This is a genomic window from Kribbella sp. CA-294648, from assembly GCF_050943845.1.
Lineage (GTDB): Bacteria > Actinomycetota > Actinomycetes > Propionibacteriales > Kribbellaceae > Kribbella.
This window is the reverse complement of record NZ_CP191981.1, coordinates 6,565,721-6,620,994: the sequence shown is the minus strand read 5'-3', so window position 1 is coordinate 6,620,994 and position 55,274 is coordinate 6,565,721. Positions and strand designations below refer to the sequence as shown.

The 55,274-nt window shown below is 68.4% G+C and carries 59 protein-coding genes (2 of these 59 running past the window's edge); 32 read left to right on the top strand and 27 right to left on the bottom strand.

The window, feature by feature from the left end; translation table 11 throughout:
* The 3 genes from ACQPYM_RS31270 to ACQPYM_RS31260 all read right to left on the bottom strand — a co-directional run.
* Positions 1-71 carry the 5' end (the start) of a DUF5317 domain-containing protein gene (locus tag ACQPYM_RS31270; protein ID WP_433007693.1) on the bottom strand. The gene continues 511 nt to the left of window position 1, outside the view, so the window shows 71 of its 582 coding nt (coding positions 1-71); it begins with the start codon at positions 69-71; its stop codon lies beyond the left edge, outside the window.
* Between the two features lie 84 nt (positions 72-155).
* Positions 156-1,811 carry a monocarboxylate uptake permease MctP gene (gene mctP / locus ACQPYM_RS31265; RefSeq protein ID WP_433007691.1) on the bottom strand — a complete coding sequence of 552 codons (1,656 nt, stop codon included), beginning with the start codon at positions 1,809-1,811 and terminating at the stop codon, positions 156-158.
* The gene (locus ACQPYM_RS31260) at positions 1,808-2,080 is read right to left on the bottom strand and encodes a DUF3311 domain-containing protein (protein WP_433007689.1); all 273 of its coding nucleotides are present in this window, start codon (positions 2,078-2,080) and stop codon (positions 1,808-1,810) included. Before ACQPYM_RS31260 ends, mctP begins: the two co-directional genes overlap by 4 nt.
* A gap of 78 nt (positions 2,081-2,158) precedes the next feature.
* Between ACQPYM_RS31260 and ACQPYM_RS31255 the strand changes: the two genes are divergently transcribed.
* Complete coding sequence (locus tag ACQPYM_RS31255; protein WP_433007687.1) at positions 2,159-3,226, top strand: endonuclease/exonuclease/phosphatase family protein; 1,068 nt, start codon at positions 2,159-2,161, stop codon at positions 3,224-3,226.
* 33 nt (positions 3,227-3,259) lie between these two features.
* On the opposite strand, the gene ACQPYM_RS31250 is transcribed toward ACQPYM_RS31255, so the two are convergent.
* Positions 3,260-4,165, bottom strand: a complete 906-nt coding sequence (locus ACQPYM_RS31250) for a DUF2785 domain-containing protein (protein ID WP_433007685.1) — start codon at positions 4,163-4,165, stop codon at positions 3,260-3,262.
* 121 nt (positions 4,166-4,286) lie between these two features.
* On the opposite strand from ACQPYM_RS31250, the gene ACQPYM_RS31245 reads away from it, so the two are divergent.
* Positions 4,287-5,762 (top strand): sensor histidine kinase, encoded by a 1,476-nt coding sequence (locus tag ACQPYM_RS31245; RefSeq protein WP_433007684.1) that lies wholly within the window; start codon positions 4,287-4,289, stop codon positions 5,760-5,762.
* Positions 5,763-5,837: 75 nt separating this feature from the next.
* On the opposite strand, the gene ACQPYM_RS31240 is transcribed toward ACQPYM_RS31245, so the two are convergent.
* The gene (locus ACQPYM_RS31240; protein WP_012922773.1) at positions 5,838-6,089 is read right to left on the bottom strand and encodes a WhiB family transcriptional regulator; all 252 of its coding nucleotides are present in this window, start codon (positions 6,087-6,089) and stop codon (positions 5,838-5,840) included.
* 425 nt (positions 6,090-6,514) lie between these two features.
* Here ACQPYM_RS31240 and ACQPYM_RS31235 point away from each other — a divergent pair, with 425 nt between their 5' ends.
* A complete protein-coding gene (locus ACQPYM_RS31235; protein WP_433007682.1) occupies positions 6,515-6,925 on the top strand; it encodes a hypothetical protein in 411 nt (136 codons plus the stop codon).
* A gap of 3 nt (positions 6,926-6,928) precedes the next feature.
* On the opposite strand, the gene ACQPYM_RS31230 is transcribed toward ACQPYM_RS31235, so the two are convergent.
* The 5 genes from ACQPYM_RS31230 to ACQPYM_RS31210 form a co-directional block, all read right to left on the bottom strand.
* Positions 6,929-7,723 carry an RNA polymerase sigma factor SigF gene (locus ACQPYM_RS31230; protein ID WP_433007680.1) on the bottom strand — a complete coding sequence of 265 codons (795 nt, stop codon included), beginning with the start codon at positions 7,721-7,723 and terminating at the stop codon, positions 6,929-6,931.
* Complete coding sequence (locus ACQPYM_RS31225; protein WP_433007678.1) at positions 7,720-8,112, bottom strand: ATP-binding protein; 393 nt, start codon at positions 8,110-8,112, stop codon at positions 7,720-7,722. Before ACQPYM_RS31225 ends, ACQPYM_RS31230 begins: the two co-directional genes overlap by 4 nt.
* Positions 8,113-8,250: 138 nt before the next feature.
* Positions 8,251-9,006 carry an amino acid ABC transporter ATP-binding protein gene (locus ACQPYM_RS31220; protein WP_433007676.1) on the bottom strand — a complete coding sequence of 252 codons (756 nt, stop codon included), beginning with the start codon at positions 9,004-9,006 and terminating at the stop codon, positions 8,251-8,253.
* Complete coding sequence (locus ACQPYM_RS31215) at positions 9,006-9,833, bottom strand: amino acid ABC transporter permease (RefSeq protein WP_433007674.1); 828 nt, start codon at positions 9,831-9,833, stop codon at positions 9,006-9,008. Before ACQPYM_RS31215 ends, ACQPYM_RS31220 begins: the two co-directional genes overlap by 1 nt.
* Positions 9,830-10,684: an ABC transporter substrate-binding protein gene (locus tag ACQPYM_RS31210; protein WP_433007672.1), complete on the bottom strand. Its 855-nt coding sequence runs from the start codon at positions 10,682-10,684 to the stop codon at positions 9,830-9,832. The genes ACQPYM_RS31215 and ACQPYM_RS31210 overlap by 4 nt, the downstream gene beginning before the upstream one ends.
* 286 nt (positions 10,685-10,970) lie before the next feature.
* On the opposite strand from ACQPYM_RS31210, the gene ACQPYM_RS31205 reads away from it, so the two are divergent.
* The 6 genes from ACQPYM_RS31205 to ACQPYM_RS31180 all read left to right on the top strand — a co-directional run bounded on the left by ACQPYM_RS31205 (position 10,971) and on the right by ACQPYM_RS31180 (position 16,513).
* On the top strand, positions 10,971-12,176 hold the full coding sequence (locus ACQPYM_RS31205; protein WP_433007670.1) for an NAD(P)-dependent malic enzyme: 1,206 nt from the start codon (positions 10,971-10,973) through the stop codon (positions 12,174-12,176).
* Positions 12,177-12,334: 158 nt separating this feature from the next.
* Positions 12,335-13,303: a zinc-binding dehydrogenase gene (locus ACQPYM_RS31200; RefSeq protein ID WP_433007668.1), complete on the top strand. Its 969-nt coding sequence runs from the start codon at positions 12,335-12,337 to the stop codon at positions 13,301-13,303.
* A complete protein-coding gene (locus tag ACQPYM_RS31195) occupies positions 13,304-13,813 on the top strand; it encodes an N-acetyltransferase family protein (protein ID WP_433007666.1) in 510 nt (169 codons plus the stop codon). It abuts the gene before it with no gap.
* A 76-nt stretch (positions 13,814-13,889) separates the two neighbouring features.
* On the top strand, positions 13,890-14,765 hold the full coding sequence (locus ACQPYM_RS31190) for an AurF N-oxygenase family protein (RefSeq protein WP_433007664.1): 876 nt from the start codon (positions 13,890-13,892) through the stop codon (positions 14,763-14,765).
* Entirely contained in the window at positions 14,765-16,081 is a 1,317-nt protein-coding gene (locus ACQPYM_RS31185) for an FAD-dependent oxidoreductase (RefSeq protein WP_433007662.1), read from the top strand. Before ACQPYM_RS31190 ends, ACQPYM_RS31185 begins: the two co-directional genes overlap by 1 nt.
* Before the next feature lie 138 nt (positions 16,082-16,219).
* A complete protein-coding gene (locus ACQPYM_RS31180) occupies positions 16,220-16,513 on the top strand; it encodes a WhiB family transcriptional regulator (protein ID WP_433007660.1) in 294 nt (97 codons plus the stop codon).
* 3 nt (positions 16,514-16,516) lie between these two features.
* Here the strand turns inward: ACQPYM_RS31180 and ACQPYM_RS31175 are convergent, their stop codons facing one another.
* On the bottom strand, positions 16,517-17,749 hold the full coding sequence (locus ACQPYM_RS31175) for a sodium:proton exchanger (protein ID WP_433007658.1): 1,233 nt from the start codon (positions 17,747-17,749) through the stop codon (positions 16,517-16,519).
* A gap of 115 nt (positions 17,750-17,864) precedes the next feature.
* Here ACQPYM_RS31175 and ACQPYM_RS31170 point away from each other — a divergent pair, with 115 nt between their 5' ends.
* A complete protein-coding gene (locus ACQPYM_RS31170; protein ID WP_020389459.1) occupies positions 17,865-18,218 on the top strand; it encodes an ArsR/SmtB family transcription factor in 354 nt (117 codons plus the stop codon).
* Here the strand turns inward: ACQPYM_RS31170 and ACQPYM_RS31165 are convergent.
* Genes ACQPYM_RS31165 through ACQPYM_RS31155 form a run of 3 tightly spaced genes read right to left on the bottom strand, consistent with a single transcriptional unit; the run spans position 18,215 to position 23,010 of the window.
* Entirely contained in the window at positions 18,215-18,940 is a 726-nt protein-coding gene (locus ACQPYM_RS31165; protein WP_433007656.1) for an AAA family ATPase, read from the bottom strand. The two genes, ACQPYM_RS31170 and ACQPYM_RS31165, sit on opposite strands and share 4 nt — an antisense overlap.
* Before the next feature lie 25 nt (positions 18,941-18,965).
* A complete protein-coding gene (locus ACQPYM_RS31160; RefSeq protein WP_433007654.1) occupies positions 18,966-19,142 on the bottom strand; it encodes a DUF6104 family protein in 177 nt (58 codons plus the stop codon).
* A gap of 1 nt (position 19,143) precedes the next feature.
* Positions 19,144-23,010, bottom strand: a complete 3,867-nt coding sequence (locus ACQPYM_RS31155) for a multifunctional oxoglutarate decarboxylase/oxoglutarate dehydrogenase thiamine pyrophosphate-binding subunit/dihydrolipoyllysine-residue succinyltransferase subunit (RefSeq protein ID WP_433007653.1) — start codon at positions 23,008-23,010, stop codon at positions 19,144-19,146.
* A gap of 612 nt (positions 23,011-23,622) precedes the next feature.
* Between ACQPYM_RS31155 and ACQPYM_RS31150 the strand changes: the two genes are divergently transcribed.
* The 3 genes from ACQPYM_RS31150 (at position 23,623) to ACQPYM_RS31140 (ending at position 25,847) form a co-directional block, all read left to right on the top strand.
* Positions 23,623-25,257 (top strand): ABC-F family ATP-binding cassette domain-containing protein, encoded by a 1,635-nt coding sequence (locus ACQPYM_RS31150; protein ID WP_433007651.1) that lies wholly within the window; start codon positions 23,623-23,625, stop codon positions 25,255-25,257.
* A gap of 81 nt (positions 25,258-25,338) precedes the next feature.
* Entirely contained in the window at positions 25,339-25,590 is a 252-nt protein-coding gene (locus ACQPYM_RS31145) for a type II toxin-antitoxin system Phd/YefM family antitoxin (RefSeq protein ID WP_433007649.1), read from the top strand.
* A complete protein-coding gene (locus tag ACQPYM_RS31140) occupies positions 25,587-25,847 on the top strand; it encodes a Txe/YoeB family addiction module toxin (protein WP_433007647.1) in 261 nt (86 codons plus the stop codon). The genes ACQPYM_RS31145 and ACQPYM_RS31140 overlap by 4 nt, the downstream gene beginning before the upstream one ends.
* Here ACQPYM_RS31140 and ACQPYM_RS31135 read toward each other — a convergent pair.
* Genes ACQPYM_RS31135 through ACQPYM_RS31125 form a run of 3 tightly spaced genes read right to left on the bottom strand, consistent with a single transcriptional unit; the run spans position 25,835 to position 28,874 of the window.
* Positions 25,835-26,809, bottom strand: coding sequence for an aldo/keto reductase (locus tag ACQPYM_RS31135; protein ID WP_433007645.1), 975 nt, complete (start codon positions 26,807-26,809; stop codon positions 25,835-25,837). The genes ACQPYM_RS31140 and ACQPYM_RS31135 overlap by 13 nt on opposite strands.
* Entirely contained in the window at positions 26,806-27,558 is a 753-nt protein-coding gene (locus tag ACQPYM_RS31130; protein ID WP_433007644.1) for an SDR family NAD(P)-dependent oxidoreductase, read from the bottom strand. The genes ACQPYM_RS31135 and ACQPYM_RS31130 overlap by 4 nt, the downstream gene beginning before the upstream one ends.
* Positions 27,555-28,874, bottom strand: coding sequence for an L-fuconate dehydratase (locus ACQPYM_RS31125; protein WP_433007642.1), 1,320 nt, complete (start codon positions 28,872-28,874; stop codon positions 27,555-27,557). The genes ACQPYM_RS31130 and ACQPYM_RS31125 overlap by 4 nt, the downstream gene beginning before the upstream one ends.
* 127 nt (positions 28,875-29,001) lie before the next feature.
* Here ACQPYM_RS31125 and folP point away from each other — a divergent pair, with 127 nt between their 5' ends.
* The 3 genes from folP to ACQPYM_RS31110 are packed head-to-tail and all read left to right on the top strand — an operon-like array spanning position 29,002 to position 31,332.
* Entirely contained in the window at positions 29,002-29,877 is an 876-nt protein-coding gene (gene folP / locus ACQPYM_RS31120) for a dihydropteroate synthase (RefSeq protein WP_433007640.1), read from the top strand.
* Complete coding sequence (locus ACQPYM_RS31115) at positions 29,877-30,626, top strand: pyrimidine reductase family protein (protein WP_433023426.1); 750 nt, start codon at positions 29,877-29,879, stop codon at positions 30,624-30,626. Before folP ends, ACQPYM_RS31115 begins: the two co-directional genes overlap by 1 nt.
* Before the next feature lie 7 nt (positions 30,627-30,633).
* The gene (locus ACQPYM_RS31110) at positions 30,634-31,332 is read left to right on the top strand and encodes a class III extradiol dioxygenase subunit B-like domain-containing protein (RefSeq protein WP_433007638.1); all 699 of its coding nucleotides are present in this window, start codon (positions 30,634-30,636) and stop codon (positions 31,330-31,332) included.
* Here the strand turns inward: ACQPYM_RS31110 and ACQPYM_RS31105 are convergent.
* Together ACQPYM_RS31105 and ACQPYM_RS31100 are read right to left on the bottom strand one after the other, a co-directional pair.
* The gene (locus ACQPYM_RS31105) at positions 31,316-31,966 is read right to left on the bottom strand and encodes a hypothetical protein (RefSeq protein WP_433007636.1); all 651 of its coding nucleotides are present in this window, start codon (positions 31,964-31,966) and stop codon (positions 31,316-31,318) included. The genes ACQPYM_RS31110 and ACQPYM_RS31105 overlap by 17 nt on opposite strands.
* A 48-nt stretch (positions 31,967-32,014) precedes the next feature.
* Positions 32,015-32,995 (bottom strand): ABC transporter substrate-binding protein, encoded by a 981-nt coding sequence (locus ACQPYM_RS31100; RefSeq protein ID WP_433023424.1) that lies wholly within the window; start codon positions 32,993-32,995, stop codon positions 32,015-32,017.
* A 107-nt stretch (positions 32,996-33,102) separates the two neighbouring features.
* Here ACQPYM_RS31100 and ACQPYM_RS31095 point away from each other — a divergent pair, with 107 nt between their 5' ends.
* From ACQPYM_RS31095 to ACQPYM_RS31080, 4 genes are read left to right on the top strand one after another with little or no spacing between them, the layout of a single operon-like run.
* On the top strand, positions 33,103-34,101 hold the full coding sequence (locus ACQPYM_RS31095; RefSeq protein ID WP_433007634.1) for a FecCD family ABC transporter permease: 999 nt from the start codon (positions 33,103-33,105) through the stop codon (positions 34,099-34,101).
* On the top strand, positions 34,098-35,126 hold the full coding sequence (locus ACQPYM_RS31090) for a FecCD family ABC transporter permease (RefSeq protein ID WP_433007632.1): 1,029 nt from the start codon (positions 34,098-34,100) through the stop codon (positions 35,124-35,126). The genes ACQPYM_RS31095 and ACQPYM_RS31090 overlap by 4 nt, the downstream gene beginning before the upstream one ends.
* Positions 35,127-35,130: 4 nt before the next feature.
* Entirely contained in the window at positions 35,131-35,907 is a 777-nt protein-coding gene (locus ACQPYM_RS31085) for an ABC transporter ATP-binding protein (RefSeq protein ID WP_433007630.1), read from the top strand.
* Entirely contained in the window at positions 35,904-36,566 is a 663-nt protein-coding gene (locus tag ACQPYM_RS31080) for a (2Fe-2S)-binding protein (RefSeq protein WP_433007628.1), read from the top strand. Before ACQPYM_RS31085 ends, ACQPYM_RS31080 begins: the two co-directional genes overlap by 4 nt.
* Here the strand turns inward: ACQPYM_RS31080 and ACQPYM_RS31075 are convergent.
* On the bottom strand, positions 36,556-36,894 hold the full coding sequence (locus ACQPYM_RS31075) for an FAD-dependent oxidoreductase (RefSeq protein ID WP_433007626.1): 339 nt from the start codon (positions 36,892-36,894) through the stop codon (positions 36,556-36,558). The two genes, ACQPYM_RS31080 and ACQPYM_RS31075, sit on opposite strands and share 11 nt — an antisense overlap.
* Positions 36,870-37,316 (bottom strand): FAD-dependent oxidoreductase, encoded by a 447-nt coding sequence (locus ACQPYM_RS31070; RefSeq protein WP_433007624.1) that lies wholly within the window; start codon positions 37,314-37,316, stop codon positions 36,870-36,872. Before ACQPYM_RS31070 ends, ACQPYM_RS31075 begins: the two co-directional genes overlap by 25 nt.
* A 145-nt stretch (positions 37,317-37,461) precedes the next feature.
* Between ACQPYM_RS31070 and ACQPYM_RS31065 the strand changes: the two genes are divergently transcribed.
* The 4 genes from ACQPYM_RS31065 to egtD are packed head-to-tail and all read left to right on the top strand — an operon-like array spanning position 37,462 to position 41,721.
* Positions 37,462-38,685, top strand: coding sequence for a glutamate-cysteine ligase family protein (locus ACQPYM_RS31065; protein ID WP_433007622.1), 1,224 nt, complete (start codon positions 37,462-37,464; stop codon positions 38,683-38,685).
* Positions 38,682-40,013, top strand: a complete 1,332-nt coding sequence (egtB, locus tag ACQPYM_RS31060; protein WP_433007620.1) for an ergothioneine biosynthesis protein EgtB — start codon at positions 38,682-38,684, stop codon at positions 40,011-40,013. Before ACQPYM_RS31065 ends, egtB begins: the two co-directional genes overlap by 4 nt.
* Complete coding sequence (gene egtC / locus ACQPYM_RS31055; RefSeq protein ID WP_433007618.1) at positions 40,013-40,759, top strand: ergothioneine biosynthesis protein EgtC; 747 nt, start codon at positions 40,013-40,015, stop codon at positions 40,757-40,759. The genes egtB and egtC overlap by 1 nt, the downstream gene beginning before the upstream one ends.
* Entirely contained in the window at positions 40,756-41,721 is a 966-nt protein-coding gene (gene egtD / locus ACQPYM_RS31050) for an L-histidine N(alpha)-methyltransferase (RefSeq protein WP_433007616.1), read from the top strand. The genes egtC and egtD overlap by 4 nt, the downstream gene beginning before the upstream one ends.
* On the opposite strand, the gene ACQPYM_RS31045 is transcribed toward egtD, so the two are convergent.
* Genes ACQPYM_RS31045 through ACQPYM_RS31035 form a run of 3 tightly spaced genes read right to left on the bottom strand, consistent with a single transcriptional unit; the run spans position 41,718 to position 44,838 of the window.
* Entirely contained in the window at positions 41,718-43,016 is a 1,299-nt protein-coding gene (locus ACQPYM_RS31045; protein WP_433007614.1) for an ABC transporter substrate-binding protein, read from the bottom strand. The two genes, egtD and ACQPYM_RS31045, sit on opposite strands and share 4 nt — an antisense overlap.
* Positions 43,017-43,040: 24 nt before the next feature.
* A complete protein-coding gene (locus tag ACQPYM_RS31040) occupies positions 43,041-43,907 on the bottom strand; it encodes a carbohydrate ABC transporter permease (RefSeq protein ID WP_433007612.1) in 867 nt (288 codons plus the stop codon).
* Positions 43,888-44,838: a carbohydrate ABC transporter permease gene (locus ACQPYM_RS31035; RefSeq protein WP_433007611.1), complete on the bottom strand. Its 951-nt coding sequence runs from the start codon at positions 44,836-44,838 to the stop codon at positions 43,888-43,890. Before ACQPYM_RS31035 ends, ACQPYM_RS31040 begins: the two co-directional genes overlap by 20 nt.
* Positions 44,839-44,916: 78 nt before the next feature.
* Here ACQPYM_RS31035 and ACQPYM_RS31030 point away from each other — a divergent pair, with 78 nt between their 5' ends.
* Complete coding sequence (locus ACQPYM_RS31030) at positions 44,917-45,945, top strand: LacI family DNA-binding transcriptional regulator (protein ID WP_433007610.1); 1,029 nt, start codon at positions 44,917-44,919, stop codon at positions 45,943-45,945.
* Positions 45,946-46,004: 59 nt separating this feature from the next.
* On the opposite strand, the gene ACQPYM_RS31025 is transcribed toward ACQPYM_RS31030, so the two are convergent.
* Both ACQPYM_RS31025 and ACQPYM_RS31020 read right to left on the bottom strand, forming a co-directional pair.
* Positions 46,005-46,700: a CHAP domain-containing protein gene (locus tag ACQPYM_RS31025; protein ID WP_433007608.1), complete on the bottom strand. Its 696-nt coding sequence runs from the start codon at positions 46,698-46,700 to the stop codon at positions 46,005-46,007.
* 134 nt (positions 46,701-46,834) lie between these two features.
* Positions 46,835-47,314, bottom strand: coding sequence for a CHAP domain-containing protein (locus ACQPYM_RS31020; protein ID WP_433007606.1), 480 nt, complete (start codon positions 47,312-47,314; stop codon positions 46,835-46,837).
* Positions 47,315-47,462: 148 nt separating this feature from the next.
* Here ACQPYM_RS31020 and ACQPYM_RS31015 point away from each other — a divergent pair, with 148 nt between their 5' ends.
* Entirely contained in the window at positions 47,463-48,155 is a 693-nt protein-coding gene (locus ACQPYM_RS31015) for an NBR1-Ig-like domain-containing protein (RefSeq protein ID WP_433007604.1), read from the top strand.
* A gap of 113 nt (positions 48,156-48,268) precedes the next feature.
* Positions 48,269-50,134: an alpha/beta fold hydrolase gene (locus tag ACQPYM_RS31010; protein ID WP_433007602.1), complete on the top strand. Its 1,866-nt coding sequence runs from the start codon at positions 48,269-48,271 to the stop codon at positions 50,132-50,134.
* Between the two features lie 45 nt (positions 50,135-50,179).
* On the opposite strand, the gene ACQPYM_RS31005 is transcribed toward ACQPYM_RS31010, so the two are convergent.
* Positions 50,180-50,674: a GbsR/MarR family transcriptional regulator gene (locus ACQPYM_RS31005; protein ID WP_433007600.1), complete on the bottom strand. Its 495-nt coding sequence runs from the start codon at positions 50,672-50,674 to the stop codon at positions 50,180-50,182.
* A 65-nt stretch (positions 50,675-50,739) separates the two neighbouring features.
* On the opposite strand from ACQPYM_RS31005, the gene ACQPYM_RS31000 reads away from it, so the two are divergent.
* The 5 genes in view from ACQPYM_RS31000 to cobM are tightly spaced (at most 26 nt apart) and all read left to right on the top strand, a layout consistent with a single transcriptional unit that may run on beyond the window.
* Positions 50,740-51,657: an ABC transporter ATP-binding protein gene (locus ACQPYM_RS31000; RefSeq protein WP_433007598.1), complete on the top strand. Its 918-nt coding sequence runs from the start codon at positions 50,740-50,742 to the stop codon at positions 51,655-51,657.
* Positions 51,654-53,252 carry an ABC transporter permease gene (locus ACQPYM_RS30995; protein WP_433007596.1) on the top strand — a complete coding sequence of 533 codons (1,599 nt, stop codon included), beginning with the start codon at positions 51,654-51,656 and terminating at the stop codon, positions 53,250-53,252. Before ACQPYM_RS31000 ends, ACQPYM_RS30995 begins: the two co-directional genes overlap by 4 nt.
* A 26-nt stretch (positions 53,253-53,278) precedes the next feature.
* Positions 53,279-53,677, top strand: a complete 399-nt coding sequence (locus ACQPYM_RS30990; protein WP_433007594.1) for a pyridoxamine 5'-phosphate oxidase family protein — start codon at positions 53,279-53,281, stop codon at positions 53,675-53,677.
* Positions 53,670-54,869 (top strand): precorrin-6y C5,15-methyltransferase (decarboxylating) subunit CbiE, encoded by a 1,200-nt coding sequence (cbiE, locus tag ACQPYM_RS30985; protein ID WP_433007592.1) that lies wholly within the window; start codon positions 53,670-53,672, stop codon positions 54,867-54,869. Before ACQPYM_RS30990 ends, cbiE begins: the two co-directional genes overlap by 8 nt.
* Positions 54,866-55,274, top strand: the 5' portion of a protein-coding gene (gene cobM / locus ACQPYM_RS30980; RefSeq protein ID WP_433007590.1) for a precorrin-4 C(11)-methyltransferase. The gene runs 341 nt beyond the window's last position; 409 of the gene's 750 nt are visible here — the first part of the coding sequence; its start codon is at positions 54,866-54,868; its stop codon lies off the right edge, out of view. Before cbiE ends, cobM begins: the two co-directional genes overlap by 4 nt.

The following is a 55,274-nucleotide window of genomic DNA, read 5'->3' as shown; positions in this document are numbered from 1 at the left end:
TCCGTCAGACGCCCGCCGGTGAGCAGCGCCGCTCCCGCGGCGAGCACCATGACGAGCAGAACCAGCAACATCTTGGTGATTCTGCCCGCCATGGCCCGTCAAACCGGCCTACTCCACTCCTGAGCGTGTCGGAGCGGCCACTACCAGTGCCTGTACTACGCCTTCGCGGGCGACGGTCCGCCCTCGTCCAGCAGCTCGGGCAGGTCCTTCACGCCGGGGTCGCCCGCATCCGCGAGGTAGTCCGACGGGTCGGTGCTGTCCGTACCGTCGGCGACCTTCAACGCCCGCAGCAGGAACGTCAGCGCGACCGTGATGATCAGGTTGATGCCGAACGCGGTGAGCCCGATGTAGACCATCGTGTCGGTGAACGGGATGTTGGCCAGCGAGCCACCGAAGTGCTTCTTGGTCGCCGGGTTGACCACGTTGTACGCCGTGATCGTGCCCCAGACCATCGCCACCGCCCAGCCGGTCAGCAGCGCCCACTTGTGGAACCAGCGGGTGAACAGCCCGACCACGATCGCCGGGAAGGTCTGCAGGATCCAGATACCGCCCAGCAGTTGCAGGTTCAGCGAGACCGTCTTGTCCATCCCGAGCACGAACACCAGCGCGCCGAACTTCACCAGCAGCGAGGCGAGCTTGGACACCTTGGCCTCCTGGGCCGGGGTGGCGTCCTTCTTCAGGAAGTCGCGGTAGATGTTGCGGGTGAACAGGTTCGCCGCCGCGATCGACATGATCGCCGCCGGGACCAGCGCGCCGACCGCGATCGCCGCGAAAGCGATACCGGCGAACCAGGCCGGGAATTCCTGGTCGAACAGCCGCGGAATCGCCAGCTGCGGGTTCGCCAGCCCGTCCAGGCCCGTCACGTTGACATTGGCTTTGATCGCCATGAATCCGAGCAGCGCGAGCAGGCCGAGCAACAGGGAATAGGCCGGCAGGATCGCCGCATTGCGCCGGACGACGTTCCGGTTCTTGGTCGACAGCACGGCGGTGACCGAATGCGGATACATGAACAGCGCCAGCGCCGAGCCGAGCGCCAGGGTCCAGTACGCGGAGTACCCCGATTCGCCCGGGACAAATGCGCCGGTCGGCCGTCCGGTGGTCGGGTTGGGGGTTTCCATCTTCGTTTTCGCCGCGTCGAAGATCGAGTCCCAGCCGCCGAGCTGGCCCGGCAGGTACAGGATCGCGGCTCCGATGACGAGATAGATCAGGCCGTCCTTGACGAACGCGATCATCGCCGGCGCCCGCAGCCCGGACGAGTAGGTGTACGCCGCCAGGACGGCGAACGCGATCAGCAGCGGCAGGTCCTTGGCGAGCAGGTTGTCGCCACCCAGGCCCATCGTCTCGAAGACCGCCTGCATGCCGACCAGTTGCAGCGCGATGTACGGCATCGTCGCGAGGATGCCCGTGACGGCCACCGCGAGGGACAGGCCCTTGCTGCCGTAGCGGCCGCCGACGAAGTCCGCCGGCGTCACGTAGCCGTTGCGGTGCGAGACCGACCAGAGCCGGGACATGAAGATGAAGATGATCGGGTAGACCACGATCGTGTACGGCACCGCGAAGAACCCGCTGACGGCGCCGGTCGCGTACATCGCGGCCGGGACGGCGATGAACGTGTACGCCGTGTACAGGTCCCCGCCGAGCAGGAACCAGGTGATGAAGGTGCCGAAGCCGCGGCCACCCAGACCCCACTCGTCCAGACTGTCCAGCTCACCGGTACGCCGCCAGCGCGCCGCCATGAAGCCCATCACGGTGACGGCGACGAAGATCGCCACCACGATGATCAGCTGCACCCAGTTGACCTCGGTGTTCACCGGTTGCCCTCTTTCCTGCTGGACCCCGCGTCGAGGCCGGACTCGGCCCGTCGCCTGCGCTCCTCCCGTGTCACCAGCTTGTACGAGATGCTCACGGTGATCGCGGAGACGAAGACCCAGAGCAACTGGTACCAGTAGAAGAACGGGAAACCCCACAATCGGGGTTCTTCCCGGGCGTAGGTGGAGACTATGAGTGGTACGACCACCGAGACCGCCAGCAGAAAGCCGGCGATCCAGTACGCGGGTCTGACCGCGGCAAGCTTGGACACAGCAACCTCCTCGGGACACAGGCGCGGGTGAACGCTACCTTCCGCCGGCAGGGAACGACTAGACCTTCAGGGTGGGGCATGGATTCTGAGACGGCGTGGAATGTGCGGCGGGTTGTGCTGTCGGTGCTGTTTCTGCTGGTCGTTGCCCTGCCGCTGTATCCGGAGCTCTACGGGCTGGACGAGGTGACTCCGTTCACCCAGCTGGTGTCCTTCCGGCCGCAGCTGCTGGTGCTCGTGCTGCTGCTGGGCCTGGGCATGCTGCTGCGCTGGAACTGGCGGATCGCGGCCGGGCTGCTGCTCCTGCTGGCGTTCACCGGCGGCGCGCTGATGGCGCCGAGGGCCCTGTCCGACCCGACGCCTCCACCCGCCGGGACTCGCGTGCTGACGGTGATGGTCGCCAACGTGCTCGGTGGGGGAGCCGACGCGGGGGAGGTGGCCAAGCTGATCCTGGAGCACAAGCCGGATGTCGTGTCGTTGCCGGAGGCCCAGGTCGACGTACGGCAGGAGATCGAGGCGCACCTGCAGGGCCGGCGGTACTACGGCTACACCCAGCAGGCCAACGCGGCCGTGGAGAGCGCCACCAGCATTCTGGTCTCCGCCACTCTCGGCAATGTCCAGTTCGACTCCGAGAAGCTGGACACCGGCAAGGTCAGCTCACAACTACCCGGTACGCCGAAACCCGGCGCCGGTGACCCGGGTGCCGAGACGATCGGCCCGGTCCAGCAGACCACGACCCAGTTCGGCCACATCATCGTCACCGGTGGGAACCTCGGCAAGCTCCGGCTGATCGCGTACCACGGCTACCCGCCACTCCCGTCGGCCGTGACGAGCTGGAAGCGGGACCTGGAGGTGCTCGAGGGCTGGTGCGCGTCAGGCACGCAGACCGTCCTCGCCGGCGACTTCAACGCCACCACCGACCACGCCGACTTCCGCGACGCCCTAGGCCGCCACTGCAAGAGCGTCGCGCCGTCCGTAGGCGCCGGCCTCCAGGGCACCTGGCCGTCCGACCGCCCAGCCCTGTTCCGCACCCAGATAGACCACGTAGTAGTCACCAACGGCATAGCCCCCAACCGCTTCAGAACCTACAACCTCAAAGGCACCGACCACCGCGCAATCATCACCACAATCGCCGTCCCCAAGAACTAGCCCCACGCCGGCGGAGCTGGCGCGGGGGAGTGGCTAGCTGTTGTTGGCGGCTGGGCGGTAGATGTAGGGCTGGGAGCCTCGGACTGCTTCGGTGAGCATCAGGAGCATGTCTGCTCGGGCTTCGATCGGGCGGCCGAAGAGTTCGTCGTCGCCTGGGATGGGGAAGCCCTTCACGCCGATTGCCAGTTGGCTGAGTAGGACGTGCAGGACGCCGCGGGCGTTGAAGACGTTTGGCGTCGGCCACTCGGGCAGGGTCTCGTGCATCAGCGGCTGCTGGGCCGCGGTTGCCGCCACCGGCTTCAGCCAGCGCTCCAGCTCGTCGCTGGTCAGCATGTTGCGGTGCAGGATCGTCATCACCGCGTGCGCGACCCGGTCGTGCTCCTCGTGCACCCACCGGTACTGCGTCTCCTTCACGATCCGGTCGGCCAGCACGTCGAGCAGTGCTCGCAGTACGCCGGCGTCGCAGTGCCGGGAGCGGGCCAGCGCGCCGATCGCGTCGGCTCCGTGGGCAACGGCGTGCGCCCAGCCACAGTCGGCGACGTACCCGCGCAGGTCGCGTTCGCGCAGCAGCCAGGTGGCCAGCCGGTCGCCCCAGCGCATCACCACCTCGTCGTGGACGAGGAACTCGGCGTTGTCGCGATGGATCACCTCCGCCAGCGTCAGCGCGGTGAAGGACCGCCGGAACACCGTGTCGGTGCCGTCCTCCCCGAGCCCGTACGCGAGACCAGCGCAGAGACCGTCACCGAAACCGGGCAGCAGATCGTCGTAGACCCCACGCTCGAGCCAGGTGGCGAGCGTCGGGTAGGCCAGCGCGTCCCGCACCTGCGGGTTGGTGCTGGCCAGGCCGCGGACAAGCTCCTCGGTGAGGTCGGTCAGTGCACGATCGCGGGGTACCGCGTAGTCCGCGGCCATCACGTCCTGCCAGTACGTCGACTCCACCAATGCATCCTTTCACTTGGACCTGCTCAATCAACACCCAAGGACCGCCTCCTGTCGAGCCTGTCCACGACGGACCCCGGCAACGCGGGTCCCTCCGGCCCCATGGCCTAGGCTCAGGAGCGTGCCGTCCTTGAGCGATGTGGTGCGGAACCACACGACGCTGGACCAGGCGGACCTGGACCGGCTGCAACTGCTGGTGTCCGACTGGCAGATGCTGGCCGACCTGTCCTTCGCGGACCTGGTCCTGTGGCTGCCGGACACCGAAGGGCTCGGATTCTGGGCCGGCGCCCAGATGCGGCCGACCACCGGCCCGACGGCGTACCTGGACGATATCGTCGGCAGCTTCATCCCGCGCGAACGCCGGCCGCTGCTCGACCAGGCCTACGACGGCGGCCGGATCTGCCGCGAGGGCGATCCGGAGTGGCGCGACGACGTGCCGGTCCGGGTCGAGACGATCCCGGTACGCCGGGACAGCCGGGTGATCGCCGTGATCGCCCGCAACACCAACCTGCTCGGCGTCCGGACCCCGAGCCGCCTGGAGATCGCCTACCTGCAGAGCGCGACCGACCTGGCCCGGATGATCACCGACGGCATCTTCCCGTACGGCGGGGAGCGGTTGCTCTCGACCACCCCACGAGTGGGGGACGGGTGTATCCGGGTCGATCGGCACGGCATGGTGACGTTTGCCAGCCCCAATGCGTTGTCCGCGTACCGCCGGATGGGTCTCGTCACCGACCTGGTCGGCAGCCGGCTGAAGGACGTCACCGGCGAGCTCATCCACAGTGGCCAGAAGGTCGACGACGTGCTCGCGTCGGTGCTGACCGGCCGGGCCGCGCAGGAGATCGAGATCGAGAACTCCGACGCGACGCTGTTCCTGCGGGCGATCCCGCTGCGCGCCGAGGGCGAGCACGTGGGCGCGCTGATCCTGCTCCGGGACGTGACCGAGCTGCGGAGCCGGGAGCGGGAGTTGGTCACCAAGGAGGCGACCATCCGGGAGATTCATCATCGCGTCAAGAACAACTTGCAGACCGTCGCCGCGTTACTGCGGATGCAGGGCCGGCGCATCACCGTGCCGGAGGCGCAGGCGGCGCTGGCCGAGGCGGTCCGCCGGGTGGGGTCGATCGCGATCGTGCACGAGACGCTGTCGGAGTCGTTCGACGAGCACGTGGATTTCGACGACGTCGCCGACCGGGTGGCCGCGATGGTCGCCGACGTGTCGACGATCTCGACCCAGGTGACGATCAGCCGCAGCGGCAGTTTCGGCGTACTGGACTCCGAGGTGGCGACACCGCTGGCGATGGTGCTGACCGAGCTGATGCAGAACTCCGTGGAGCACGCGTTCAGCAGTCGGTCGACCGAAGAGGCGATAGGCAGCATCGAGCTGGCCGCGCAGAGGTCGGTGGGGCGGTTGCGAGTGGTGGTGACCGATGACGGCAAGGGGCTTCCGGACAGCTTCGACTCCGAGACGTCCGGCAATCTGGGGCTGTCGATCGTCCGCACGCTGGTGATCGGCGAACTCGACGGAATGCTCGAGTTCCACCCACGCACCGACGGTCCGGGCACCACCGTCGTCCTCGACTTTCCGGTCAAGGAGTAACAAGCCCGGTAAGAATCGGCCCTGGAAAATCGAAAGGCCCCGCGGATCCCGCGGGGCCTGCTTCGTGCTGCCTGGTCAGGCGGTACGGATGCGGGCGCGGGCGTTGCGGCGCTTCAGCGCGCGTCGCTCGTCCTCACTCAGGCCGCCCCAGACACCGTGGTCCTGTCCGGCCTCCAATGCCCAGGCGAGGCACTGTTCACGTACGTCGCAGCGACGGCACACCTGCTTGGCCTCCTCGATCTGCATGATCGCGGGCCCGGTGTTGCCGATGGGGAAGAACAGTTCCGGGTCCTCATCGAGGCAAACGGCCCGGTGGCGCCAATCCATGGCGAATCCCATCTCTCTCAGTGGTTGATTACGCTGAAGGCTGGTCTGTGCCCAATCAGCGCGCCAGTACTCGCACGGGGGTGGTGCGAAGCGTTGTGAACGTTTTCACGAACGACTCCATGTTCCCAATCTCGGGTGACCGAAACAAGGGTTATGGACTTGTCGATCCGATCACAACACTTCCTTAACACTACGAACCGGTGTGCAGCGGTGAGCACCGTCCGGAAACCGGACGGACATCCCTTGGCGCGATCACCCGTTCACTGCAAGTAACCGATCCAACCGCCCCGGGGTTACGCACAACCTCGAATCCCTGTGGGGCTGAAGTTCTGCGACCGCGAGCCTCCGGGGAAGGAGGGTCGCCGGCCCGGACGCTCACCGGCCGGACTCTGTCCTGCCCTGAGCCCGGCACTACGCTGGAGCACGTGCCGACTGAAACGACGCCGTCCACCGCTCCGCGCCCGCTCAAGCTAGCCGCGGCCGTGGTCGCTGCGGAAGGCCTCGTGCTCGCTGTTCTGGGAATTGTCGAAGCAATAACGATCGACTCGAGCCGCTGGGTGATGGGCCTGACCACCGCCGGATTCCTGCTTCTGTACGGCGCGGCGCTGGTTTTCGTGGCGCGCGGGCTCTACCGGACCTCGACCTGGAGCCGCGGCCCGGCTGTGTTCGCCCAGCTGATCCAGCTCGGCGTCGCCTGGAGCTTCTGGGGTGGCAACACCACCACCGTCGCCGTAGTGCTGGCGATCGCGGCGGCCGCAGTACTGGTCGCCGTGTTCCAGAAGGAGTCCATGGAAGCTCTGGCGGACGACCCTACGAAGGATCACCCGGTCCTCTAGTCCTCACTCCTTGAGCAGGCCTGCCCGGAGTTCGGTGAGGGTGCGGGCCAGCAGGCGGGAGACGTGCATCTGGGAGATGCCGATCTCGTCGGCGATCTGGGACTGGGTCATGCCGCGGAAGAACCGCAGCGTCAGGATGCGCTTCTCCCGGGTGTCCAGCTGGGCCAGCAGCGGTTTGAGCGACTCGCGGTACTCCACGCTCTCCAGCGCCTCGTCCTCGCCGCCCAGGCCGTCCAGGACCGTCGTGGCGTCCGCCTCGTTCTGGTCCGGGGCGTCGAGCGACAGCGTGTTGTAGGCGTTCGCGGACTCCAGGCCCTCGATGATCAGGTCGGCCGGCAGTCCCAGCCGCTCGGACAGCTCGCCGACCGTCGGGGCCCGGCCCTGCTCCTGGGTCAGCTCGGCCGTCGCCGCGGTCAGCGAGAGCCGCAGCTCCTGCAGCCGGCGCGGCACCCGGATCGCCCAGCCCTTGTCCCGGAAGTACCGCTTGATCTCGCCCAGGATCGTCGGCGTCGCGTACGTCGAGAACTCGACCCCGCGATCCGAGTCGAACCGGTCGATCGCCTTGATCAGGCCGATGGTGGCCACCTGGACCAGGTCGTCGTACGGCTCACCGCGGTTGCGGAAGCGCCGGGCCAGGTGCTCGACCAGCGGCATGTGCAGGGAGACCAGGCCGTCGCGGGCCAGCGTGTGGGCCGGGTCGCCGGGGGTGGAGCCCGCCATCGCGGCGAAGAGGGTGGCGGTACGGGTGCGTAGGTCGGGTTCCTGGGCCTCGCCGCCCAGGGATCGATCCTCGGTCACGCCTTCTCCGACGTGGTGGCGGTCGCCGACACGGTGATCGTCAGCCGCCCCTCGACGGTCTCGGCCGCGGCGGACTCCACCAGCGCGGTCAGCACGGTCCAGCCGAACGAGCCGGTGTCCGGCTTCCAGCCGTTCGGCACGGTGGCCGTCGTACTGACCGTCAGGTGCGGCGGGGCGATCTCGAAGACCAGGTCCAGGACGCCGTCGGAGGCCTGCGGGAGCAGCAGCGCGCACGCCTCGTCGACCGCGATCCGCAGGTCGTCGATCGCGTCCACGGTGAAGTCGTTGCGGGCGGCGAGATTTCCGACCACGGACCGCGGGACGGCGATGTAGGCGCTGTCCGCGGGAATGCTGAGGCGGACCTCGGCGGGTCGTCCGGTGCTGCTCACAGTGTTTCCTCCCAGGCGGGCCTGAACTCTTGGGCGCTCGGCCCACCGCGTACATCTTCCACGCTGGGGCCCGGCAATGCACGGCCACAGGCAACGAGGCCGGTCCCGTACTGCGGAACCGGCCTCGAAGCGAGTGTTCTACGTCGGCTCGACGTGGGTCGGGTCGAGGACCCGGCGCAGGAAGGTGCGGGTGCGCTCCTCCTGCGGGTTGCCGATCACCTCGGCCGGCGGGCCCTGCTCGACGATCACCCCGCCGTCCATGAAGACGACCCGGTCCGCGACCTCGCGGGCGAAGGCCATCTCGTGGGTGACCACGAGCATCGTCATCCCGTCCAGGGCGAGCTTGCGCATCACCGTCAGGACGTCGCCGACCAGCTCGGGGTCGAGGGCCGACGTGGGCTCGTCGAAGAGCATCAGCGCCGGGTCCATCGACAGCGCCCGGGCGATCGCGACCCGCTGCTGCTGCCCACCGGACAGCTGCATCGGGAAGGCCTTCACCTTGTCGTTCAGGCCGACCCGGTCGAGGTTGGCCCGGGCGACCTGATCGGCCTCGGCCTTGCTGCGTTTCAGCACGGTCGTCTGCGCGACCGTGCAGTTGTCCAGCACGGACAGGTGCGGGAACAGGTTGAACTGCTGGAAGACCATCCCGATGTGCTGCCGCGCGGCGTCCAGGTGGCAGTCCGGGTCGGTGATGTCGTCACCGCGGAACAGCACCTGGCCCTGCTGCGGCACCTCCAGCAGGTTGACGCAGCGCAGCAGGGTGGACTTGCCCGAACCGGACGGGCCGATCACGCAGACGACCTCACCCTCGCTCACGGTGAAGTCGATCCCACGCAGGACGTGGTTGCTGCCGAACGACTTGTGCAGGTTCTTGATCTCGACGAGTTCGGTCATCAGTTGGCCCTCGCAGCCTTGGCCTCCAGCCGCCGGACCAGGATCCCCAGCGGCAACGTGATGAGCAGGTAACAGAACCCGGCGGTGACCAGCGGGGTCAGGTTCGACTCGCTGTTGGCCAGTTCCTTGCCGAAGCCGGTCAGCTCCAGCGCGGTCGCCGAGGTACCGATGATGAAGATCAGCGACGAGTCCTTGACCAGCAGGATCAGGTCGTTGGCCAGCGGGGGCAGCACGATCCGGAAGGCCTGCGGCAGCACGATCTTGCGGGTCGCCAGCGCCGGCGGCATGCCGAGCGAGCGGGCCGCTTCGATCTGGCCCTTCGGGACCGCCTGGATGCCGGCCCGGATCACCTCGGCCATGTACGCCGCCGCCACGATGCCGAGCGCCAGCCAGACCGTCCCGTACGGGTCGAACGGGATGACGAGGCCTTCGAACGCCAGCGGCAGCAGGCTGAACGCGATGAACACGATGATGGCCGGCAGGCCCCGGAAGAACTCGATGTAGGCGGTGGAGAGCCAGCGGTAGGGACCCACCCGGCTGAGCCGCATCAGGGCCAGCACGGTGCCGCCGGCCAGGCCGATGACGAAGGCGCCGGCCGTGTAGACGATCGTCTTCCAGACCGCGTTCAGCAGGCCGTTCTCGAAGGCGGACTTCACCAGCTCCGGCCGGAAGAACACGTCGATGATCTGGCCCCAGTCGGCCGAGAGCGCCGCGACGACGGCGAGCACGACCAGCAGGGCGTACTGGACCAGGCGGGAGCGCTGAGCCCGCTGCCGCGGACTCAGCCCCTTTCGCGCCTCAGGAGTGGTGGTCGAGGTGGCGGTCACTGCTTCGGCTCAACCCCGAACCACTTCTTGTACAGCTCCTTGTAGGTGCCGTCCTCGCGGGCCTTCTTCAGCGCCGCGTTCAGCATCTCGATCAGCTTCACGCTGCTCGGGTCGGTCTTGTCGGCGGCGAAGCCGTACTTCTCGCCGGTGTCGAACTCGGCGGCCACCTCGGTGTCCGGGTTGTCCTTGACGTAGTCGTAGAGCGCGCCGTTGTCGTTCACCCCGGCGTCGACCCGGCCGGACTTCACGTTGTTGGCCATGCTGGTCAGGTCCGGGAAGGTGATGACCTGGTAGCCGAGCTCCTTCTGGGTCTTCTCGGCGAAGTCCTTACCGGTGGTGTCGGCCTGCACGCCCACCTTCTTGCCCTTCAGGTCGGCCAGCGTCTTGTAGGCCGCGCCCTTCTTGACCAGCAGCACCTGGCTGGCGTCCATGTACGGGTCGGAGATCCCGATCGCCGCCTGCCGCTCCGGGGTGATCGTCATCGCGCCCATGCCGACGTCGCACTTCTTGGCCTTGAAGGCGGCGCCGGAGGTGATCTGGGCCCACTCCAGGCTGACCACTTCCTGCTTGAGGTCGAGCTCCTTGGCGAGCAGGTCGATCAGGTCGACGTCGAACCCGACGACCTTGGTGCCCTCCTTGAACTCGAAGGGCTTGTACGACAGGTGCGTGCAGGAGGTCAGCTGGCCCGGCTTGACCAGCGTGATGCCGGCCGCCTTGGCCTTGTCCTCGCCTCCTCCGCCGCCGCCGGCCTTGTCGTCGCCGCCGCAGGCGGTCAACGTGAGGGTGAGCGCGGCGACCGAGACAACGGCGATCGCGCGGCGGCTCTTGCTGAGGATGGGGACGATGTTCATCGCTAGGACTCCTAGACAGTGGATCTGGAACTCCGGTTTCAGGCGCCGGGCCGGATTTCTCGCATCCTGACACAGCAGGGAGGCGTGTGTCGGCTGCTAACCCCCGACGAGACTGGATCGTCACCGTGCTGCAGCCGTGTGGGAACCCTCACAGATAGGACCAGTGCGTGCTGTGGTTTACTCGTAGCGACGGGTGACCCCCTGGCAACGGCGCCGTTCGACGCACCCTCATCGAACGCCCACTCTCCGTACCCACTTGCCTGCATTCCGAAGTGAAGGATCCTTCATGGTCGCCGAAGCGTTTCCGTCCACCCCTGTGCCCGCTCCCGATCCGTTCGCCGGTGACCCGGTCTTCGACCTGCACCTCGGCGGCAAGATCGAGGTGACCTCCTCGGTCCAGGTGAGCAGCGCCGACGAGCTGTCCCGCGCCTACACCCCCGGCGTCGCCCGGGTCTGTACTGCGATCGCCGAGGACCCCTCGCTGGTCCGCAAATACACCTGGAAGTCCAACGTGGTCGCGGTCGTCACCGACGGCACCGCGGTCCTGGGACTCGGTGACATCGGGCCGGCCGCGTCGCTGCCGGTGATGGAGGGCAAAGCCCTGCTGTTCAAGGAGTTCGGCGGCGTCGACTCGGTGCCGATCGCGCTGGACTGCACCGACGTGGACGAGTTCGTCGAGACCGTGGTCCGGCTGGCCCCGAGCTTCGGCGGTATCAACCTGGAGGACATCTCCGCCCCGCGCTGCTTCGAGATCGAGCGCCGGCTGAAGGAACGCCTCGACATCCCGGTCTTCCACGACGACCAGCACGGTACGGCGGTCGTCGTCCTGGCCGCCCTGCGTAACGCGCTCCGGCTGACCGGCAAGTCCATCGAGGACATCCGGGTGGTGATCTCCGGTGCGGGCGCGGCCGGCGTCGCGTGCGCCCGGATCCTGCTGCAGGCCGGCGTCGGCGACCTGGCCGTTGTCGACAGCAAGGGTGTGCTGCACGAGGATCGCGCCGACCTCAACCCGGTCAAGCTTTCGCTGGCCAAGGACACCAACACCGGTGGCCTGTCCGGCCGGCTGGTGGACGCGCTCGACGGCGCGGACGTGTTCCTCGGCGTGTCCGGCGGAACCGTGCCGGAGGAGGCCGTCGCGCGGATGGCACCGGGCGCGATGATCTTCGCCCTGGCGAACCCGAACCCGGAGGTCCACCCCGACATCGCCCACCGGTACGCCGCGGTGGTCGCGACGGGACGCTCCGACTTCCCCAACCAGATCAACAACGTGCTGGCCTTCCCCGGCATCTTCCGCGGTGCCTTCGACGTCAACGCCAGCCGGATCACCGAAGGCATGAAACTGGCCGCCGCCGAAGCCCTCGCCAACCTCATCTCCCCGGAAGACCTCCGCCCGGACTACGTCATCCCCTCGCCCTTCGACCCCCGCGTCGCCCCCGCGGTCGCCGCAGCAGTCGCCAACGCCGCCCACCGCGACGGCGTAGCCCGCGCCTGACGTTTGGGCGGTTAACCCCCGAGCTTGTGGGTTGCCACCCCGGATTCCGGGGTGGCAACCCACCCTTTGAGGGGTTGACCCCCCAAATGGTGTGGGGCGGGGCGGGCCGGTGAGGTTGGTTACTGACTGGGTGCGAGCGGGGTCCTAGGGTGGGCGGCATGCTTGCTGCTTATGCCGCCAGGTTCAGTCCGGACGACCCGATCTCCGCGTTGGAGGTGGGGGAGCGGCCTGAGCCGGTGGCGCCCGAGGGATGGGTGACGGTCGACGTCAAGGCGACCGCGCTGAACCATCACGACCTGTGGTCGCTCAAGGGGGTCGGGCTGGGCGAGCAGAGCCTGCCGATGATTCTCGGCTGCGACGCGGCCGGGATCGATGCGGACGGCAACGAGGTCGTGGTGCACGCGGTCATCTCGGATCCCGCCTGGAAGGGTGACGAGACCCTCGACCCGAAGCGCTCGCTGCTCAGTGAGCGGTACCAGGGCACCTTGGCGGAGAAGGTCGTCGTACCGGCGCACAACGTCGTACCGAAGCCTGCTGGGTTGAGCTTTGACGAGGCAGCCTGCCTGCCGACCGCCTGGCTGACGGCGTACCGGATGCTGTTCACGCAGTCGGGGCTGAAGCCGGGTGACACCGTGCTCGTGCAAGGCGCTGGCGGCGGGGTCGCGACCTCGCTGATCACGCTGGCGCGCGCGGCCGGTATCCGGGTCTGGGCGACCAGCCGGGACGAGGGTAAGCGGGCGAAGGCGGTCGAGATCGGCGCGCACGAGGCGTTCGAGTCCGGCGCGCGGCTGCCCGAGCGGGTCGACGCCGTGATGGAGACCGTCGGCCAGGCGACCTGGTCGCACTCGCTGAAGTCGCTCAAACAGGGCGGCACGCTGGTGATCTCGGGCGCGACCAGCGGCCAGGCGCCGAAGTCGGCCGAGCTCAACCGGATCTTCTTCCTGCAGTTGCGGGTGCAGGGCTCGACGATGGGCACCCGGACCGAACTGTCCGAGCTGCTGCGGTTCATGGCGAACGCGGGGATCAAGCCGCACATCGACAGCACCTTCCCGCTCGCCGACGCGCGCAAGGGGTTCGCGAAGATGAATGAAGGTGACGTCTTCGGCAAGATCGTCTTCACTGTCTGAGTGGAGATCGAGATTCGCCGTGCCGAGGTCGCCGATGCCGAGGCCGGCGCCTGGTGTCACCTGACCTGCTGGCGTGAGGCCTACGCCGACCTGGTCGACCCCGAGCGGCTGCTCGAGAAGACCAGCGACATCGACCGGCGGGTCGAGCGCTGGACGAGCGCGATCGAGGACGGTGTACTGCGCTGGATCGCGCTCGACCCGGATCCGGCTGCCCCGGTCCAGGACCGGGTGATCGGGTTCTCTTCGCCCGGACCCGGGCGGGACGAGGACGCACCGACGCCGCTGGAGCTGTACGCGATCTACGTGCGAGCCAAGTGGTGGGGGAGCGGGCTCGGTGACCGGTTGCTGGATGTTGCCGTCGGCAAGGAAGCCGCCAGCCTGTGGCTGCTGGAGGGGAACGAGCGGGCGAAGGCGTTCTACCGGCGGCACGGGTTCGTCGAGGATGGCGCCCGGGTGGACGAGCCGTACTTCGGCGTACCGGAGATCAGGATGGTCCGGGAGGCCCGATAACTGTCCTGGGGTTGCCCCGGCTTGATACACAGCCTATGTTACATAGGTAATGTTGTATCTCGCCGGGAGGTGCTCCATGCACGGTACGGACCAGACCGCACGACGGCTGCTCGATTCCTCGGCCCGGCTGTCCCGCGATCCGGAGACGGAGATCGACTGGGACGCGCCGCTCGGCGACGGGTACGGGCTGAGTCCGGAGTGGAGCACGCTGTACGGCACGGCGTACTGGGACGAGCTGACCGAGGTCCAGCGCCGGGAGCTGACCCGGCACGAGGCCGCCTCGGTCGCCTCCACCGGGATCTGGTTCGAGCTCATCCTCCAGCAGTTGATCCTCCGCGACGTCTACGGCCTGAACCCGGCGAGTGCGGAGTTCCAGTGGTCGCTGACCGAGATCGCCGACGAGTGCCGGCACTCGATCATGTTCGCCCGGGCGACCGGCCGGCTGGTCGACGCGGAGTACCGGCCGCGACCGGTCACCCGCGAGCTCGGGCGGATGTTCAAGACGGTGGCCACCGGTGAGACGGCGTACGCCGCGATCCTGGTCGCCGAAGAGGTGCTCGACGTGATGCAGCGCGACTGGATGCGCGATCGCCGGGTCGCCCCGCTGGTGCGGACGGTGAACCACATCCACGTCGTCGAGGAGTCGCGGCACATGGTGTTCGCCCGGGAGGAGACCCGGCAGCGGCTGGTCGGCAGCAGCGGGGCGCGGCGCTGGGTGAGTGCGCTGGTGATCGCGCTGGCCGCCGACATGATCGTGAGCAGCATGGTCACCCCGGCCGTCTACGCGAACGCCGGTCTCGATGCCGATCGCGCGCTCCGGGAGGCTCGGCGCAACGAGCATCACCGGGCGCTGCTGCGGTCGAGTTGCGCCAACCTGATGGACTTCCTGGGCGAGGTCGGGCTGCTGACGCCGGCGGCGACACGGGTGTACCGGCGTACCGGGTTGCGCTGATGACGTACGTGATCGCGGGGGACTGCTGCTCGGACGCGAGCTGCGTGGCGGTCTGCCCGATGAACAGCATCCACCCATCACCAGGCTCGGCGGGCTTCGGTACGACGGATGGGCTGTTCATCGATCCGCGGACCTGCATCGACTGCGGCGCGTGTGCCGACATCTGCCCGGTGGGCGCGGCCAAGCCGGCCGACCAGGCGACACCGGTCGAGGTGGAGCTGAATCGCTCGTACTTCGCCTCGCGGCCGGCTCTGGATGCGCTCGACCTGGATACGTGGGAGGCGCCGAGCTTCTCGTCCTGGACGGGTGGGCCGCGACGCGTTGCGGTGGTCGGTGCCGGACCGGCGGGGATGTATGCGACTCGGGAGCTGTTGCTGCGTAGTACCGCCGAGGTGACCGTTTATGACCGGTTGCCGGTGGTTGGCGGGCTGGCGCGGTTCGGGGTGGCACCCGATCATCCACAGACGAAGCAGATCGTGGCGACCTTCGAGCGGGTGATCGCGCATCCGCGGGTGGGTTGGCGCCCGGGAACCGAGGTGGTCGCGGCCGAGCTGGAGGGCCGGTACGACGCGGTGGTGCACGCGGTCGGTTCGTTCTCGAGCCGGCGGCTTGGGATCCCGGGCGAGCACGCGGCGGGGAGCTGCACGGCGGGCCAGATGGTTGCCTGGTACAACAATCGCCCAGGTGCGGTGCTGCCGGTGAGGCTGTCCGGTCCGCGGGCGGTGATTGTTGGCAACGGCAACGTTGCGCTCGACCTCGCCCGCCTGCTCATCAGCGACTCCCACCGGCTGGCCGGTCTGCAAATCCCGCCGGCGGTTCGCGAGGCGTTGGCGACCAGTGGCATCACCGAGGTGGTGATCGTCGGCCGTCGCGGGCCGGACGCAGCGTCGTACTCCCCGTCGGCCTTCCAAGATCTCCTTGCTCTTGAAGGCGTTGAGGTGCGGCAGAGTCCCAACGACCTCAGCGCTCACCCCGAGCCGGGGCGGCGGATCGTGTTGCGGTTCGACACCAGGCCTCTTGCGTGGGAGCCGGGGGTCGGGCTGACCACTGACAGCGGGGTGATCTCGGCGGGCAACCTCTTCACCGCGATCGGGTTTGTGGGGCAGCCGATCGACGGGTTGCCGTTCGACGAGGTGCGGGGCGTCGTACCGAACGAACGCGGTGCGGTGGTCGGTCGGCCGGGGCATTTCGTCACCGGCTGGATCAAGCGTGGGGCGCGGGGTGGAATCGGTGCCAACAAGGCCTGTGCGGAGGAGACCATACGCACTCTGCTGGCCGCGAAACCGAGCACAGTACTGACAGCGGCACCGATGTGACACTGTCCGGCGGTGACGTTTCCTCCCTGAAACATTGCTGTCGCACCGGGGCAACGAGGCTGGCGCACGCTGTTCGTACCGCGGGAAACCCCCGCGGGTTCGATCCGCCCGATCGATGAGTGCTGAGCAGGAGTGCCCATGAGGCCGACCTTGACGGTAATCGCGGACCCCGCCGACCGCTGGATGATGCGTGCGGCCTGCATCGGCCAGGCGCCGGCGTACGACGAGACCGCGAGCGCCTGGGAGCAGCGCAAGGCGCAGGCCGTCTGCCTGACCTCGTGCCCGGTGATCGAAGACTGCCGCGAGTGGGCCCGCCGAACCAAGTTCACCGGCACCGCCGCGGGCGAGAAGTTCCTCTCCGGCCGCCGCCGTGGCCGCCCTGGCCCGCAGGAGCGCCGCCGCCCGATGGTCGAGGAGCAGCAAGCCAGCTAAGTCTTAGACCCCGACCAGTTCCTTCGGCTGTTCCGCTGCGACCTTCGGGGTGCGGCGGAACGGTGACGTCAGGGTCTGTACGACGTACTGGCGGTTGTGGACGATCGCTGCGATCGCCAGGACCGTGTAGACGCCACAGAGCACATAGCGCCCGGTCTGCCCCGGTACTGCGAACTGCACGGCGAACAGCCCGAGCAGCGTCCAGGCGGCCCAGCGCGGGAAGCGCAGGCTCAGCAGGACGGCCAGGCCGAGCACTGTCTGAGTAGCAGTCAGCAGGAACTCCTCCACCTGGCGACCGTCCAGCGGGAGAGCAGCAGGGCCGCCGCCCATGCCGTAGGCGATCGGGAGGCTGCCGATCAGCAAGGTCCACTGGTTCACCTTCGCGGAGATGAGCAGGCCGAGAGCGACCGCTCCCTTGCCGCGCCAGGCGAACAGGATCGCGATGATGAACTCCGGCGCCTCAGACGCCAGTGGAGCCAGCCACTGCACCAGCAGGAACTGGTCGATGCCCAGTGCGTGCCCACCCTCGACCAGCGAGTCGGCGAACGGCTCTGCGGACAGCAGGATCACTCCGGCCGCCGCGACGAACATGGAGATGACAGCGACCCGCCGCTGGACCGTGTCCAGCCCACCGATCCGCGCTGCCGGGCCGATGAGCTCCGGCTCGTCGTCGTGGTCCGACGCGGCCGCCCGCCACAGGTAGTACCCGAAGAAGGCCAGCAGGGCGATGCCCAGGACCAAGTGGATCTGCCCGGTCACCGGGATGATGAAGGCAACCACGCTGGCGACTGCCAGGAAGCCCAGTTCCCGGCGGTAGCCCGACTCGAGCACCAGGGCCTTGATGGGCCGCCCGCTGCGCTTGCTGGCGACGTACAGGCTGATCAGGACGACGCTGGACCAGCCGAGGCCGAGCAGGAGCCGGTTGGAGCCGGTCATGTTGGCGGCGGCATAGGCCACGTACTCCGGTTGGCTGCCGGCCGTGTGCGCGAAGTACAGGTCCACCGCGTACTCCGGCAGGACGGCGATCACCGCGAGCAGCGCGATCGCCAGGCCGCCGGAGATGTCGACCTCGGCCGCCTCTGCCGCCCAGGCCAGCACGAACGAGGCCGCGACCACTCCGAGACCGAAGACAACGATGGCCAACGGGGCCGCCGGGTGCACTCCGCTCAGCCGGAGGACAACACCCGGAACAGCCGCCAGCAGGCAGAGAAAGACGGGCCGGAGTGCTCTGATCACGTGATCAAGAATCTCATCGTTTCGATACTTTCGCAATTGCGCAAGTATGAGACCGTCCTCGCCCACGGCCTGCCGCGTTCCCCACGACCTCCGCAGCGGTCACAATGACTGCGCAATGACGACACCCCCCGAACCGACGCGAGCTCAGCTCGACTCCGCCGCCAGCACGTTCGCGATGCTCTCGGCGCCCGTGCGGCTGCACCTGGTCTCACTGGCCGCCCAGGGCGAGTACGACGTCGGCACGCTGGCCGAGCGGGTAGGAGTGAGCATCGCCACCGCCAGCCAGCACCTCGGCAAGCTCCGGCTGGCCGGCATCATCACCGCCCGCCGCGACGGCCGCCGCCACATCTACACCGTCGACGACCCCCACGTGCTCAACCTGGTCGACCAGATCTTCGAACACATCGCCCCAGACGGCTCCCTGGCCCCCGACCCACCCCTACGCCGCCGGCCACCCCACACGGACTAGAGGACGTGCCGCAGGTAGCGCTCCGGGGCGCCGAGGTAGGCGCGCCAGTGCTCAACCAGCTGCAGGTCATCCCAGGCGGTCTTGCGGATGCCCCACTCGCCGACCTCCAGGATGGTGGCGCCGGGGAGGGCGGCGATGACGGGGGAGTGGGTGGCGCAGAGCACCTGCGAGCCCGACTCGGCCAGGCGGTTGAGCACGCCGACCACGGCCAGGCTGGAGGAGAAGGACAGCGCTGACTCGGGCTCGTCCAGGCAGTAGAAGCCGCGGCGGCTGAACCGGTCGCCGATGAGGCTGAGGAAGCTCTCCCCGTGGCTCATGCGGTGGAACGGGATGTCCGCGGGGCCGCTGGTCCGCGGATTGTCTTCCAGGTAGCTGTAGAAGCCGTGCATGGTTTCGGCGCGCAGGAAGAAGCCCGCCCGGGCGGCACCGGCGCCCCGGGTCAGCTGGATCTGCTCGTACAGCGGGGACTCGGTCACTCGGGTGGTCAGCCGGGCTCCGGTCGAACCGCCTTCGGGTGACATGCCGAAGGCGACGGCGATCGCCTCGACCAGGGTGGACTTGCCGGCGCCGTTTTCGCCGACCAGGAAGGTCACGCCCGGGCCTAGGTCCAACCCGTCCGTCAGGAGTTGCCGGACGGCCGGGATGGTGTGCGGCCACTCCCGCGAAACGCTGATGCCCTCCGCGGCGGCGACCCGGCGTACGGGATGAGCTGCGAAGGGCATCTGCACAAGCTAGGTGAGGAAGGGGTTAGTCGTCTTCGTCGTCGAGGCGGGCCAGCCAGGTGGCGAAGCGTTCGATCGGGGTTTCGAACTCGGGGTTCAGGTCGACGAACTCGCGCAGCCGTTCGGCGACCCAGGCCAGCGGGACTTCCTCCTCGCCCCGCCGGCGCTCGAGCTCCTCGATCCCTCTGTCGGTGAAGTACACGTCAGCTGAAGGCCTGCTTCAGCAGCGTCGCCTGCTCGGCCTGGTGCACGCCCATCGAGCCGACCGACGGCGCGGACATGGCCGGCCGGGACACCCGGTAGAACGGCTTGCCGCCCAGGTGCTCGGTCAGGTTCAGTGCCATGAACGGCCACGGGCCCTGGTTCGCCGGCTCGTCCTGCACCCAGCGGATCTCCTGCAGGTTCGGGTACTTCGCCAGCTCGGCCTTGATCTCCTCCGAGGCCAGCGGGTAGAGCTGCTCGACCCGCAGGATCGCAGTACTGATCTTGTCCGGCTCGGCCTTCTTGCGCTCGGCCAGCAGGTCGTAGCTGATCCGGCCCGAGGTCAGGATGACCCGCTCGACGGCCGCCGTGTTCTGCTCGGCCTCCGGGTCGTTGATGACCGGGCGGAACGTGCCGCTGGTCAGCTCCTCCGGCTGCGACACCGCTTCCTTGCGCCGGAGCAGCTGCTTCGGCGTGAAGACGATCAGCGGGTTGTGCTCCTCCTGCAGGGTGTGCCGGCGGAGCAGGTGGAAGTACGACGCGGGCGTCGACGGCTGGGCCACTGTCATCGCGTTCTCGGCGCACAGCTGCATGAAGCGCTCGATCCGGGCCGACGAGTGGTCCGGGCCCTGGCCCTCGTAGCCGTGCGGCAGCAGCAGCACGACCCCGGACTTCTGGCCCCACTTCGCCTCACCGGCCGAGATGTACTCGTCGATGATCGACTGGGCGCCGTTGACGAAGTCGCCGAACTGCGCCTCCCAGAGCACCAGCGCGTCCGGCCGGGCCACGGAGTACCCGTACTCGAAGCCGAGCGCGGCGTACTCGCTGAGCAGCGAGTCGTAGACGTAGAAGTTGGCCTGCTTCTCGTCCAGGTTCTGCAGCGGGACGTAGTCCTGCCCGTTCACCCGGTCGATGATCGCGGCGAACCGCTGGACGAACGTGCCGCGGCGGCTGTCCTGACCGGCCAGCCGGACCGGGCGCCCGGCCAGCAGCAGCGAACCGAACGCGGTGATCTCCGCGCTGGCCCAGTCGACCGGGCCCTGGGTGATCGCGGCGGCCCGGCGCTGTAGCTGCGGCATCACCTTCGGGTGCGCGGTGAAGCCCTCCGGCAGCGTGGTGTACGCGTCGGCGATCTTCTTCAGCACCTCGGGCGTGGTCGCGGTCGCGTCCGGGCCCTCCGGCTTGTCGGGGTAGACCGGGACGGTCACGTACGGCGCCGGCGTGTCTGCCTGGTTCTTCGCCTCGCGGACCTCGGTGAAGACCCGCTCCAGCCGCTGCTGGAAGTCGCGCATCGCCTGCTCGGCCTCTTCGATCGTGATGTCGCCACGGCCGATCAGCGCCTCGGTGTAGAGCTTGCGGACGGACCGCTTCTGCTCGATCAGGTCGTACATCAGCGGCTGGGTGAAGCTCGGGTCGTCGCCCTCGTTGTGACCGCGGCGGCGGTAGCAGACCAGGTCGATCACGACGTCCTTGTTGAACGCCTGCCGGTACTCGAAAGCCAGCGACGCGACCCGGATGCAGGCCTCGGGGTCGTCGCCGTTCACGTGGAAGATCGGCGCCTGCACCATCCGGGCCACGTCGGTGCAGTACATCGACGAGCGCGACGAGGCCGGCGAGGTGGTGAAACCGACCTGGTTGTTGACGATCACGTGGATCGTGCCGCCGGTGCGGTAGCCGCGCAGCTGGGACAGGTTCAGCGTCTCGGCCACGACGCCCTGGCCGGCGAAGGCCGCGTCGCCGTGGACGAGCACCGGCAGCACCGGGAACGCCACGCCCTGGTCGAGGATGTCCTGCTTGGCCCGGACGATGCCCTCGAGCACCGGGTCGACGGTCTCCAGGTGGGACGGGTTCGCCGCCACCGACACCTTGATCTTGTCGCCGAACTCCGAGACGAACTCGCCCTCGGCGCCCAGGTGGTACTTGACGTCACCGGAGCCCTGGACGGTCCGCGGGTCGATGTTGCCGTCGAACTCACGGAAGATCTGCCCGTACGACTTGCCGACGATGTTGGCCAGCACGTTCAGCCGGCCGCGGTGCGCCATCCCGATGGTGACCTCGTCCAGGCCGGCGCCGGCCGCTTCCTCGCAGAGCTCGTCGAGCAGCGGGATGGTGGTCTCGCCGCCTTCCAGCGAGAACCGCTTCTGGCCGACGTACTTGGTCTGCAGGAAGGTCTCGAACGCTTCGGCCTCGTTGAGCTTGGCCAGGATCCGCAGCTGCTCCTCGCGCGGCGGCTTGGTGTGCGGCCGCTCGACCCGCTCCTGGATCCACTTGCGCTGCTCGGGGTCCTGGATGTGCATGTACTCGATACCGGTGGTCCGGCAGTACGAGTCGCGCAGGATGCCGAGGATGTCGCGCAGCTTCATGAACCGGCGGTCGCTCTGCGCCCCGAAGGAGCCGGTGGCGAACTCGCGGTCCAGGTCCCACAGGGTCAGCCCGTGGGTGGCGACGTCCAGGTCGGGGTGGCTGCGCTGCTTGTACTCCAGCGGGTCGGTGTCGGCCATGATGTGGCCGCGCACCCGGTAGGCGTGGATCAGCTCGAGGATGCGGGCCTGCTTGCTGACGTCCTCCTCGTGGCTGTGCGGGAGGTCGGCGGCCCAGCGGATCGGCTCGTAGGGGATCCGCAGCGACTGGAAGATCTCGTCGTAGAAACCGTCCTCGCCGAGCAGCAGCCGGTGCAGCCGGCGCAGGAACTCACCCGACTGGGCGCCCTGGATGATCCGGTGGTCGTACGTCGAGGTCAGCGTCATCACCTTGCTGACCGCGAGCTTGGCCATCGTCTCCTCGGCCGCGCCCTGGTACTCCGTCGGGTACTCCATCGCGCCGACGCCGATGATGCAGCCCTGGCCGCTCATCAGCCGCGGTACCGAGTGCTGGGTGCCGATCGTGCCGGGGTTGGTCAGGCTGATCGTGGTGCCCTGGAAGTCGGGCAGCGCCAGCTTGTTGTCCCGGGCCCGCCGGACGATGTCCTCGTAGGCCATCCAGAACTCGGCGAACGTCATCGACTCGGTCGCCTTGATCGACGGGACCAGCAGCTGCCGGGTGCCGTCGGGCTTCTGCATGTCGATGGCCAGGCCGAGGTTGATGTGCTCGGGCTGGACCAGGGTCGGCTTGCCGTCGGTCTCGTCGTACGACGCGTTCATCTCGGGCAGCGTCTTGAGCGCCTTCACCAGGGCCCAGCCGACCAGGTGGGTGAAGGAGATCTTGCCGCCGCGGGCGCGACGCAGGTGGTTGTTGACGACGATCCGGTTGTCGATCAGCAGCTTGACCGGGACCTGTCGCACGCTGGTCGCGGTCGGCACCCCGAGGCTGGTCTCCATGTTCTGGGCGGTCCGGGCCGGCGCTCCGCGCAGGATCCTGCGCTCCGCGTCCGTGCTGGTCGCGGGTGCGGGCTTGGGTTGCGCGCTGGGCGGCTGGTTCACCGTGCCTCCGGTCGGGGCGCCACTGGCGGCAGGCGCTGCCTTCTGTGTGTTCGCTGCTGGCTGGGTCTGGGGCTTGCTGGGCTGGGTGGCCGAAGTGGCCGAGCCCGGAACCGCCGGTGCCGGCGCAGCGGGAGCCGCGGCGGCCGGTGCTACCGCTGCAGCCTGGGCGGCCGGCTGGCTGGAGGCCGGCGCGGCCGCCGCCGTACCGCGGCTCGGCGCCTCGGGAGTCTTGTTGTCCGACACCGCATCGGGACGGGGAGCGTCAGCAGGCTTCACCTGCTTCGCATCACCCGGGCTGTGCCCCTTGAAACCGTCGCCCTCGAAGTAGGCACTCCAGGCCGGGTCCACCGACTTGGGGTCCGCGAGGTAACTCTCGTACATCTCGTCGACCAGCCATTCGTTCGCACCGAAGGCTGCAAGGGGGTCAGATTCTGATGGCTCGGTGGCCACTTGGCAGTTCGCCTCTTCCGATCGGGTCGGGTACCACGGGTTATGACTAGCAGTGTCACGGGGAAGTTATGGGGGACTTCCGAGCCCAAGGCTAATAGCAGCCACAACTGTTCCGCAGCCCGGGATCACCGGACCAGTCGATCGAGTGGTTGGCGCCGCGGCAGTTGATCGATCGAGGGCTGAAACACTGTCGTGGCAGGTGTTCCAGCAACCGGCCGGACCGGTGCCGATCCGCGGAACTGGACTGACGGCGGCCGAACTGCCGGACCCGTTGCAGAGGTGGGTTTCCGGCCGGTGCCGCGCAGTACCGGCGGGGCTTGCGGAGGCCGGTCTGGCCACTGTATGCAGCTGCGTACGTGCGGCTGGTGATGGATACAATCGCGCAGAAATGTGGCCAACGTCACTCACTGGATCAGTCCAGTTCTCACCGATTGGCTACTCGGCGGACCAGTTTGAGCCCGGACCAGGTGGCATCGATCGCACAGACGTTCACGTCCACCACACCCAGATAAATAGGGTTGAAGCGGTCGGCGCGGGTGCCTAATCTTGACGGCGTCACATTGCCGGCGTCAGGGGTGCGGGTTGTCGAACTGAGATCTCTAGCAGCAGCGGTTGATCGCCACCGGTCGGTGCGCGGTCTCGTTCGAGATCTCGGAGTACACCCTGATGAGTCATTCCCTGACCTGTAGTGACCTCTTTTTCGCCTGGCCGGACGGCGGCGTGCTGTTCGACGGGCTGACCTTCGTGGCGGGACCGGTGCGGTCCGGGCTGGTCGGGCGCAACGGCGCCGGCAAGTCCACCCTGCTGCGGCTGATCGCCGGACGCCTCACCCCGCAACGCGGGGCGATCCGGGTCAGCGGCGAGCTCGGCTACCTGCCGCAGGACCTCACCCTCGACACCAGCCTGCGGGTCGACCAGGCGCTCGGCATCGCGGACGTCCGGGCCGCCATCACGGCGATCGAGCAGGGCGACGCGTCCGAGGCCAACTTCGCCGTGGTCGGTGACGGCTGGGACGTGGAGGAGCGGGCCGAGGCGACCCTCGGCAAGCTCGGCCTCGGCTCGATCGGCCTCGACCGCAGCGTCGGCGAACTGTCCGGCGGCGAGACGATCCTGCTCGGCCTGGCCGGCGAACTGCTCAAGCGGCCCGACGTCCTGCTGCTCGACGAACCCACCAACAACCTCGACCTGCGCGCCCGCCGTCACCTGTACGACGCGGTCGACGCCTTCCGCGGCGCGTTGCTGATCGTCAGCCACGACCGCGAACTGCTCGACCGGGTCGACCAGATCGGCGACCTGCGCAAGGGCGAGCTCACCTGGTACGGCGGCAACCTGACGGCGTACGAGGAAGCCGTTGCCGTGGAGCAGGAGGCTGCCGAGCGGATGGTCCGGGCGGCCGAGTCGGACCTGAAGAAGCAGAAGCGGGAACTGGTCGAGGCGCGGATGAAGATGGACCGCCGGCGGGCGGCGGGCCAGCGCGCCTTCGAGCAGGGCGGCATCCCGAAGATCGTCGCGGGCGGGCTGAAGCGGGCCGCGCAGGTGTCGGCGGGCAAGCATCTCGGCATGCACAGCGAGCGGCTCGACGCTGCTCAGGAGGCACTCGCCGAGGCGGAGGAGAAGGTCCACGACGACGACCGGATCCGCGTCGACCTGCCGAAGACCACAGTCCCGGCGGGCAAGATCGTGCTGCGGATGGAGGACTACGTACTGCGAACCGGTCTGCACACCGACCTGGAAATCCGGGGCCCTGAGCGGATCGCGCTGACCGGCCCGAATGGCGCCGGCAAAAGCACCCTCCTGCACGCGATCGCCGGGGATGACCTCCCACTGGTCCCATGGCGCCTCCTGCCGCAGCGCCTAGACCTGCTGCAAGAGTCCTTGTCGGTGGTGGAAAACCTGGCCATCCTCGCCCCCAGCGCGGAAAACCAGGACCGCCGGGCCCGCCTGGCCCGCTTCCTGTTCCGAGGACGAGCCGCCGACCAGCCCGTCAGCACCTTGTCCGGCGGCGAACGCTTCCGCGCCACCCTCGCCGCCCTGCTCCTCGCCGAGCCGCCACCCCAACTCCTCATGCTCGACGAGCCAACCAACAACCTCGACCTGGCCAGCGTCGCCCAACTCCAGGACGCCTTGGCCTCCTACAACGGCGCCCTGATCATCGCCAGCCATGATCTCCCCTTCCTCCGAGAAATCGGCATCACCCGCTGGCTCCACCTCAACCACAACGAGCTCACAGAAATAGACCCGCTGTGATCCAAATGCTTCGGAATCGACAGGGATTGGCTTAACCAGCTGTCCGGCGTACAATATCTTGTACGTCCCGAAAGGAGTTCCATGAAGACAATGACCTACTCGGAGTCCCGGGCAAACTATGCGGAGACGCTCGATTCAGTCATCAATGATCGCGAGGAGGTCGTCATCACCCGGGCCGGCCACGAACCAGTGGTCATCGTCTCGCTGGATGATTACGAGTCGCTCAAGGAGACGGCCTACTTGCTGCGTAGCCCGGAGAACGCGCGTCGCCTGATCGCCTCGATCGAGCGGCTGGAAGCGGGCGAGGGCATCCAGCGCGATCTGGCTGAATGAAGCTCGTCTGGGATGAGAACGCCTGGGACGACTACGTCTGGTGGCAGGCCCAGGATCGGAAGGTTCTCAAGCGGACCAACCAGTTGATCAAGGACATCGAGCGCAACGGCAATGAGGGGATCGGCAAGCCCGAGGCGCTGAAGCATGGTTTCCAGGGATACTGGTCCAGGCGAATCACCGACGAGCATCGGCTCGTCTACAAGATCGCGGACGATCAGATCCGCATCGCGGCCTGTCGATATCACTACGGCCGATGACGTCCAGCGGGCGCGTCCTCGCGCAGAAGGCCTTCCGCCTTGAGCTCTGACCAGAGGGTGTCTGGTACTTCGGTGCGGGCGAGGGCCGCGTTGGTGTGCACCTCGTCCGCGGTGCGGCAGCCGACGGCGATGCCGGCGACGGCGGGGTGGGCCAGCGGGAACTTCAGGGCGACCGCTGGAAGCGTCACGCCGTGGGATTCGCAGACGTCGGCCAGCTTGTTGGCTCTGTCGATCAGGGAGGGTGGCGCGGGGGCGTAGTTGAAGGTGGCGTCGGCGGCTGGGCGGGGCTGGGAGAGCAGGCCGGAGTTGAAGACGCCGACGGCGATCACCTGGACGTCGTGCTCCAGACAGGCCGGGAGTACGTTGTCCAGGCCGTCCGGGTCGAGCAGGGTGTAGCGGCCGGCGAGCATGATGACGTCGATGTCGACCTCGCGGACGAAGCGGGTCAGCATGGCCGTCTGGTTCATGCCGGAGCCGATCGCGCCGATCACGCCCTGGTCGCGCAACTCGATCAGGGTGGGGAAGGCGGTCGCGACGGCTTCTTCGTAGTGGTCGTCCGGGTCGTGCACGAACACGACGTCGAGCCGATCGGTACCGAGCCGCCGCAGCGAGTCCTCGATGCTCTGCAGGACACCGTCGCGGCTGAAGTCCCACCGCCGCCGCCGGTTCGTGACCACCGCGAAGCCCTCGCTGTCGGGCTCAGGGGTGTCCGCCTCGTAGATGACCCGACCGACCTTCGACGACAGCACGTACTCCGACCGCGGCTTGCCCGCCAGTCCGGCACCGAGTCGTTCCTCGGCAAGACCGAGCCCGTAGTGCGGTGCCGTATCGAAGTACCGCCAGCCCTCGTCCCACGCGGCCTGGACTGTCGCCACCGCCTCGGCCTCGGCGACGGGGGAGAACAGCCCGGCCAGTGGCGCTCCACCCAGGCCGATTCGGTTGCCCTCGTCGAAGAGCTTCATGACCGAGCAGCCGGGAGTCGCAGGTTCTGCATGCCGCCATCGACCGCAAGCGCCGTACCGGTGGTCGAGCCGGCCAAAGGGCTGGCGAGGTAAGCGATGGCCGTGGCGACCTCGTCGGCCGAGACGAGCCGGCCCATCGGCTGGCGGGCCTCCAGCGCGGCACGCTCGGCGGCCGGGTCGGTGGCGACGTCGAGGAGTCGGCCTACCCACGGCGTGTCCGCAGTACCGGGGTTCACACAGTTGACGCGGATCCCCTCGCGGACGTGATCAGCGGCCATCGCCATCGTCAGGGCCAGTACTGCGCCCTTGCTCGCGCTGTACACCGCGCGGTTCGGGATCCCTGCCGTCGCCGCGATCGAGCACGTGTTGACGATCGCCGCGGCCGAGGAGCGCCGCAGGTAAGGCAGCACGGCGCGGGTCACCCGGGCGATCCCGACGACGTTCACGTTCAGGACGCGAAGCCATTCCTCGTCCGCGTTGTCCGCGACCGTGCCCTGCGCGCCGATGCCCGCGTTGTTCAGCAGGATGTCGATGCCGCCCAACCGCTCGGCCGCTGCCGCTACCGCGTCGCGGACCGAACTGTCGTCGCTGACATCCGCGGCGATCCCGGTCAGCGGCGCGGGCACGTCCGGCTTCAGGTCGAAGACCACGACCTCGGCACCGCGCGCGGCGAGCAGCGAGGCCGCGGCCAGGCCGATCCCCGAGGCGCCTCCGGTCACCACGGCCTTGAGGCCGGCGAAATCAGTCACTTGTCGCTCTCCTTAGTCAGCTCGGTCCAGATCTTGCCAGCCGGATACCGATAGTCGCCCAGGGTCGTCGCATCCATCTCAGCGCTGAACCCCGGCCGCAGCGGCGCGACATAGTTCCCGTCCTTGATCACGACCGGATCCAGGAAGTGCTCGTGCAGGTGGTCGACGAACTCGATGACCCGATTCTCCGTGCTGCCGCTGACCGCGACCAGGTCGAACATCGACAGGTGCTGCACCAGCTCACACAATCCGACCCCACCGGCATGCGGACACACCGGTACGCCGAACTTCGCCGCCAGCAGCAGGATCGCGATGTTCTCGTTCACCCCGGCCACCCGGGCCGAGTCGATCTGCAGGAACGACAGCGATTCAGCCTGCAGCATCTGCTTGAACACCACCCGGTTCTGCACGTGCTCACCGGTCGCGATCCGCACCGGCGAGACAGCCCGCGCGATCGCGGCATGCCCGAGGATGTCGTCCGGACTCGTCGGCTCCTCCACCCACCACACGGCGTACGGCGCCAGCGCCTCGATCCAGGTGATCGCGTCGGCGACGTCCCAGCGCTGGTTCGCGTCGATCGCGATCCGGATGTCCGGGCCGACCGCCTCCCGGGCCAGCCGCATCCGCCGGATGTCGTCGTCCAGATCGGCCCCGACCTTGAGCTTGATCTGGGTGAACCCCTCGGCGACGGCCTCCTTGCAGAGCCGGACCAGCTTCGCGTCGTCGTACCCGAGCCAGCCGGGCGTCGTCGTGTACGCCGGATAGCCCTGCTCGCGGAGCAACTTCTCGCGCTCGGCCCGGCCGGGCTGGGCGGCGTACAGGATCTCCAGCGCCTCCTCGCGGGTGAGTGCGTCGGTGAGGTACCGGAAGTCGACCAGATCGACGATCTGCTCAGGCGTCAGGTCGGACAGCAACTTCCACAGCGGTACACCGGCCCGCTTGGCGGCCAGATCCCAGACGGCGTTGACGACCGCGCCGATTGCCATGTGCATGACGCCCTTCTCGGGGCCCAGCCAGCGCAGCTGCGAGTCGTGCACCAGGGCTTTCCAGAAGCCGCCGAGGTCGTTGAGCGTCTCGTCCACGTCGAGCCCGACGACGTGCTCGCGCAACGCCTCGATCGCCGCCGTCTGGATGTCGTTGCCCCGCCCGATGGTGAAGGCGAACCCGTGCCCCTCGAGTCCGTCCCCGGCGTCGGTCCGCAGGATCAGGTACGCCGCGGAGTAGTCCGGGTCGGCGTTCATCGCGTCGGAGCCGTCCAGCTGCAGGGACGTGGGGAAGCGGACGTCGTACGTCTCGACCTCGGCGAAGCGCGGCATGCGGGACCCGTTTCCTGTGTGATCCGACCTTGTCGAGAAGATCCTATAGGATATTTGGGTCAAGCCGTAGTGCCCTGAAGACTTGGTTCGAGTCTTCGGCCGGCGACCTGGTGGATAGAGTCGGACCGTGGCTGACGACGGGGTACTGCGGTTGGGCCGGCGGAGCTTCGCGCCCGGCGAGTTCGCGGTGATGGCGATCGTGAACCGGACACCCGACTCGTTCTTCGACGGCGGCGCGACGTACGCGACCCAGGCGGCGCTCGACGCGATCGACCGCGCCGTCGCGGACGGTGCCGACGTGGTGGACGTCGGCGGTGTGAAGGCCGGCTACGGCGAACCCGTCAGCGAGACCGAGGAACTGCGCCGGACGGTCGAGTTCGTGGCCGAGGTCCGGTCCCGGCATCCAGACCTGGTGATCAGCGTGGATACCTACCGCAGTGGCGTCGCCAAGCGCGTCGGCGAGGCCGGCGCGAACCTCATCAACGACACCTGGTCGGGCTCCGATCCCGAGCTGGCCACCGCCGCTGCCGAGGTCGGCGCGGGCGTGGTCTGCAGTCACGTCGGTGGGCTCGCGCCGCGTACCGACCCGCACCGGATGGCGTACGACGATGTGGTGGCCGACGTCATTCGGACCACCACGGCCCTGGCCGAGAAGGCGGTCGCGGCCGGCGTCCGGCGGGACGCGATCGTGATCGACCCGACCCACGACTTCGGCAAGAACACCTGGCACTCGCTGGAGGTGACGCGGCGGGTCGACGAGCTGGCCGCGACCGGCTGGCCGGTCCTGGTTGCCATGTCCAACAAGGACTTCCTGGGCGAAAGCCTTGATCTGCCGTCCGGCAAGCGCGGCCCGGCCACGATGGCGGCCGTCAGTGTCACCGCCTGGCTGGGGGCGCGGGTGTTCCGGGTCCACGACGTCGCGGCGGTTCGCCAGGCCCTCGATCTGATCGCCGTCCTGCAACAGACGAAACAACCTGCCTACACCCGAAGGAGTCTGGTGTGATGCGTCGCGGTTTCACCGCCGAGCAGCCGAACAGCGCGGAGTTGACGGGCGAGGAGGTGATCGCCGCGTACGCCGTACTGGATCGGTCGGTGCCGCGGGTGCGGGCCAACTTCGTCACCAGTCTCGACGGCGCGGTGACGCTGGACGGGTTGTCCGGCGGGCTGTCGAACAAGGACGACCAGGAGTTGCTCGGCATGCTGCGGATGCTGGCCGACGTCGTACTGGTCGGTGCCGGGACGCTCAGGGCCGAGCAGTACAACGGTTTGCGGCTGCGCAAGACCCGTCGGGAGTGGCGCCAGGAGCAAGGCTGGCCGGAGAATCCCGTCCTCGCGATCGTGTCCGCGCGGCTCGAGCTCGATCCGCACAGTTCGGTGTTCACCGAGGCGCCGGTGCGGCCGATCGTCATCACCTGCGAGTCGTCCTCGGCCGGCCGGCGCGAGGCGCTCGGGGAGGTGGCCGACGTACTGATCTGCGGGACTGAGGCTGTCGATCTGACCGTCGCGGTCAATGAGTTGGTCAAGCGCGGGCTGCCGCAGATCCTGTGCGAGGGCGGCCCTCACCTGCTCGGTTCGTTGACGTCGGCGGATCTCGTGGACGAACTCTGCCTGACCGTCTCTCCGTTGCTGGCCGGCCCCGGCGCGCGCCGGATCACGGACGGGCTCGCGTCGACCCAGGCGCACCGGCTCGACCCGATCCACGTGCTCACCGGTGACGACGGCTTCCTCTTCCTGCGGTACGGCAGGGGCTGAGTCACCAGTGCCGGTCGTCGCCGCCGCGGTCTGCCCCCACCCGCCCTTGCTGATCCCCGACCTCGCCTCGGGCGCCGCCCCTGAGCTCAGCGACCTCCGGGAGCTCTGCCTGGCCGCGATCGAACACCTGGCCGCTGCCGACAGCTTGGTGATCGTCGGCTCAGGCCCTGTCACCGGCACCCGGTACGACGCCACCGCGACGGGCAGCTTCGGCCCGTACGGCGCCCCCGGCGTGACCGTCGGCTCCCCGACCGGTACGCCGGTCCTGCCCCTGTCGCTCGCGGTCGGCGCCTGGCTGGTGGAGCAGACCAAAACGGCCGCCCTGCCGCGCGTCTCGATCACCGTCGCCGCGACCGAGACGCCCGCCGGCTGTCTGGCCCTCGGTCAAGAGATTGCCCAAGGCAACGAGCGGATCGCGCTGCTGGTGATGGGCGACGGCTCCGCCCGGCGCAGCGACCACGCCCCGGTTCACCTGCACCCGCGGGCCGAGATCTTCGACAGCACGGTCGCGGCCGCCCTGGAGCTCGCCGACACGGACACCCTCGCCGCGCTCGACCCGGACTTGGCGACGGAGCTTCACGCCGCGGGACGACCCCCCTGGCAGGTCCTCGCCGGCGCAACCGCCATGGCGGGGCTGCGGGGACACCTGGGCTACCACGCAGCGCCGTACGGCGTGGGCTACTTCGTGGCTAGCTGGGCTCTATAGGTACTTCGGCCCAACGGCTCGCGGTAGCGGCCAGATCGGCATGACCCGCTTCAGTCAACTGGTTGGCGAGTTCCACCCGAGCAGCCCGTACTGCGTCCGCCGCCTGCTCGGCAGTCGGGTAGGGACCCGACCAGTTGCACACCGCATCGCCGGCGAACCAGTCGCCGCTGCGCGACCGCCGTACGTGCGAGGCCGCGAGCCGGTCGGCCGGCAGGGCGTCGCCCCGCTCGGCTGCCGCTTGCACCACCGCATCGACGGTGACCACCTCCGCTGTGAGATCGCTCAACGGACGAAGGTGGACAGCGTCGGTACGGACGAACTCGTAGCCCTCAGGGGCCTGCTGAGCAATCCAGTCGAAGGACACCGCGGCCAGCTCGCCCAGCCCCCGCGCCAGCTCGGCGTCGGCGATGGTCTGCACGCCGCACAGCCGCGGATCGGTCGGCCGCAGCTCACCCTGGCAGTGGCGCATCAGCATCTCCTCAGGCGTCGACTGCCGACGCCCGAGGATCCGCGACAGCCCGACGACATCGAAGTTCAACTCGTCCGGGGTGCGCCGCGAACCAGGTTCGTACGGCGCACCCGCTGCCGTGCCGTAGGTCGTCCACGGCCCGACGTGCCAGCGCTCCAGTGCCATGCGCCCGACCCTACCCAGGGCCGGGCGCGGCGGTTCGCAGTACCGGGGTCAGCTCTTGGCCGGTGCCGGGACGTCGAAGGTCTTGGCCAGGTCGCTGAGGATGACCCACGCGCCCTGCAGACCGACCGCGGTCATCCAGGTGATGTCCTCGACCTCGTGCACCTTCGGCGCCAGCGGCTTCCACAGCGGGTTCGCCTTGAACTGGTCGGCCGTCTTCTTGCTGAGACCCTTGTCGTCGAAGTAGGTGGCGACGAAGATCGCGTCGCCGTCGGCGTCCTTGATCCGCTCGGGGCTGATCTCCAGCGCGAAGTCCTGCACGTCCTGCGACTTCGGCCGGGCCAGGCCGGCGTCGGTCAGCACGATGCCGGAGAAGCTCGCCTTCTGGTACAGCCGGGGCGGCCCGTCAACGAACCGGACCACCGAGATGGTCGGGTTCTTCGCCTTGGCGTTGATCGCCGCGCCGACGGACTTGGCGGCCGCCTCGTACGCCGAGATCTCCTCCTCGGCCTTCGCCTCGGTGCCCAGCGCCTTCGCCTCGAGCCGGATGTTGTCCTTCCAGGTCGCCCCGGTGGTCTCCGACATGATGGTCGGCGCGATCTTGCTCAGCTGCTCGTAGAGCTTCTCGTGCCGCACCTTCGCCGAGACGATCAGGTCGGGCTTGAGCGCGGCGATCTTCTCCAGGTTCGGCTCCGCCAGCGTGCCGACGCTCTGCGCCTCACTCCCGTACTTCGTCCGGTCGTCGCCCAGGTAGTCGGGCAGCTTCCCGTTGATGGTGCGGTAGTCGGTGTACCCGACGACCGGCGTGTCCAGGATCAGCGTGGCGTCCACGTAGCTGGTGTCCAGCGCCACCACCCGCTTCGGCTTCGTCTTCACCTCGGTCTTGCCCATCGCATGTTCGATCGTCCGCGGGAACCCGTCACCGCTCCCGGCCGCGGCGGCGCCGTCTTCCTTGTCGCCACCCCCGCAACCGCTCAACACCAAGGCCGCAATCACGACCAACGAACCCACCAAGGACCGGCGCACCAGCATCTCCTCACCCATCACGATCAAGTGAGCAAACCCTACGCCAAAGAGGTTAGGCTCACCTAACAAAGCCCCCCGTTCCGGGAGTGGTAAGGGTAACCTAAGGTGTGGGGATGCGTGGTGGGCGGGTGGGGCGGCCGGTGGCCTTGGGGTTGCTGGTGGTCGGAGTGGTCGTGGTGTTCGCGGCGAGTCTGGCGTTGGGGTCCCGGTGGCTGGGGGCTGGTGCGGTCTGGCATGCGCTGTTCGGGGACAGCGGGTCTGACGCGGACGTGATCGTCCGGAGTCTGCGGTTGCCGCGGACGACCGTGGCCGTGTTGGTAGGGGCCTGCATGGGAGTGGCTGGGGCGTTGATGCAGGGGCATACGCGCAACGCGTTGGCCGAGCCGGGGATCTTCGGGGTGAGTGCGGGGGCCGCCTTCGCGGTGGTGCTGGGGTTGCAGGTCGGACTGGTCGAGTCGGTGGGGTCGACGGTGTGGTGTGCGCTGATCGGTGCGCTGGTCGCGACCTTCGGGGTGCAGCGGTTGGCGTCGCGGGGGAGTGGGGCTTCGCCGGTCGGGCTGGCGCTGACGGGGGCCGCGGTGGCCGCGTTGCTCGGGGCGATGACGTCCGCGATCGTGCTGCTCGATGCGAACACCCTCGATGGCTACCGGTTCTGGGCTGTCGGGTCCGTGGCGGGTCGCGGGTTCGATGTGGCCGGGCAGGTGTTGCCGTTCGCGGTTATCGGGTTGTTGCTGGCGGCAATCAACGCGCGGGATCTCGATCTGCTGGCCCTGGGTGACGATGTGGCAGCGGGTCTCGGGCTGTCGATCAAACGGGCAAGGCTGGTGGGGTTGCTCGCGATAGGTCTGCTGACCGCAGCCGGAGTGGCTGCCTGTGGGCCGATCGGCTTTCTCGGACTGCTCGCGGGTCACGTCGCCAGGAGGATCTTCGGTGCTCGCAACAGCTGGCTGGTCCCCGCGTCGGCCCTGATCGGTGCGGCCGCGCTGGTCAGCGCCGACCTGGTCGGCCGGCTGGTCGGTGGGGCCGGCGAGGTGCAAGCGGGCGTAGTACTGGGGATTGTCGGTGCGCCGCTGTTCGTGATGGTCGTGCGCCGCCGGGCGGTCGTCCTGTGAACCGACGCACGGTGGTCCTGACGGCCACCTTCGCCCTGCTGGCCGTTGCCCTCGCCCTGGTCAGCCTCAGCGTCGGTACTACGAAACTCCCCTTGGCAGACGTGGTCCAGTCGCTGCTGGGCGGTGGAGACGGCGGTACTCGTCTGATCGTGCTCGAACTCCGCCTGCCTCGAGTAGCCACCGGTCTTCTGGTAGGAATCGCCTTCGCAGTCTCCGGCGCCCTCCTCCAGACCCTGGCCCGCAACGCGCTCGCCAGCCCCGACATCGTCGGGGTGAACTCGGGCGCCTCGGCAGCAGCGGTCGCTGTGATCGTCCTGGCCGGCACCGGCGGTGGCAACATCTCCGGAGTCGCCGCACGGGTGGGCATCCCACTGGCAGCCATCATCGGCGGCCTGCTGGCCACTGCCGTCGTCGGAGCCCTCTCGATCCAGCGTGGCGTCATCGACGCCGGCCGGATCGTCCTGATCGGTGTCGGCGTTGCTGCAGCGGCCAACTCGTTAGTCGCCTGGTTGCTGGTGATCGGAGACGTCACCGACGCCGGCCGCGCGGCTGCCTGGCTCGCCGGGTCCCTGAACGCACGGACCTGGTCCGACGCGACACCTGTTGGCCTAGCGGTTCTCCTGCTGCTACCGGTCGCCATGATGTTCAACCGCGACCTGGACGCCCTCGTGCTGGGCGACGACGTGGCCTCCTCACTAGGTGTACGCGTGTCTCGCGTGCGGATCGCTCTGCTCGTCATCGCCACAGTGCTGGCCGCCATGGCGACCTCCGGAGCGGGCCCGATCGCCTTCATCGCACTGGTAGCGCCGCAGATCGCCCAGCGACTGGCAAAGACGGAAAGACCGCCACTGCTCACTACTGCGATGCTGGGCGCCCTGTTCGTCACAGCCGCAGACCTGGTCGCCCGCAACGGTCTCGAAGTACTGCGGGTCGGCCCCTACGAACTCCCGGTCGGCGTAGTCACCGCAGCAGCCGGAGCGCCGTACCTGCTCTATCTCATCGGTCGTCAGCAGAAGGGACGGTGACCCGGTGCACGTAGAGAACCTGACCCTCGCGTACGGCGGCGACAAGCCGGTCGTGTCGGGACTCTCCCTGGAGGTGCCGGCCGGGCAACTGACCGCGATCGTCGGCCCGAACGGTTCCGGCAAGTCCACCCTGCTGCGTGGCATGAGCCGCCTGATGGTCCCGCAGAGCGGCCGTGTCGTCCTGGACGGCAAGGACATCCACCAACTGCCGGCTCGTGAACTCGCCCGCCGGCTCGGCATCCTGCCCCAAGGGCCTGTCACGCCCGAAGGCATCACTGCCGCCGAACTGGTCTCCCGCGGCCGTCACCCGTACCGCGGGTTGTTCGCGCGGCTCAGTTCCGACGACGAGACCGCTATCGACGAGGCACTGACCGCAGTCGAGCTGCAAGAGCTCAGGGACCGGCCGGTCGACCAGCTGTCCGGCGGTCAGCGGCAGCGGGTCTGGATCGCGATGGTGCTCGCGCAAGGTACGCAGCACTTGCTGCTGGACGAGCCGACCACCTACCTGGATCTGGCGCATGCAGTAGACGTCATGAATGTCGTCCACTCCGCAGCACACACGACCGGCCGCACTGTGGTCGTAGTACTGCACGACCTGACTCTTGCGGCGCAGTACGCGGACCATTTGGTCGTCATGGGCAACGGTGAGATCGCTGCTCAGGGCCCGCCGGTGCGGATCCTGAGCGCAGAGCTTCTGCGGGAGGTGTTCGGTCTGCAGGCGACAGTGGTGGAAGTCGGGGGAGCGCCGGTGGTGGTCCCGGACCGTAGGCTGGCTGTATGACGTACACCGCGAGCCGCCTCGCGGGCCTGCTGGACGGCGAGGTGTCCTGGCTGTCCGTCCGTACTGCGTCCGCGGTGCCCGGCCCCGACTGGATCTCCTGCGCCGAGCTCCTCAACGAGCAGTTGGCGGGCGGCGATCCGACGTACGCGTGGCGGAAGGCGCTGCTGGACGACTACGGGCGTGAGTACGACATCGAGCCGCCAGTGCAGGTCGCTGCCATGTTCGTGCTGCTCTGGTACGTCTCGGTGCCGTCCATGATCGCCGGCCTCTCCACTGCACTGACAGGCGTCTCGCCAGACGTGTCACCCGAGGCACTGGCCTTCCGCAGGCATCCGACCGCGCACTACCCGACCGATGTCGCCCTGCTGTCCGACAAGACGGTCTCCCTCGAAGAAGCGGTCGCGCAGGTCGACCAGCACACCCGGGCCTTCACCGACTCCTACCAGCCAGGAGTGAAGCTGAGCTCGCTCCAGCGACGAGGGGCGGTCGAGGACGAGCTTCGTGGCGCCTTGAAGGTCCCGGAAGAGGCTGTGCACGCGGCAACCGCGGCCGAGGCCTTCGGGATCCGCCTCGACCAGGAGATCCGCACGTCCTGCTGCTTCTTCTACGCACTCCCCAATGTGAAGGCCTGCGGCGGCTGCCCCCGCGTCAAAGTCTGAACACCTCAGGCGCAGCCCCGGAGCCGGTCACCAACTCGCGCAGGTAGTGCGCCACCAGCGGCACGAACTTGAACCCCTCGCCATGGAACCCGGCCGCCACACTGATCGGCCCGCGCCGGTCGACGATGAAATCCCCGCGCTCCGTGTTGTCGTAGAGGCAACTGATCGCCTCCGACCGGGTCACGTCCAGCCCCGGGAGCCACTCCCGGACATAGCCGACCAACTCAGCGTCCCGAGTTGGTTCGACCTGGAAGTCCCGCCGATCGAGCGAGATCCTCGGCCCGGTCGCGTGCAGTCCGACCTTCACGCCGTGCCCCTCCTCGAACACCCCGTACGCCCGGACCCGCCGATCCACGAAGACCGGCCACGGCGCCGACGCATCCACCGGCGCGAAGAACCGCGGCTGCTCCTGCGACGCCGAGATCGCTGTCGCTCGAGCAGCGCCGCCGACTCGCCTACCTGATGCTCGTCGAGACCGTGGTCGACACCGCCGACCGGGTCCAGCATCTGAACGCCGGTCTCGCTCTCCAGTTCCTCCCACAGCTCCCGCGCCCGGGCCGCCCGGAGTAGCTCGCCCTCGTCGTCGATCGCCAGCCGGAAGAGCCTGGTGCCGCCATGCGACCCACCACGCACATGCCCGAGTTCGTACTGCTCCAGCACCAGCACCTCACGGCCGGCAGCCGCAACAGCGCGAGCCGCGGCCGAGCCCATCGCCCCGGCTCCGATCACCACGACGTCGTAGGTCCGCATGACTCCTTCCTACCCGACGGCCAGAAACTGTCGGAGGCGTCCGGCACGATGTCGACCATGATTTCGACCCAGCCTTCAGAACAGTCACCGAGGGGTAACCCACAGTCGGTTGTCCACGTCCCCGGACGCGGTTAGGTTCGCTGGCGTGACCACGTCCGGCGAGTTCTCCGCGACGGCCCCGATCGGCTCCCGGGTGGAGGCGGAGGGTTACGTCGCGATGGTGTGTTTCAAGCACGGTCCTCCGTTGCTGCACGGTGTCGAGCTGGAGTGGACGGTGCACCATGCGGATGATCCGCACCGGCCCCTCGACGCCGGTTACCTGAGCAAGGCCCTGGGCGCGCACGCGCCCGCGACCCTGGTCCGGGGGAGCCCGCAACTGCCACTCGGCCGGGGTTCTCTGGTCACTGTGGAGCCGGGTGGCCAGGTGGAGATCTCCGGCCCCGCCTCGGCCTCCGTGCCCGGGCTGATCGAGGACACCGCGGCCGACGCCGCGGAACTCACCAGCCTGCTGGCCGCCGAGAGCCTCGAGCCCGGCCGCCACGGCCTCGACGCCTTCCGGCCGCCCCGCCGCATCCTGACCGTTCCCCGGTACGCCGCGATGGAACGCGCCTTCGCCAGACTCGGCCCGCACGGCCCGCGGATGATGTGCAGCACGGCCGGCCTGCAGGTCTGCCTGGACGCGGGCGAGGCCGACCAGACCGCACTGCGCTGGCGAGCACTGCACGACCTCGGTCCCGCACTGGTCGCGTTGTTCGCCAACTCCAGGCAGCGCGAAGGCGCCGACACCGGCTGGGCCTCCGCCCGGACCGAGGCCACCTTCGGCACCTGCGCCCCCTTCACCGAGCCACCGCCGCTGGACGGCGATCCCGCCGCGGCCTGGGCCCGTACTGCGATGGAAGCGCCCGTGCTCTGCCTGCGTCGGGGAGAGACCTGGGACGCACCGGCCGGCCTCACCTTCGGTGCGTGGGCAGAAGGCGCGCTGGACGACAGACCGACGTACGGCGACCTGGACTATCACCTGTCGACGCTGTTCCCGCCCGTGCGGCCGCGCGGGTATCTGGAAGTCCGCTACCTCGACGCCCAGCCGGGGGACGGCTGGATCGCGCCGACCCTCCTGCTGTCCGCACTGCTGTCCGACCCGGCCGTCACCGACCAGGCACTGGCCGCCGCGGCCCCCGCTGCCGGTCGCTGGTTCCCCGCGGCCCGCGAAGGGCTGGACGACAAGCTCGTTTTGCAGGCCGCTCGCGACCTGGTCGAGCTGGCCACCACGAACCTGAGCCGGACCGGAGTGGATCAGGACCTGATCTCCGAGACCGGCGACCGACTGCACTGCATCGTCGACGACACCCACAGAAGGCGAGCATCATGACTCACCAGTTGTCCGAGCTGACCGCCGAGGAGCTGCGCGCGTTCGTCGCCGCGCAACTCGAGCGCTCACGCGGCCGGACCGTCCAGCTGACCGACGCGGTCGACACCGACGACCTGGTCCGTCAGCACTCCCGGCTGATGTCGCCGCTGGTCTGGGACTACGCGCACATCGGCAACCAGGAAGAGCTCTGGCTGGTCCGCGACGTCGGCGGTCGCGAACCGGTCCGGCAGGACATCGACGAGCTGTACGACGCGTTCATGCACGCCCGCGCGGACCGCCCGTCGCTGCCCTTGCTCGGCCCGGCCGAAACCCGGCAGTACGTCGTGGAGGTGCGCGACAAGGTGCTCGACGTGCTGGATCACGTGAAGTTCCAGGGCAGCGAACTGATCGACAACGCGTTCGCGTTCGGCATGATCGTGCAGCACGAGCAGCAGCACGACGAGACGATGCTCGCGACCCACCAGCTCCGGACGGGCGCCCCGGTGCTCGACGCGCCCGCGCCACCACCCGGCCGCCGGCTTGCGACGCCCGAAGTACTGGTGCCCGGCGGCGTCTTCGAGATGGGTACGTCGATCGAGCCCTGGGCCCTCGACAACGAGCGGCCCGCGCACCCGGTGCACGTCGCGCCGTACGTGATCGACACGGCGCCGGTGAGCAACGGCGACTACCTGAAGTTCGTCACCGGTGGTGGTTACCAGGATCCGCAGTGGTGGTCCGAAGCCGGCTGGGCGCATGTGCAGAAGGCCTCGCTGGTCGCGCCGCGGTTCTGGGAGCTCGAAGACGGCAACTGGCTGCGGACGCGCTTCGGGCATCGCGAGCTGCTGCCGCTCGACGAACCGGTCATGCATGTCTGCTTCTACGAGGCCGAGGCGTACGCGAAGTGGGCGGGCAAGCGGCTGCCGACCGAGGAGGAGTGGGAGTTCGCGGCGCGGTACGACCCGGCGACCGGGCGGACGCGGCGCTTCCCGTGGGGTGACGAGAGCCCGGGGCCGCAGCACGCGAACCTCGGGCAGCGGCATCTCCGGCCCGCACCGGTCGGGGCGTACCCGGCCGGTGCGTCACCGCTCGGTGTCGAGCAGCTGATCGGCGACATCTGGGAGTGGACCAGCAGCGACTTCAAGCCCTACCCGGGCTTCCGCGCCTTTCCGTACGACGAGTACTCGCTGGTCTTCTTCGGCACCGACTACAAGATGCTGCGCGGCGGCTCGTTCGGCACCGACGAGATCGTTGCCCGCGGCACCTTCCGGAACTGGGACTACCCGATCCGCCGGCAGATCTTCGCCGGCTTCCGCTGCGCCCGCGACCCCCGGCCCGAAGAGCTCGGCTGATGTGCCGGCATCTGGCCTACCTCGGGCCACCGGTCCCGCTGTCCACCCTGGTCATCGATCCGCCGCACTCGCTGTACAAGCAGAGCTGGGCGCCGATCGACATGCGCGGCGGCGGGTCGGTCAACGCGGACGGCTTCGGCCTCGGCTGGTACGCCGACGGCTCGGTCGTCCGCTACCGGCGCAGCGTGCCGATCTGGGCCGACGAGTCGTTGCCAGGGCTGGCCTCGTCGATCCAGGCGAGCGCGGTGCTGGCCGCAGTACGGAACGGGACGGTCGGTTCGCCGCTGAACGAATCAGCCGTCGCGCCGTTCACCAGGGACCAGTGGTTGTTCAGTCACAACGGACTGATCAGCGGCTGGCCTGGCTCGGTCGCCAAGCTGGCCGAGTCGCTGCCCGTCACCGACCTGCTCACCCTCAACGCACCGATGGACTCCGCCCTGCTCTGGGCCCTCGTCCAAGACCGCCTGTACTCCGGTGCGCCTGCGGCCGAGGCGGTCGCATCGGTCGTCCGCGACGTCGCGGCAGCCGCGCCGGAGTCGCGGCTGAACATCCTGCTCACCGACGGAGAGCAGATCGTCGCCACCACCTGGACGCACTCACTGTGGACGAGGCAGACGGCCGACGCGGTCGCCGTCAGTTCCGAGCCGTGGGCCGAGACAGGCTGGGAGCAGGTCCCCGACCATTCATTGCTTCTGGCAACCAAGAGCACGCTGGCCGTCACCCCTTTGATGGAAGGACAAGAGTGACCTCGATCGACATCCACCTGACCCCGGACTACGCCTCCCGCGCGCTGCGCGAGGACGCCCGGGCCGGTCTGACGGCCGAGCCGAAGTGGCTCGCCCCGAAGTGGTTCTACGACGCCCGGGGCAGCGACTTGTTCGAGGAGATCACCCGGCTGCCGGAGTACTACCCGACCCGCGCCGAGCGGGAGATCCTCGACGCCCGGTCCGGCGAGATCGCGGAGCTGACCGGCGCGCACACGCTGGTCGAGCTCGGGTCGGGGTCGTCGGAGAAGACCCGGCTATTGCTCGACGGGTTGCGCGACCACAGCACGCTGACCACGTTCGTCCCGCTGGACGTGTCGGAGTCGGCGCTGCGTGACGCGGCCGCCGCGATCAACGCCGACTACCCGGCACTCACCGTGCACGGCGTGGTCGGCGACTTCACCGAGCACCTCGACAAGCTTCCCGGTGAGGCGCCCCGCGTGGTCGCCTTCCTCGGCGGCACGATCGGCAACCTGCTGCCCGCTGAGCGAGCCGAGTTCTACCGGTCGATCCACGACGTCCTGGAGCCGGGAGAGTGGTTGCTGCTCGGCACCGATCTGGTGAAGGACCCGGCCACCCTCGTCGCGGCGTACGACGACAGCGCCGGGGTGACGGCCGAGTTCAACCGGAACGTGCTGCGGGTGCTGAACCGCCAGCTCGGCGCGGACTTCGACGTGGAGGCGTTCAGCCACCGGGCGATCTGGGATCCGGAGAACGAGTGGATCGAGATGCACCTGCGGGCCGACCGGGCGATGCGGGTGCTGATCCCGGAGATCGGGCTCGAGGTCGACTTCGCCGAGGGCGAGGAACTCAGTACCGAGGTGTCGGCCAAGTTCCGCCGCGACGGCGTCACGGCGGAACTCGACAAGGCCGGCTTCGCGCCCGGCGCCTGGTGGACAGACTCCCAGGACCGCTTCGCTTTGTCCCTTTGGCAGACCGTCTAGCCCTGGGACTTGATCAGGTCGTTGATCTTGCCGACGTAACCCTGCAGGTCCGAGACCGGCTTCTTGCCGGTCAGGATCGGCTGGTACATCGCGGTGGTCAGGTCACCGACCTGGGACGCCCACTGGGTGGTGAAGCGGACCCCGACGGTCTTCTCGGTCGCGAGGTCCGCCTTCACCGTGTCGACGACAGTGGTCTGCCCGGCCTTGGTCAACGCGTTGAAGTAGCTCTCCTGCGCCGGCATGTAGGCGGGCGGAGCGACCGGCGAGGCCGGCAGTACGGCGTCCCACACCTTGGTGTTGATGTACTCGAGCACCTTGTACGACGCGTCCTCGTTCGCCGTGTACTGCGGGGTGCAGATGCCGACCGAGTCGTACAACGTGGCCGGGGTGTTCACCTGCGGGAAGGGCGCGAACCCGTACTTGATCTTGGGCTTGTCGGTCTGGAACCCGGCGGCCAGCCACTGCCCACCGAACATCATCGGCACCTTGCCACCGGAGAACAGCGCCGACACGTTCGACGCGTCGTACCCGGGTGGCGCCACCGCGCCGGACTTGATCGCCGCGGCCAGCTTCTCCACGCCCTCGGTGAACTTGGCGTCCGCCTCGGCCTTGGTCGGGCGGTTCACGTTGTCGGTGAACGGTGCGCCACCAGCGGACACCGCGTACATGCTCATCGTGAACGGCCCGTCCAGCGAGGTGAGCTGATCCGCGACCAGCCCGTACTTCGCACCGCCCTTGTTCGCCAGCTTGCCGGCGGCGGAGTACATGTCGTCCCAGCTCCAGCCGGCCTTCGGTTCGGGGATGCCGGCCGCCTTGAAGGCGTCGGCGTTGTACCAGACGCCGTAGGTGTTCATCAGCGACGGCAGGCCACCCATCTGGCCGTCACCGGTCTTCCAGTTCTCCATCGCCGAGCCGACGAACTTGTCCGCCTTGAAGTCGCCGTTGCCGTCGGTGATCCGCTTCGACCAGTCGACCAGCAGACCTTGCGAGGTGTACTGCTGTTCGGTGTCGTTGCCGCACCAGAACAGGTCGGGCAGCTTCTTCGCCTGGGTCAGCGACGCGAGTTTGTCGCCGTACCCGCCGCTCGGGGTGTCGATCAGCTGGACCTTGATGTTGTCGTCCTTGAAGCCCTCGAGAGCCTTCTTGATGGCCGTGTTCGTCTCGGGCGTCTCCCACGTCATCACCGTCACGGTGACCGGGCCGTCGGACGTGCCGCCGGAGTCCGATCCGCCGCACGCGGCCGTTGCGGTCAGCAACCCGGCGCAGGCCAGGGAGGTACCGATGATCCTTTTCACTGTTGAGCTCCTCAGGGGGTGAAGTCACTTCTGCGTCGTGCTGCCCAGGGAGCCGAGGCCCTGGATGAAGTAGCGCTGCGCGGCGAAGAACAGGATCAGCGGCGGCAGCATGTAGAGCAGGTTGGTGGCCATGTAGTAGCTCCAGTTCGGCGTCTGCCCGGCGAACGGGGAGACGAACTGGGCCATCCCGACCGACAACGGCCACTTGTCGGCGGAGTACAGGTAGACCAGCGGGTTGAGGAAGTCGTTCCAGGAGGCCTGGAAGGCGAGGATGGCCATCGTGATCCAGGCCGGCCGGGTCAGCGGCAGCATCACGCTGACAAAGATCCGCAGGTGGCCGGCGCCGTCGATCTTGGCCGCCTCGTCGATCGAGTACGGGATGGCCAGGAAGTACTGCCGGGCCAGGAAGATGAACAGCGGGTTGCCGCCGAAGAAGGCCGGCACGATCAGCGGCAGCCAGGTGTCGTACCAGCCGATGCTCTTGTACAGCTGGAAGAGCGGGATCAGGCCGACGACGCCGGGCAGCAGCATGCTGCCGACGAACAGGTAGAACCACAGCTTCCGGCCGGGGAACCGCAACCGGGCCAGTGCGTACCCGGCCATCATCGCGGTCATCACGCCGCCCAGCACGCTCAGCACGGTGATGATCGTTGAATTGAGCAACAGTCGCGGGAACCGGATCGCCTGCGGCCCGTCGACGAAGTTGCTCCAGGTGAACTCGCGCGGCAGCAGCCGGGGCGGGATCTCGAAGACCGCGGATCCGCTCTTCAGGCCGATGGTGATCATCCACAGCAGCGGGACGATCATCACCGCGCAGATGAACAGGGCGGTCGCGTACCAGCCGGCCGTCCGCAGCGGGCGCCGGCGGGCTTCAGTCGGGAGTGTTGTCACTGTAGGTCCAGAGCGAGGAGAACTTCGCGGTCAGGGCGATCACGGCGATGATGACGACGAACAGCACCCACACCTGGGCCGAGGCGTAGCCGAGCTGCGGGACCCGGCCCAGGTTGGAGAAGCCGTTGTTGTAGATCGACAGCATCAACACGTTGGTACTGAAGCCGGGGCCACCGTTGGTGAGGATCTTCGGCTGGTTGAACGTCTGCAGCGCGGCCGTGGTCTGCAGGATCACCTGCAGCAACATGATCGGGCTGATCATCGGCAGGGTGATCCGGAAGAACACCGAGTACTGCCCGGCGCCGTCGACGCGGGCCGCCTCGTACAGCTCGGTCGGCACCGCCTGCAGGGCGGCGAGGAAGATGATCATCGTGCCGCCGACACCCCACAGCATCACGATCACGATCGACGGCATCGACATCGACGAGCTCTGCAACCAGGTACTGGTCGGCAAGCCGAGCTTGTCCAGCAGGGTGTTCGCCAGTCCCACTTGGGGATTGAGGATGAACTTCCACAGCGTGATCGTTGCCACCGCGGGCAGGACCACCGGCAGATAGGCGAGCGTCCGCACGATCCGGACGCCCGCGAAGCGCTGGTTGCAGAACATCGCCAGGGCGAGCCCGATCGCCAGTGACAGCGGCACGTACAGGATCACCAGGTAGGCGGTGGCCCGCAGCGACGGCCAGAACGCGGGGTCGACGGTGAACAACCGGCGGAAGTTGCCCAGGCCGACGAAGACCGGATCGGTCAGGCCGTTGTACTTCGTCAGCGACAGGTAGAACGACCGGACCAGCGGATAGACCACGAAGACGGTGAAACCGATGATGGCCGGCGCGATGAACAGGTACGCGGCCTTGGTGTCCGAGCCTGCGTTGCGGCTGAACCCACCTCCTTTCGCTCGGATCCGGCTCCGGCGTCCGTCACGATTCACTCCCGCCTCCTGGACGGTAACGTTTCCAAAGTTTACTGTGAGGTGACGATGCCGTGCCCTGAGAGGGAAGTCAACCCTGTGTCCGAAACGTTTCCAGAGCAGTCCGGGTCAGCTCGGCCGACGATGATCGACGTGGCCAAGCGGGCCGGCGTGGGGTTGGGCACGGTGTCCCGGGTGGTGAACGGCGGCGCCGGTGTCCGGGACGAGACGGCGAGCCGGGTGCGGGCCGCGATCGACGCGCTGGGGTTCCAGCGCAACGAGGTCGCCCGCGCGCTCCGGCCGGGCAAGAAGTCGTCCAGCCTTGCGCTGGTGCTCGGTGACCTGACCAACCCGTTCTACGCGACCATCGCGAAGGCCTCGCTCGAGGTGGCCGGCCAGGACGGTTTCGCGGTCGTGCTCGGTTCGGTCGACGAGGATCCCGAGGGGGAGCGGCGGGCGATCCAGGAGCTGATCGGGCGTCAGGTCGCCGGGTTGATGATCGTGCCCGACCAAGGCGACCACTCGTTCCTGGCCGGGGCCGGCGTACCGGTGGTGTTCGTGGACCGCCCGGCGCACGGGATCGAGGCCGACATCGTGATGGTCGACAACGAGGGCGGCGGCAAGCTGGCCACGGAACACCTGCTGCGGCAGGGCCACGAGCGGATCGCGATCCTGCTCGCGCCGTCGTACTACACAACCGGACGACGGCTCAGGGGTTATCGACGCGCTTGCCGTGCGGCCGGGATCGAGGTCGACGAGAGCCTGGTCGTCCAGCTGCCCGAAGGTACGGCGGAGGCGGCGGAGAAGGCGACCCGCGACCTGATGCACCGCTCCGACGCACCGACCGCGTTGTTTGCCTCCACCAACTTCCTCACCGAAGGCGTACTCCGCGCCCTGCGCGAGGTCGACGCTGAACCAGCCGTAGTCGGCTTCGACGACTTCCGGATGGCCGACATGCTGCCGATCCCCGTCACAGTCGTTGCCTCCGACATCGCCGAACTAGGCCGCACCGCAGCCCGCCTCCTCCTCGACCGAGCCGCGAAAACCGACACCCGCCCACCCCAACGCATAGTCCTCCCCTGCCAACTCATCCAACGCGGCTCAGGAGAAAAGCACCCAGGCGCTTGAGGGGCGAGTGCGCCTGGGTGCTGGTTTCCATCAGCCCCCGTGCCTGAGGCTGATGGCGCTCAGAAGTTGGGCCAGGCCCAACCGAGGTAGTTGGAGAAGTACGGGAGTTTGGCCAGGCCGATGCCGCCTCTGACGCTGGTGGCCCAGAAGTAGCCGTCGCCGCGGGCGACGCCGACGTGGCCGTACGGAGCGGCGAGGTCCCAGTAGACCAGCGCGCCCTTGGGTGGGTTCAGGTCACCGCGATGGGCGGCGCCGCGGGCCACCGCGTCGTTCCAGCCGGCCTTGGCCGAAGCCCAGATGCCGGTCTTGCCGTAGGAGTTCTCGGCCGCCATCTCGCAGTACCCCTGATAGGCGGTCGAGCCGTTGCGAGCCGCGAACCAGGCGATGGCCTTGTCGGCGCGTGGGTTGTAGGTGCACAGCGGCGCGACCAGACCGCTGCTGCCGGTGTTGACGTAGGCGTCGGAGATGAAGCCCTTACCGGGGATGTGGTCCCAGATCAGGCTGCGGCCGTACTTGCCGGTCACTGGTTCGCCGTAGAGCTGGCAGTCGATCTGGACGGTGCCGTTCGGTTGGGTGCCGACCGCACCGAACGTGGTGGCGTTGCCGGAGCGGATGGTCACCCCGGCGCCGGAGTCGGTGACCACGGTGCCGGTGGCGGCGTGCGCCGGGAGGGCCGCGCCGCCGGCGAGGGCGACGCCGCCGAGCAGGGCGGTTGCGGTGAGGCGGGAGACGGTACGGAGGAGGGCGGTCCGCATGAGTTTGTTCCCTTCTGGGAGAGTCCAACACTCGCAGGGAATCAGAGCGTGGCGGAGTTGTCGCAGTGGGCAACGAACCGCCCTGGCCGATCCGCTCAGGCCCGATCCGCTCAGGCCGATTCGCTCAGGCCGGCTCAGAAGTTCGGCCAGGCCCAGCCGAGGTAGTTGGAGAAGTACGGCAGCCGGGCCTTGCCGATCCGGCCGTTCACGCTGGTGGCCCAGAAGGTGCCGTCGCCAACCGCCAGGCCGACGTGCCCGTACGCGCTGATGTTCCAGAAGACGAGCGCGCCCCTCGGTGGGTTCAGGTCGCCTCGGTGGGCGACCCCACGACGGACGGCGTCGTTCCAGTTCGCCTTGGCCGAGGCGTAGATCCCGGTGCGGCCATAGGCATTCTCGACGGCTTTCTCGCAATAGCCCTGATAAGCGGTCGAACCGTTGCGGGCCGCGAACCAGGCGACCGCGTTGTCCGCCCTGGACTGCGGTGCGGCGGCGGTGACACTGGCAACTGTCGGCGCGGTGGGTGCGGGTGCGGCTTGCGCCGGCAGGACCGAACCGATGAGTGCGGCGCTGCCGACGAGGGCGGTGACGGCGACGCGGGCGAGGAAAGATTTCATGAGGTTTTCCTTTCGCTGGTTGGCGAATGTGCTCTGATCCGCAGACAATCAGACAGTGATCGCGTTGTCGCAGCGGGCAACCGGAAACTGAATAACCATCACTTGATAAAGTGTGTAGATTACTAACCGTGAATGCGGGGAGTGCGGCGTGCGACCAGCTCAGGCTCGCTTCGTGATCGGCTGCCGGATGCGCGAACTGCGGGAGGCCGCGGGCGTCCCGCTGACGAAGGCCGCCGTGCTGTCCGGCTGGGACAAGGGCCACCTGTCCCGGGTCGAGCGCGGCCACACCAAACCGAGCCGCGAACTGATCGAGTGGTACGACGATTCCTTCGGTGCCGGCAGCGCATTGGTGAACCAGTTGATGGAGCTCGACGCCGCAGTACGGGCCGGCAAGGACACCTCGATGCGGGACATGCGCCGGCGCGACTCGATGCCGCACCCGATGCTGCTGGGCGGTTCGGTTCCCGCTGACCACGACCCCGAGGACCGGGCGGAGCTCGTCGGCGAGACGGTGCCCGATGGCACCCAGGTCTGCCGGGACGAGGAGTTCGAGAAGACCTGGCAGATCCGCAACAGCGGCGAGAGCAACTGGCACGACCGCTGGCTGACCAGACAAGGAGCAGCCGGTACGCCGGGCTGGCTCCGGTCCCCGTCGCGCGCACGCCTGCCGGACGCAGTACCGGGGGAGATCGTGACAGTCCGGATGACGTTGCAGGCACCGTCCCAGGTCGGTGCCTCGACGGCCTATTTCAAGGTGACCGACGAAGCCGGCCGCCTCTATTACCCGGGCCTGGAATCACCCCCGCTCTACTGCACGATCTTCACCGTCTACGAGCTTTAGCTGCGGGTTTGCCCTTGACGTAGCACCGAGGTTGGCCTGATCCCTGTTGCTGGAGGTTGTCGGGCGCATACGTTGCTGGTTTCCTGTCCGCCTGAACACAGGGAGACCTCAGCGTGCTCAGTCCCCGCAAGATCGCCACGGCAGCCGCCGTCGCGCTGGTAGTTCCGTTGCTCACCGCGACCACTGCCACCTCAGCCTCCGCTGCCGGTCCGACGGACCCGCCGGTCCCGTCCATCCCGCAGCGTTATCTCGACCAGCCGATCAGCTGGTCGGTCTGCTCGTTCGATGCCGCGGTCAAGCGGCTCTACCCGCAGGCGCCCACCACGAACTGCGCCAAGGTCAAGGTCCCGATGGACTGGGCGAACCCGGACGCGCACCCCGACATCGAGGTCGCCATCTCGCACAGCTTGGCGACCGGTACGTCGAAGGGCCTGATGACCAGCAACCCGGGTGGCCCGGGTGGCGCCGGTCTCTCGCTGTCGGCCGCTCTGGCCGCGGACAAGCCGCAGCTGTTCAGCGACTTCGACCTGGTCGGCTTCGACCCGCGCGGATTCGGCGCGAGCACTCGGCTGCAGTGCATCACGACGGCCGAGGCGCTCAACGCGCTGCCGGTGACGCCTGACTACAAGGAGCGCACGAAGCTCACCCACAAGGTCGAGGTGGCCGAGGCCAAGCTGCAGGCCGAGGCCTGCGCCGCGACGGAGTACGGGCAGTTCGTCAGCAGCCAGCAGACCGTCTACGACATGGAGTTCGTCCGGGCGCTGTTCAAGGCGCGGCAGCTGAACTTCATCGGTTACAGCTACGGCACCTGGCTCGGCGGCTGGTACGCCGACACCTACCCGTCGCGGGTCGGCCGGTTCGTGCTCGACTCCAACATGGACTGGACCCACACCCAGTGGGACAACGTGAACTTCGACCCATGGTCTGGCCAGCGCCGCCGCGACACCCAGCTGTTCCCGTGGATTGCCCGGCACGCCGACCAGATCACCGGACTCGGCAAGACGCCGGCCCAGGTGACCGCGAAGTACAACGGGATCCGTGCCTCGCTGACCACGCTGGTCAAGGCCGGTGAGAGCTCGGTCCGCGGTGACGACCTGGACGGCAAGATCTACAGCGCGATCTACGGCAACACCCGGTTCATCCGGGCCACGCTCGACATCCTGGTCGCCGACGAGTACGCCAAGGCCCCGGCCGACTCGGGTGAGGTCGAGCTGGGTCACGTCGACCGTGCCTGGGCCCGGCTCGCGCCGAACCTGCAGGCGTACGACACGCTCGCCGCGCTCCGCGCCCGGTACGGCGTGTCCGCGACCGCTTCGGCGGACCTGAAGGCGTCCACCCAGGTGGACACGCTGAAGAGTGTCCTCGCCGATGCTCGGGCCGTTGCCGCGAAGGCGACCTCGGGTGACCAGCCGGTGAACCTCGGCTCGATCGGTACCACGGTCCGCTGCAACGACACCGCCTGGAACAACGACCCGAAGTTCTACCTCAGGATGGCCGACCGGATGGCGAAGAAGTACGACTTCTTCGGCTACATGAACGGCGTCCCGATGTGCGCGTTCTGGAAGTACGCGCCGCAGGACCGCACCCTCGACCTCAAGGGGTCGCCGCGGATGCTGATGGTCCAGGGTGAGCTCGACCCGGCGACGTCGTACGAGGGCGCCTGGCGCACGCACACCGACACCAAGTCCGCCACCCGCTTCGTGGCGATCGACGACGAGGGCCAGCACGGTCAGTACGTCGGATCGGCGTCCTCGTGCGCCGAGGCGATCGGTGACAAGTTCGTCTTCACCGGCGAACTGCCCGGGAAGAACCAGGTCTGCGGTACGACGCCGCTGCCCGAGGAACTGTCCGTCTACCCGGTCCGGGGTCCGGTGGACGGCAAGTCCGTGCACCTGCCGAAGTCGAAGGCCGGCAACACCAAGGTGAACGCCCTGCTCCAGCAGGCGATCGACACCGTCGCGGCCTCCGCGCTGCGGTAGCTGCTGTAGATCGATGCGCGGCTGAGGGCCCGTCCGTCCGGGCCCTCAGCTGTTCTCCGCGTCGATCTCGGCCTTGCGCTTGATCCAGCGCTCGGCGAGGCCGTCGACCTCTTCCTGGATGAACTCGAGAAATCCGAGGGTGGCTCGTAGTCGCTGCTGCGACTCGCTGCCCTCACCGGCGTTCTCCAGCATCCGCCCGATGATCTCCTCCCAGCGCACCAGCTGGTGATCGCGCCGCATCATGCTCTGGTACCAGAAGTCGTCCTGGACGACGTAGATGTCGCGCCGGCTACCGGGCTCTCGCTCCCGGCTGGCCAGGCCCAGCTGCAGCAGGTACCGCACTGCGCCCGAGATGGCGGCCGGGCTGGCCTGCAGCTGCTCGGACAGCTCGGCGGCGGTCATCCGGCCGCTCTCGCTGCCCAGGATGGCGGCGAAGATCCGGGCCGGCATCCGCGGCCAGCCGGAGTCGACGAGCACGTTGGCGAACTGCTCGGCGTACTGCCGGACAGCATCGTCGTCGCGTGCTCTGGGTGCGCTCACCGGCCCATCATCTCCCGACATTCTCAAGATTCACAATTTTCTGAATGAAGTGTATGTTCTGAATCATGACATCAGCCATCGTGGTCTCCGGACTGCACAAGTCGTACGGCAGTACGCACGCCCTCGACGGTCTCGACCTGGAGGTCGCGACCGGACAGGTGCATGGCTTCCTCGGCCCGAACGGCGCCGGGAAGTCCACCACCATCAGGGTCCTGCTCGGTCTGCTGAAGGGTGACGAGGGTGACGTGTCGCTGCTCGGCGGCGATCCGTGGCGCGACGCGGCCAAGCTGCACCGGCGGCTGGCCTACGTCCCCGGTGACGTCAACCTGTGGCCGAACCTGACCGGCGGCGAGGTGATCGACCTGCTCGGCCGGTTGCGCGGCGGGCTGGACCCGAAGAAGCGCGACGACCTGCTGCGCCGCTTCGACCTCGACCCGACCAAGAAGGGCCGGACCTACTCCAAGGGCAACCGGCAGAAGGTCGCGCTGGTCGCCGCCCTCGCCTCCGACGTCGAGCTGCTCATCCTCGACGAACCCACCTCCGGTCTCGACCCGCTGATGGAGGAAGTCTTCCGCCAGTGCATCGAGGAGGAGCGCGGCCGGAACCGCACGGTGCTGCTGTCCAGCCACATCCTGTCCGAGGTCGAGGCGCTGTGTGACCGGATCAGCATCATCCGCCGCGGCAAGGTGGTCGAGACCGGCACGCTGGCCGACCTGCGGCACCTGACCCGTACGTCGATCCAGGCCGAGCTGGCCGGTTCGCCCAACGGACTGGCCCAGCTGCCCGGTGTGCACAGCCTCGACATCGAGGGCAACCGGGTGCGTTGCGAGGTCGACACCGCTCAGCTCGACGGTGTGATGAAGCAGCTGTCGGCCAGTGGCATCAGGAGTCTGGTCGCGCAGCCGCCGACGCTGGAGGAGCTCTTCCTGCGGCACTACGAAGACGATGTCGCGGCATCCGACCCAGTGGCGGCCGGGCGATGAACGACTTCGCTGGTACTACGACCCTGGTGCGGCTCGCGCTCCGGCGCGATCGGGTGCTCCTGCCGGTGTGGATCCTGGTCTTCGTCTCGATGGCCGCGGGCTCGGCGGCGGCATCGATCGATCTCTACCCCGATCTGGCGTCGCGCGTCGAGGCTGCCGAGACGTCGAACTCTTCACCGGCCCTGGTTTCCTTGTACGGAAGGATTTTCGACCCAACCTCCCTCGGTGCTCTCTCCCTGTTCAAGCTGACCGCATTCGGTGCGCTCCTGGTCGGACTGCTGGCCGCGATGCTCGTGGTCCGGCATACCCGAGCCGAGGAGGAGAGCGGCAGGCTCGAGCTCCTGAGCGCTGGAGTACTGGGCCGGTACGCCGCCCTCGCGGCCGCGCTCATCGTCTCGGCCGGCACCGTGATCGTGCTCGGCCTACTGACCGCGGTGAGCCTGATCGGGACGGGTCTGCCTGCGGGCGGGTCCTTCGCCTTCGGCCTCACCTGGATCTCCGCCGGTCTGGTCTTCGCCGGGGTCGGTGGGCTGACGGCCCAGCTGACCGAAGGCGCCCGGACCGCCAACGGCTTCACCGCGATCGTGCTGGGCGTCAGCTACGTACTGCGCGCTCTCGGTGACTCGGACTCCGACGGCGGCACCCGCTGGGCCTCGTGGCTCTCGCCGATCGGCTGGGCCCAGCAAATCCGCCCGTACGCCGGTGATCGCTGGCCGGTCGCGTTGGCTCCGCTCGCGTTGCTGGTGGTCCTGGTCGCCGCCGCGTTTGCCCTGATTCGCCGCCGGGACGTGGGTGCCGGTCTGGTCCGGCCACGGCCCGGTCCGGCGACGGCCGCGCCCTCGCTGCGCTCGCCTCTCGCACTGGCCTGGCGGCTGCATCGTGGTTCGCTCTTCGCGTGGGGGTTCGCCTTTCTGTTGCTGGGCCTGCTGGTCGGCAGCATCGCCTCCAACGTCGACGGGTTCGTCACGAGTGACGGCGCCAAGGAAATGATGGAGAAACTCGGTGGCGTGAACGGCCTGACCGACGCGTTCCTCTCGACCGAGATGGGCATGCTCGGGCTGCTCGCCTCGGCGTTCGGGATCCAGGCGGCGCTCCGGCTCCGCTCCGAGGAGACAGCGCTTCGGGCCGAGCCGCTGCTGGCAACGGGCGTCACGCGGTACCAGTGGCTGGCGAGCCACGCGTTGATGGCGCTGCTCGGCACCGGAGTACTGGTGCTCCTCGGCGGTCTCGGGTCCGGCATCTCGAGTGGTGCGTCGCTGGGCAACCTGGGGCATCAGGTGCCGCGGATGCTGGCCGCGGGCGCTGTCCAGTTGCCGGCGATCTGGCTGGTCACCGGGTTGGTGGTGCTGCTCTTCGGGGTGGCGCCCAAGGTGGTCACTGTTGCGTGGGGATTGTTCGGGGCGTTCCTGCTGATCGGGCAGTTCGGGCCGATCTTCGATCTGCCGCAAGGGGTGATGGACGTCTCGCCGTACGCGCACACTCCACGGCTCCCCGGCGGTGAGCTCTCCGCCACCCCGGTGGTCGTGCTCGCGGCGATCGCGCTGGGTCTGCTGCTTGTGGGGTCGATCTCGTTCCGCCGACGGGACGTTGGCTGAGAACGGCCGCCGCTTACGATCACTGGGTGGAACTGCTGAGTGAGCGACCCGGTTCGTTCGTGGACTTCTGGACCGAGCGGCATCTGTGTGTGCTGAGCACGGTGCGCGCGGACGGCACTGTGCACGCGACGCCGGTCGGCGCGACCGTGGACCTGAAGACCGGCATCGCGCGGGTGATCTGCTCGGGAACCTCCCACAAGGCCCGCCAGATCCGCGCGACCGGCGCTCTGGGTGCCGCGGTCGCAATCACCCAGGTAGACGGCCGCCGCTGGTCGACACTGGAGGGTCGTGCCGTCCTCAGCGACGACCCCGAAAAGATCGCCGACGCCGTACGCCGCTACGCCGACCGCTACCGCCAACCACGCGTAAACCCCCAACGCGTAGTCCTGGAAATAGTCGTCACCAGGGTCCTCGGCAATGCCTGACCCCCTCACGGTGGTCGGCCTAGGCGCCGACGGCTGGCCCAGCCTCTCCCCAACCGCTCGCGAGGCGGTGCTGGCCGCCGATGTCCTGCTCGGCAGCACCCGTCAGTTGGCCTTGGTTCCTGACGGTGAGGTGGAGAAGGTTGCTTGGTCTTCGCCGTTGTCGGAGTCGTTGCCGGGGTTGCTGGCGGAGCATCGTGGGCGGCGGATCTGTGTGTTGGCTAGTGGGGATCCGACGTTTCATGGGATCGGGACGACGTTGACCAGGCTGCTGGGGGCAGAGGCGGTTCGGGTGATTCCGCATCCGTCGAGTGTTTCGTTGGCTTGTGCGCGGTTGGGGTGGGCGCAGGAGCAGGTGCAGGTGGTCAGTCTGGTGGGGCATCCGCTTGAGCTGGTGCAGCCGCACATCCAGCCGGGGCGACGACTGGTCGTGTTGAGTTGGGGCGCGCATACGCCTGCCGAGGTCGCCGGGATGCTGGTGGCTCGGGGGTACGGCGGGAGCGTGTTCACCGTGCTGGAGCAGTTGGGTTCGGCGGACGAGCGCGTACGTAGTACAAGAGCTGACGCATGGGACCACGAGGTCGACGCGCTCAACGTGATCGGCGTGCTGTGCCGGCCGGACGAGGGTGCGGAGTTGTTGTCGACGGCACCGGGTTTGCCGGATTCAGCGTACGAGAGTGATGGGCAGTTGACCAAGCGTGAGGTGCGTGCGGTCACGCTGTCGCGGCTCGCGCCCGTGCCGGGACAGCTGCTCTGGGATGTCGGCGGAGGCGCGGGCAGCATCGCGATCGAATGGTTGCGCCATCACCCGAGTTGCCGCGCGGTCGCGATCGAGAAGGACCCGGATCGCGCCAAGCGACTCGACCGCAACGCCGCCACGCTGGGAGTCGCGGTCCGTACCGTCGTCGGCGCGGCACCATCGTCGCTGGCCGGCCTGGAGTCGCCGGACGCCGTCTTCGTCGGCGGCGGCGCGACGGTGCCCGGCGTGATCGAGACCTGCTGGGAGGCGCTGCGACCTGGCGGCCGGCTCGTCGTCAACGGCGTGACGCTGGAGACGGAATCGCTGATCGCCCACTGGTACGCCTCATTGGGTGGCGACCTCGTCCGCCTGGCCGTCCAACGAGCCTCGGCGGTGGGCGGCATGACCGGCTGGCGACCCGCGATGCCCGTGACGATCTGGAGCGTGACCAAATGACCCCCACCGTGCACTTCATCGGCGCCGGCCCTGGTGCGGCCGACCTGATCACCGTCCGCGGCCGCGACCTGATCGCCGCCTCACCCGTCTGCCTGTACGCCGGTGCGCTCGTGCCCGTGGAACTCCTGGACCACTGCCCGGTCGGTGCCCGCAAGATCGACACAGCCTCGTTGAACCTCGACGAGATCCTGGCCGAGCTGGTCGCCGCCCATTCGGCGGGCGCCGACGTTGCGCGACTGCACTCCGGCGACCCCTCCGTCTTCAGTGCAATGGCCGAGCAGATGCGACGGCTGGACGCACTGGGGATCCCGTACGACGTGACGCCCGGCGTACCGGCGTACGCGGCAGCGGCCGCTTCGCTCCGGCGAGAACTCACCGTCCCCGAGGTCGGCCAGACGGTCATCC

Bases quoted from the DNA above. Each gene is read 5' to 3' on its own strand.
- ACQPYM_RS31255 (WP_433007687.1), top strand. From the start codon at position 2,159: ATGGATTCTGAGACGGCGTGGAATGTGCGGCGGGTTGTGCTGTCGGTG.
- ACQPYM_RS31240 (WP_012922773.1), bottom strand. From the start codon at position 6,089: ATGGATTGGCGCCACCGGGCCGTTTGCCTCGATGAGGACCCGGAACTG.
- ACQPYM_RS31220 (WP_433007676.1), bottom strand. From the start codon at position 9,006: ATGACCGAACTCGTCGAGATCAAGAACCTGCACAAGTCGTTCGGCAGC.
- ACQPYM_RS31210 (WP_433007672.1), bottom strand. From the start codon at position 10,684: ATGAACATCGTCCCCATCCTCAGCAAGAGCCGCCGCGCGATCGCCGTT.
- ACQPYM_RS31205 (WP_433007670.1), top strand. From the start codon at position 10,971: ATGGTCGCCGAAGCGTTTCCGTCCACCCCTGTGCCCGCTCCCGATCCG.
- ACQPYM_RS31200 (WP_433007668.1), top strand. From the start codon at position 12,335: ATGCTTGCTGCTTATGCCGCCAGGTTCAGTCCGGACGACCCGATCTCC.
- ACQPYM_RS31190 (WP_433007664.1), top strand. From the start codon at position 13,890: ATGCACGGTACGGACCAGACCGCACGACGGCTGCTCGATTCCTCGGCC.
- ACQPYM_RS31185 (WP_433007662.1), top strand. From the start codon at position 14,765: ATGACGTACGTGATCGCGGGGGACTGCTGCTCGGACGCGAGCTGCGTG.
- ACQPYM_RS31180 (WP_433007660.1), top strand. From the start codon at position 16,220: ATGAGGCCGACCTTGACGGTAATCGCGGACCCCGCCGACCGCTGGATG.
- ACQPYM_RS31170 (WP_020389459.1), top strand. From the start codon at position 17,865: ATGACGACACCCCCCGAACCGACGCGAGCTCAGCTCGACTCCGCCGCC.
- ACQPYM_RS31165 (WP_433007656.1), bottom strand. From the start codon at position 18,940: ATGCCCTTCGCAGCTCATCCCGTACGCCGGGTCGCCGCCGCGGAGGGC.
- ACQPYM_RS31145 (WP_433007649.1), top strand. From the start codon at position 25,339: ATGAAGACAATGACCTACTCGGAGTCCCGGGCAAACTATGCGGAGACG.
- ACQPYM_RS31140 (WP_433007647.1), top strand. From the start codon at position 25,587: ATGAAGCTCGTCTGGGATGAGAACGCCTGGGACGACTACGTCTGGTGG.
- ACQPYM_RS31135 (WP_433007645.1), bottom strand. From the start codon at position 26,809: ATGAAGCTCTTCGACGAGGGCAACCGAATCGGCCTGGGTGGAGCGCCA.
- ACQPYM_RS31125 (WP_433007642.1), bottom strand. From the start codon at position 28,874: ATGCCGCGCTTCGCCGAGGTCGAGACGTACGACGTCCGCTTCCCCACG.
- ACQPYM_RS31115 (WP_433023426.1), top strand. From the start codon at position 29,877: ATGCGTCGCGGTTTCACCGCCGAGCAGCCGAACAGCGCGGAGTTGACG.
- ACQPYM_RS31105 (WP_433007636.1), bottom strand. From the start codon at position 31,966: ATGGCACTGGAGCGCTGGCACGTCGGGCCGTGGACGACCTACGGCACG.
- ACQPYM_RS31100 (WP_433023424.1), bottom strand. From the start codon at position 32,995: ATGCTGGTGCGCCGGTCCTTGGTGGGTTCGTTGGTCGTGATTGCGGCC.
- ACQPYM_RS31095 (WP_433007634.1), top strand. From the start codon at position 33,103: ATGCGTGGTGGGCGGGTGGGGCGGCCGGTGGCCTTGGGGTTGCTGGTG.
- ACQPYM_RS31080 (WP_433007628.1), top strand. From the start codon at position 35,904: ATGACGTACACCGCGAGCCGCCTCGCGGGCCTGCTGGACGGCGAGGTG.
- ACQPYM_RS31070 (WP_433007624.1), bottom strand. From the start codon at position 37,316: ATGCGGACCTACGACGTCGTGGTGATCGGAGCCGGGGCGATGGGCTCG.
- egtB (WP_433007620.1), top strand. From the start codon at position 38,682: ATGACTCACCAGTTGTCCGAGCTGACCGCCGAGGAGCTGCGCGCGTTC.
- egtC (WP_433007618.1), top strand. From the start codon at position 40,013: ATGTGCCGGCATCTGGCCTACCTCGGGCCACCGGTCCCGCTGTCCACC.
- ACQPYM_RS31025 (WP_433007608.1), bottom strand. From the start codon at position 46,700: ATGCGGACCGCCCTCCTCCGTACCGTCTCCCGCCTCACCGCAACCGCC.
- ACQPYM_RS31020 (WP_433007606.1), bottom strand. From the start codon at position 47,314: ATGAAATCTTTCCTCGCCCGCGTCGCCGTCACCGCCCTCGTCGGCAGC.
- ACQPYM_RS31000 (WP_433007598.1), top strand. From the start codon at position 50,740: ATGACATCAGCCATCGTGGTCTCCGGACTGCACAAGTCGTACGGCAGT.
- ACQPYM_RS30995 (WP_433007596.1), top strand. From the start codon at position 51,654: ATGAACGACTTCGCTGGTACTACGACCCTGGTGCGGCTCGCGCTCCGG.
- cbiE (WP_433007592.1), top strand. From the start codon at position 53,670: ATGCCTGACCCCCTCACGGTGGTCGGCCTAGGCGCCGACGGCTGGCCC.